The sequence below is a fragment of the Rhodococcoides kyotonense genome (genome assembly GCF_900188125.1).
GTDB lineage: Bacteria > Actinomycetota > Actinomycetes > Mycobacteriales > Mycobacteriaceae > Rhodococcoides > Rhodococcoides kyotonense.
Map to the genome: position 1 here is coordinate 55,832 of NZ_FZOW01000016.1, position 57,671 is coordinate 113,502.

The window sequence follows — 57,671 nt, forward strand, 5'->3', positions numbered from 1 at the left end:
CGACGTCGCGAAGGCCATCAACTCTTCGCATCCGGACTTCGTGGCGATCGCAGCGAAGTCGGCAACCTCGCCGACCAGGCGTTCTGCACCTGCCGGGGTGATATTGCCGTCGGCGTCGGTGTTCTCGGACAGGCGCAGCGTCGCCTTCGAGGAGCTCATCGGAGTGGGGTGTCCACCACGATGTGCATCCACCACCAGTAGATGCACGGTGTTGCTTCCGACGTCGAGCACCCCTAATCGCACACATCCACGGTACTGGGTCTAGCGTCGTGTCTTGTGACAGCAGGTAGTAAGCAGCAGTTTGCTGCGGAAGTCGACCTGGATTTCCCCCGCGAATGGGTGGAATTCCCCGATCCCGACAACTCCGAACACATCATCGCGGCAGACCTGACATGGCTTCTGTCGAACTGGACCTGTGTGTTCGGCACCCCGGCGTGCCAGGGCACCGTCGCTGGGCGGCCCGACGACGGATGCTGTTCGCACGGAGCCTTTCTGTCCGACGACGACGACAAGAAGAAGCTCGACGAGTCGGTGAAGTTACTCACTGCCGAGGACTGGCAGTTCATGGACAAAGGCCTCGGTAAGAAGGGCTACGTCGAATACGACGACCTCGACGACGAGCAGTCACTGCGTACGCGTCGATACAAGGGCGCGTGCATCTTCCAGAACCGGCCCGGATTCGAAGGCGGCATCGGCTGCGCGCTGCACTCGATGGCGCTGCGGAAGGGGATCGAGCCTCTCGAGGTCAAACCCGACGTCTGCTGGCAGCTGCCGATCCGCCGCACCCAGGACTGGGTGACGCGTCCGGACGGCACCGAGATCCTCAAGACGACGATCGGCGAATACGACCGTCGCGGCTGGGGAGAAGGTGGCCACGACCTGTCCTGGTACTGCTCAGGCTCTCCCGACGCGCACGTCGGCAGCAAGCAGGTGTTCGAGTCTTACAAGCCCGAGCTGACCGAGCTACTCGGCAAGCCTGCGTACGACGAGCTGGCGTCGTTGTGCAAGCGGCGCCGCGGCCTCGGGCTCATCGCGGTGCATCCGGCGACGCGAGAGGCGCAGCGAACCAAGTAGGGGGCCTTCGGCCCATGTGCGCGGAAATACATAGCCCGCTATGTATTTCCGCGCACATAGAGCACTACGGCACAATGACCGCGCGGCCGCGGATCTTGCCTGCGTGCAAGTTTTCGTAGGCCTGCGGCGCCTCGTCGAGCGAGTACTTCTCGACGTGGATTTCGATCGCGCCGCGCTTGGCCAGCTCGACGACCTCGATCAGCTCGGCCCGAGATCCCCAGTTGATAGCGCGGCCCGTGACGTCGAGCGGGACCGTCCGCTGCCCGATGGGCACGGCACCGCTTGCCACGCCGATGACGACGACATGCCCCGCCGTCGCAACCATCCCTGCCGCGAGATCGGCCGTCGGCTGGATGCCGACGAAGTCGAACACGACGTCGGCTCCAAGCCCGCGGGTGATCTCCTTGACCGAATCGACCGCGGCCGGCTCGGACTTGAACGTGTGGTCGGCTCCGACCTTGCGCGCGAATTCGAGCTGCTCGTCACCGAGATCGAGAGCGACGACGGTCGCCTGCGTCAGCGCCTTGAGAATCTGAATCGCGACATGCCCTAGCCCACCTGCACCGATCACGACGGCCGTCGTGCCGGGAGTCAGCTTCGGCAGTGCCGACTTCACAGCGCGGTACGGCGTCAGACCTGCGTCGGTGAGAGACACGCTCGTCACGGAGTCGAGGTCACCGAGCGGGACAAGGTGCCGGGCGTCGTCGACGATCATGAACTCGGCCATGCCGCCGTCACTGAAGATGCCGGGCGCCCGCATCCCCTTCTCGCAGTTCATCTCGTTGCCCTGTGCGCACTGGTAACAGCGGCCACATCCCCACGGCCCGTAGACGAGCACGGATTCGCCGACCTCGACGCCGGTGACACCGTCGCCGACTGCTTCCACGACACCCGCGACCTCATGGCCGAGCGTGAGCGGCAGGGGCTTGAAGTAGTACTCCTCTTCGGAGACGCCCATGATGAACTCGTCGGAGTGACACGCACCCGCAGCTGTCACGCGGAGCAGGATCTCCGATGCCGATGGGGTGGGTGTGTCGATCTCGACCAGCTCGGGCCGGGATCCGATCGTGCGGTACTGCAAGGCTTTCATCGAGAAACTTCCTTCGTCGTATTCATAGATAGCAATACTTGAAGTTTAAACCTTGCAGTGGGGCGGCTGCGCCGCCACGTGAGTGAAAATGTGTAGCGGGCTACACATTTTCACTCACAACGGTTATCCCTCGAGCTTGTAGCCCAATCCGCGAACCGTGACGAGGTGCTCGGGCTTGGCCGGGTCGGACTCGATCTTCGACCGCAGACGCTTGACGTGCACGTCGAGGGTCTTGGTGTCGCCGACATAATCGGCGCCCCACACCCGATCGATCAGCTGACCACGCGTCAGCACCCGACCGGAGTTGCGCAGCAGGTACTCGAGCAGGTCGAATTCCTTGAGCGGCAACGTGATCTGCTCGTTGTTCACCATCACCACGTGGCGTTCGACGTCCATGCGCACGGGCCCCGCCTCGAGCACTCCGGTGTCCGCGGCGCCGTCGATGTCGGCGTCGCTGCCGCGTCGGAGCACCGCGCGAATGCGAGCGATCAGTTCACGGGCCGAGTACGGCTTCGTGACGTAGTCGTCGGCACCCAGTTCCAGGCCGACGACCTTGTCGATCTCGCTGTCGCGCGCGGTCACCATGATGACCGGAACTCCCGAGCGCGCACGCAACTGCTTGCACACGTCGGTACCGCTCATGCCGGGAAGCATGAGGTCGAGCAGGACGATGTCGGCGCCTGCCCGGTCGAACTCCGCGAGCGCCGACGGGCCGTCACCGGCGACCGTGGCCTCGAAACCCTCCTTGCGGAGCAGGAAGGCCAATGGATCGGCCAACGATTCCTCGTCCTCGACGATCAGCACGTTGGTCACTGTTTCTCACTTTCCGTCGACCCGGGGTCGTCTTCTTCGAAATAGGCGGGGATCTGCAGGGTGAAAGTCGATCCGGTGCCGAGCTTGCTCCACAGCGAGATGCTGCCGTTGTGGTTGGCTGCGACGTGTTTGGCGATGGCGAGGCCGAGGCCCGTCCCGCCGGTTGCCCGCGAACGCGCTTTGTCGACGCGGAAGAATCGTTCGAAGACCCGTTCCTGATCCTCTTTCGCGATGCCGATGCCTCGGTCGGTGACGGCGAACGCGACGAACTGGCCGCGCAACGCCCTGCTGACCGAGACCGGCGACCCGTCGGGCGAGTACGCGATCGCGTTCTGGATGAGGTTCGCGAGCGCCGTCACCAGCAAGGCCTGGTCACCCAGGGCCTCGAGGCCGCTGGGGTGGTCGGTGGTGACGGTGATGCCGGCGTTCTCGGCGGCAAGCTTGGACCTGTCCAGAGCGGCGGCTACGACGCTGTCGACGTCGACGACTTCGAGATCCGGCAACTTCTCGGCACCTTGCAGCCGAGACAGCGCGATCAGCTCGGTCACCATGTTGCCCAGCCGCTTCGATTCCGCGACGACCTTGCCACCGAAATGCCGCACCGATTCCGGGTCGTCGGCGGATTCGAGAAGCGCCTCGGCGAGCAGACTCATCGCGCCGACGGGCGTCTTCAGTTCGTGACTGACATTGGCGACGAAGTCCCGACGCGTCGCTTCCATCCGGACCTGCTCGGAATCGTCGTCGGCGAAGAGGACGACGAACCGACTGTCTTCCTTGCTGAGCAGGCGCGCGACGGCTCGGACGGCGATCTTGTCGCGTCCGGTGCGTGGATTCTTCGCGGTCAGATCGATTTCGACGGATTGCCCGTCGTCGAGGACCTTCTGCGCGGCATCCCACGCCCGGTCGTCGATGAGGCGGTTACGCACGAGGCCCAACTCCTCGGCCCGCGGATTGAACAGGACGACGTCGTGGAACTTGTCGACGACGGCGATCCCGCTCTCCGACGCCAACACGATCAGGTCGAGGACCTGGGACATGGTCAGTCCGGACGATGCTCGTCGCCGTTCCGAGTGTCGCGTGTTGAGGTACGGGATAAGAACACCGCCGACGAGGTATCCACCGAATGCTGCAGACAATGCCAGCAGGACGGCCGATGCAACACTCACACCGGAATCGTACGTTCGATGGACAGCTCACATACGCAGGGTGCAGGCATTTCCCTGGTGGTTACAGCCCTCGTCGACAGTGTTCTTCGTTCGTTCACCTACTGTTTCGGCCTGATGCCTACTTGGCACCCTGATTCGCGACTGCGGCTGCGCCTGCGGCCGCTGCTTCGGGGTCCAGGTATGTTCCGCCGGGGTTGGACGGGACGAGCTTGCCCTCTCCACCCTCGAAGTCGTACCGCAGCGGAATGCCCGTCGGGATGTTCAGCGCGGCGATGTCGGCGTCGGAGATCTCGTCGAGGTACTTCACGAGCGCGCGCAGCGAGTTGCCGTGCGCGGCGACGAGGACGTTCTTCCCCGCCTTCAGTTCGGCGACGATGACCTCTTCGAAGTACGGGATGAGGCGGTCGACGACGTCCTTCAGGCACTCCGTCAGCGGAACGCTGTCGAGATCGGAGTACCGAGTGTCGGCGTCCTGGCTGTATTCGCTGCCTACCTCGATGGCCGGCGGCGGGGTGTCGTAGCTACGACGCCACAGCATGAACTGCTCGTCGCCGTACTTGTCCTTGGTCTCGGCCTTGTTCAAGCCCTGCAGCGCGCCGTAGTGGCGTTCGTTGAGTCGCCAGTCACGGACGACGGGGATCCAGTGGCGATCGGCGGCGTCGAGCGCGAGGTTCGCAGTGCTGATCGCGCGACGCAGCAGCGACGTGTACAACACGTCGGGCAGAACACCGGACTCTGCGAGGAGCTCGCCGGCACGCTTGCCCTCGGCTTCGCCTTTCTCGGTCAGACGGACGTCCACCCAGCCGGTGAACTGGTTCGACGCGTTCCATTCACTCTCGCCGTGGCGGAGCAGAATCAGGGTTCCGATACTCATGCGGCCAGTTTCTCACGCCGGGGTGGGCCGACGCGCAACGAGAACCGCCACCATCACGACCATCACGACGGCCGTCAGTGTGATCGGGATGGGGATGACCGGGTCGAGCAGAACGAGCAGCGCACCGACCGGCACGACCACGTTGACGACGCGGTCCGCGTTGGCCCTGATCGCGACGAACCACACGCCCAGCACGAACACGGCGATCGGCACCGTGACCGTGAACGACGCGGCGACGTCTCCCAGTTCGCTGTGACCGGTGAGCACGTCGATCTCCACTTCGATACCGGCCGAGAACGCGCCTGCTGCAGCGAAGACGAAGTAGTGGACGTACCCATAGGTCAGGGAATTGCCGAACTTCCCGATCGCCCGGTGATGCGGAGGCCAGAAGTAGATCCACCACAGTGACGCCGTAACGACGAGTGTGAGCACCGAGATCGAGATCAGCGGAGCGAGGGCGGTCTCGTCGTGCAGCGCCTCGATGATCGCATTGGCCGACGCCAGCAGACTCTCACCGAGCAGGATCAGCGTGAACAGTCCGTAGCGTTCGGTGATGTGGTGCGGGTGCCACGGCGTCGAACCTCGTCTTTCCGCGATGATCGGAATCGACACCTCGAGTGCCGCGAGAACGACGAATCCGACGACTTCCCACTGGTTCTGCGGCACGAGGAGCCACAGGATCCACAGCACCTGGACGCCTGCGATTCCGAATGCATACGTCAGAGCGGTCCGCTTGTGCTCCGGGGATCTCGACGCTCGAAGCCACTGCGCCACCATCGCGATACGCATGACGACGTATCCGATCACCAGGATCGTGTAATCCCTGTCCGTGAACGCCGGCTCGATACCCGCCGCCAGGACCAGCACGCCCGCCATCTGCAGCACCGTGAGTACGCGGTAGAGCCAGTCGTCGGTGTCGAACGACGTCGCGAACCACGTGAAATTCATCCACGCCCACCAGATTCCGAAGAACACCATCAGGTAGCTGACGAGTCCGTCGGCGATGTGGTTCTCGCTCAACGCATGATGCAACTGCACCGCGGCGATACTGACCGCGACGACGAACACGAGGTCGAAGAACAACTCCAGCGGACTCGCGGCCCGATGCGGCTCCTGCGGGTCCCGCGGGCGCATCGACACGAGGCGGAACGACGTGGTCGGTAGGTTCACGGGTAGGACGATAAATCACCGACGCCGAATGCCGCTGCCGGAGAATGGTTTTCCGGACATTTCGGGCGCCGGCGACATTTCGCGCGACTAGCCAACTGGCGGATACCCCAACGTCCGACGCCTTATCCTGTCGTCACCAATTGCGAAGACGTAACCACCAGCTGGGCGACACGCCATCCGCACTATCGCCGACTGATGGCGAAGAAACAACTCGATCATTGCCGGGGCCGTCAGGCCTGCGCGACTCAGTCCGAACAAGCGAGCATTATTCATCCAAATTGCCTGCGCTTCCGCAGGATTGGAAGCAATCGTCAAGTCCTTCGCCAGAAGGACCTCGCCACGAGCAGTTGCATCCCGAATCCATTCGGTATCCGAAATCTTCTGTGAAGCTCCGGTGCCATAGCGTTCGTCCATCGTGGTAATTGCCCATCCCGCTGCGCGGAGTGCGCTAGGGACCAGCCTCGAACCCAACCCTCGATCACAGAAGAACGCCAACTGCGAAAGGTCGGCGTCCACGGGCTCAGGCCGCGGCGATCACAGCGCGGACGGTTTCTGACGACAAGTCATAGTCGAAAGCCACATCGGAGATCGATTCCCCCGCCTTCACCCTCGACAGCACATCTGCGACCCGAACACCACGTCTAGTGATGGTCGGCTGCCCGGAATTGATCTGGGGATCGACCGATACCCCCGCCGAACCATATTTCGGCAATCCAAACCTGGCGACAAGGCCGCCATCGAAGGTGATCGTCTGCAGATAGTCCGAAACCACATCATTGAACACTCGTTGCTGGTTCCGTACGACGACCAAACCTGCGACTGCGTCGGCGCCTTCATCGCCCGACTGTCCGAAGTCGTAGAGTACTTCCGCCCCATCGGTTACCAATCGTTCGGAAGCAAGAGCAACATCGAGATCGATCTCTCTAGTCAGCCGCTCGACCGCGGGCCTTATGCGTTGCATCGGGACTCCGGCCGAACGGAACGCAGCGAGAACGTAAGCCTCGGCGAGCCCTATGAACGGAACCGTTCGTCCGCGACCGCGGGCGGCTGTCGTGACGAGCGCGGGTGCGTGCCGCCTCCCCGCCAGCGTTTTGAAGTCGTAGCCTTTGGCCCAGTTGGCAAAGGTTGCTGTCGGCACATCGAGAATGCGTGCAGCGTCCGACAGCGTGTACAGAGCAAGGCTCTCCACATCAGGCACCGCAATCGTCGACATGCGCGCATGATACCGGGTCGGTCCGACGGTTGGCTCGATCGCCGCTGATCAGAACTAAGAAGTGCCTTAAGCTGGGGACATGCCAGAAGCTGGAATGGAAGATTCGAGTCATCGGTCAGCGACCGACACGACTGACTCAGTCGACCCACGTAACGACGCCACGGCTCTGCCTGACCCGATCGAGGGACCGTACTTGTCGGGTGAACTGACCGCGATGCGTGAAGCCGAGCGCTTCTGAACCAGGTCAGGTCGTCCGAAAGTTCGGTAAATGCCGGCCGATATACCCAACGTAGATTCGTCCGGTTCCGGAAGCGTCGTTGTGATAGTGCAAGCGCGGACTGACGCTGCCGTACTTCGCGATTCGCACGTGTGCGCCCATGAACACCGTGCCCGCTGGGTCGACAACTTTCGGCACAGGCAGTATGCGGGGCGGACCGAAAAGTGGATGGTTCTGGGTCGCTTTCGTCTCGCCGCTTGCGTGGCTACCCGGGGTGATTACTGCGCATCCCGCAGGCACGTCATTGATGTAATCGTCCACGCTGCCATCGAACTCACCGGATGAGCGCAGTCGACAGTAATCGTTCAGCCCGCGCAACGCGCTCCACGTACGGATCGACCATTCCAGAAGGCCGTGCTCGTCCAGCTCGAGTGCATACTTCGACTCGCCGGTGAAGCGGACATGTTCGAATTCGCTTACTCGCTCGATCAACTCGGCGAAAGTCGTCGGAGGCTCGTCGGCTGGATTCGTTTCGGGCACCCAAGCCACAGTCCCCGCGCGGTCCAATTTCGCGAGCTCGGAACGGAGATGTCGCAGCTGCTTCTCTGCATCATCGAGGTCGATTCGGGCCGCAGCAAGTTCGTCCTGCCCATCCTGCGCGCGCCGGAGAAACTCGACATTCTGATCTTCCAGATTGCTGCGCTCGTTCTCCAGGCTACGCAGTCTGGTCCTGATCAGATCCAGACTTCGATTGCTGCTCAATGCTTCTGATGCCAGAGCACCGAGTCTGGTCACTGCATCGACCGTCACTTCTGCTGAACCGATCACCGTCGACACCACTGATCTCAACGCGGCGAACACACCTCTCGACGTGGGAGGTTCGGGAGCAGTCGGTGCTTCTGGCGTTTCAGGTTCAGTTGGTGCGGGAGCGAACTCTTCGACCGGAGCGCTGACCTCCACCCGATCGACGATGGTGTCGTCGAGTAGCTGTCGTAGTTTCCGGTCGATCCGGACCAGTTCGTGCGGCAACGGCATGCCGGCGGAATGACGGCAAGCCGACCGTGCTAGCAATCCTCGCAATCGTGATCGCGAGTCTTCGACGATCCGGGCCGTCGTCAGGATGCGGTGCCGCACCCCATCTCGTGGATCGTCGAGTTGCGGATCGGGCAGGAACGTTCGCACCGCCCATTCACGGATGCGGTGAGATGCTGGCAGACGCGCATTCAGTGCGAGCGTCGCCGTCGCATCGAGGACGTACGCACTGGCGATGCCTCGTGTTCCCGCAAGCAGTTTCGATATGAACCCCAGCCAGTCCGCGTGCGGAATGTTGACGTTGTCGTCTGCACCGGCAAGGAAAAGAAATCCGCGTCGGTCCGGATCCATGATTGCGTTGTAGATGTCGTCGACGTCGTCGACTGTTGCGCGGTACGGCTCCGCGGTGAGTCGATACGCCCCGTCGAGGCCTTCGGTGACCTGCAGAATGTTCCGCACCAGTCGTGGCACGCCCGGGGTTTGAGTGTCCGGGCCAGACACATCGGTCCACACCCATCCGGAATTGTTCCGGTCGACGAGGGTTGTCACCTGGGTAATCCAGATGGCCTGGCCTTCGTCCTGGTGGAAGCGCCATCTCTCGACGGTGCTGCCATCTTGACGTTCCTCGCGGACGAGCGAGGCAGTGACACCGTCAGCTATCTCGACGATGCCGGGTCCGACGATCTTGTCTGCGTCCCAGTTCTTTTCCTTACACCACGCGTACAACTGCTCGTGGACACGATCGGATAGGTGGGCGTCACTGTTGACACGAAACAGAGAACGACATCCGAGTTCAGTCGTCTGGGCCACATCCGGTGCCGCTGTCATGCGCTTAGCTGATGTCGAATTCGGACTGGTCGAAACCCAGGGTGCTCGCATTCTCCCGCACTGTTCGGATCAAGGAGTCGTCGAAACCGTTCGAGTTGGAGGCGCTGATCTCGATTCGCACATCGACATTTGTACCCGACAACCCCGACAGATTTGCCAGAATTTCTTGCTGAATCGTCGAGAAGTCTCGTGCCGGGAAGTTGCCGTCGAGCGTGGCGGACCCGAAGTACCGAGTCATCCTGACGGCCTCCGGTTTGCCGCCACCTTTGCCTCCGCCTGTTCCGGTGCCGCCCGGGCCATCACCCGGCCCGTCTTCGCCCGGCTTTTCGCCTGCTTCGCCTGTGACCTTCTGAATGTCGCGGTCACGCTGAGCCTGTGCGAGATCCGGCTTCACCACCAAAGCGTCGTCGGACAGCTGCGGCGTAGCTACGTCGCTGGGTAAGTGAATGTCGAGGTACTCACCTGTTGCTTCGTCGAAGCCCGCTGCGAAACCGAATCCACTGAGCTGCCAGGTGGTGTCGTTGTAGACCGACAGCAGACCGTCGACCAAAGCATCGCGGTTCTTGAGTCGCGCCAAGTACGGGTAGGTGGCATATAGCGCGTACAGAGCACCGACCGAGATGTGCCCAGGTGCCCAGCTCGGCGCCAAGTTCTCACTGGTCAGATCCATCGATATCAGGCTCGATGATCGGGTCATCGACAATTGACTCTTCTCCACCATTCGCGTCACAGTCCGAGCGACGAGGTCGGTGGTGGTTCCACCTGCGTTGAACGTCTCCAAGACATACGACGGTCCACTCGGCTGACTCGCTGCTATAGCCCACGTGAACGTGTCCAGAAGTCGACCGTCCACGACAGTGTTGGCCTTCGTCACACGATCCTGCGCCTGGCGCGTCTGCTGCCCACCGAGACCGAGACCATCCGCATTGTCTTTGACGTACTGCCAGGCCAAGAACTGCCTGACGGCCTCATCCAGTTCCTTTGCTCGGTTGAAATCCACAGCCAGAAAGATCAGCGAGTTCTTGTAACCGCGATTCGCAGTACCTCTGTGTTCCAAGCAGTTTCGAGCCCACTCGAGTGCCGTGCTGGACGTACTGCGCGCTGTGTGAGTGAACTCCGGCGGGACGATGACGAGTCGAGTAGCAGGCTCGTCGGGCACGTCACCAGTCGACGACGGGCATACGTGGATACCAACGAAGCTCTTGTCCTGCGTCGACCGTCGCGCGATCTCGAGCCGTCGTTCTATCTCGGCCCAGACGTCGGCCTTCGGTAGGTTGTCGGCGTGATCGCGAGCTGCACGCGTCGTATTCGCCTGCGTGTCATACCAATAGCGGCCGGCGTCGGTATAGAGGTACGTCGAATTGTTGGCGAGATGATCGAGGGCGGAATGGAAGTTGCCCGGTACGTCACCGGGCATAGCAGTCCCCAGGAAGATGCGTTGCTTGTCGATGCCCTTGTGTGCTGTGTGCAGGGTCGGCGTCGCGTCCATGAAGATGGTCTTGGCCAGACGCCGTGCCACCCTGCGTCGTCCGAGATGCTCGTTCTGTTGATCTATGTTACGGGGCGCCGAGTTCTCGCCGGCGACGTCACTGGTCAGGATGGGCCGCCATCCGTCGTCGAGATACTGGGTGATCTCGGTGATCACCGAATCCGTTTCCAGTGGAATGAGCCCGGGCATGATGAACGGCGCAGCGTCTTCGCTACGCCATAGGGTCCCCACGATCCGGTTCATCATGCGAAGGACACCACGTGTGCGCTGAAAGCGATTCATCGTCGACCAGTCCTCGTACAGACGGTCGAACAGCTCGGGGTGAATGGGGTAGCACTGCTTGATCCGGTCCACGTAGTCCAGATCAGTTGTCTGGCTGGGAAACTCGGAGTGGTACTTACGGTAGTACTCGACCAGAGCTTTCGAGATCGAGCTGATCTTCGCGAGGGTATCGCCGTCTGGTGCGACGAAGATTCGACGTCGAACGATCTCGAAGCTTTCCTGCGGGTTGGCCGGGAGCCAGTGGTCGGCCGTGCGGCCGACGATGGACTTAAGACGTGCAAGTGCCTCGCGCCCGTTCTCACCGCCGACCTCCTCGTCGTTGATCTCGTCGCTGTCGACGCGGTTGTCGTACGACGCAGGAATGGAGATGACGACCTGAATACCCTTGACCGCTTTTGCGGCCTCGGTCAGCGTCTGCGCAAACGTGAACTGAGTGTCGAAGCTGCCGGACGGAAGTTCTTGCGGGGTGATGAGCTGACGCGCGTAGGCGACCCATTCGTCGATGAGAATTACTGCAGGCGAATACAGGTCGAAAAGCTCCCGTAGCGACGCCCCTGGATTCGTCGATGCGCGATCGGATTCTGCGATGACGTCGTACGCATCCTGCCCACCGAGTTGCCAAGCAAGCTCGCCCCACATCGTGCGAATATTCGGTCGCCCGTCTCGCGTGTCCTCGGTTGCGGGTTCCATCTGATTGCCGACGAGGGCAACGCGCCGAACGCCACTGGGCAGCGTGTCCAGTGGTCGCGCCAAAGCCGCAACGTCGTCGGGAAAGTTCCCGCTCTTCAACCCCGACGCGAGGTGCCACAGCGCCAGCATCGAGTGGGTCTTGCCGCCGCCGAAGTTGGTCTGCAGGTTGACGACGGGTGAGGCGTTCATGTCGCCGGACAAACGGGCTACGTTGCGCTGGATGAGGTCTCGCAGACCTTCCGTCAGGTAGGTGCGTTCGAAGAACTGAACGGCGTCCGAGTACTCCCCGGCCTCACCGCCCTCCGCGACGGTGTGGAGATCGGCTGCGAACTCAGCCGCGTTGAAGTTGTCGCTGGCGACGTCGGGGTGCGGGCTGATGACTTCGCGCCACGGCGGCAGGTTGTCAGCCCGGACATCAGCGGTTCCAAGCGTGCGTGCCGCCCGGGTGTCTTCGCGGTCCGACGCAACCCTGCGGAGATCGAGCCGAATCTTGCGTACCTGCTCGGCTTCTGCGGGGGCACCGATGGCCTTGAGGAACAGTTCCGCAGTGTCGAGCGCTCGTTGCGCCTCGTCGTTGGTGAAGGGTTCGAAATGTTGCGCCCGGTTGCGGACGTCTTTCAGCTCCTCGGCGTAGCTCTTTTGGACGCGAGAGAGCTTGGCGTCGAAGGGATACCACCCCTTCTTGATGGCATTCGGGATGTTGTCGGTGAGCATGCGCAGACCGTTCTGCACATCGTCGGCGTTATAAGCCTTGTCCGGCGAAGCGCCCTTCGTCGCATCCTTCGCGCGGAGGAGCTCGATCCATGACTTGTCGCCGAGGTCCGGAGCAAGCGTATTCGCGATGAACGTGTTGAGCGCCGGCCCCAAGAGCCCCAAGGTCTTGTGTACGCGCTCGACATTGTTCACTGCCATAATCCGCACCCCTTCGTTCTGCACAACACATTGTGTAATCACGACTGTAGCCAGGGAAGGTGACATGAACTCATCCGACGCGTATGTGGCATAGATTCCGCCCAAGTGGCATCCTGGTCACATGAGTGCCACCGTGGTCATGGGCAAGCAAGGAAGATTCGTCGTGCCTGCTGGTTTGCGTTCCGAGTTGGGACTCAGCGAAGGCGAGGTTCTGTCGGTTCAGCGCGTCGGGTCCAAGCTGGTCATCGAACGGCCGTCCGACGCGACGCACACATTGAAGGGAATGTTGTCGGAGCTCAGCCGCGGACGATCACTGGTCGAGGAATTGCTGGCGGAGCGGATCGACGAGACACGAACCGAGAGGTGACCGTCCTCGACGCCTCAGCAGTGCTGGCTGTGCTCAACGACGAACCCGGCGCAGACGTGGTCGTCCGAGCGATGCTCGCCGGTGGCACCAGCATGTCCGCCGCCAACCTTGCCGAGGTACTAGGCAAGGTCGTCGATGTGGTCGGCGATGTCGCGGCCGTGACGAGCACGCTCGGGGCCGCAGGAGTCGAGATCGTCCCCCTCGATGCACAGGATGCCGCCGTGGTCGCCGCTCTCCGTTCCGTCGACGGCGGAAAGTCTCTGTCGCTGGGAGATCGTTGTGCAATCGCGCTGGCTGCCCGCAGCCGGCCGTCAGTAGTGTTGACAGCCGACCGCGCGTGGGCAGACCTCGACCTTCCCATTCAGGTCGAATTGATCCGTTAGCCGAGAAGTGTTGGCTGATAGGACGATTCGGGCGCCTGCCGTGCGATGTCGTTCCACGCTGCACCGAGGTTGTTGAAGTCGACCGCGAGCTTGGTCTTCTTCTTGTCCTCGGCCAGCTTGAAGAGGAGGCTCGCGAGTTCCTTGCACAGGTCCCAGTCCACGCTTCCGGGAACACGGCCGAGCAAGGTCGCCGCTGCCGGCACTCCCCCGTCCGCCAACACCCGAGTCAGGTGCATCACGACCTCCCACTGACTGATGGACGTGTCCGTCGACGGGTCGTAATCAGCAGGCATGTTCGACGGTGCAATCAGCGCGACCTTGCCGCCACCGGTGGTGAGAATGCCTGCTCGCTGCAAGGCGTCCAAGTTGACGCCGCGAGCGTTCGCGACACTTTCTGCATCGCCGAATCGACCCGTGTCGAAACCTGTTTGACGGAACCACGTAAGAGCGAAGCGCGTCTCCTTGTCGAAGTCGTTCTCGAGTTCGGTGAGCACCTCGTCGAGTATCGCGTTGATGCGTTGCAGCGCAGTGCGAACAGTCATCTTGGAGCCGTCGTCCTCGAGAACTGCACTGAAGCGAGAGAACACCGCCATGCCTGGTCCGATGACTGCTTGCGGGACGTCAACGGGAGCGATTGCGCCTTGCTGGAGTTCGTGAAGTTTTTGTGGGAGTTCAGCTTTTAGGGCCTGAATGAACCCCCGACGGTCGGTCCGTGGCGCGCCCTCTGGGCGTGGACGGCAGGCGAGGACGATGGAAGACGCGAGGGCGTTGGTGCCCTGTGACAGCAATCGATTACCGAGCTCAGACCGCATTGGCCAGGTTGCAGTGATCTGCCATCCTGTACCGATCATGCCTTCGAGCAAAGTCTCCCAACCTGTCGATGACTGTCCTCCAATTGATGCATCTTGCTGCTTAAAAGCGTAGTAAACAGTAATCGGAAAATCGTCTTCCGCTGCATTTCGCACGCGCTGAAATACCTTCTTAAAACCGTCTTCAAAAAATTTTTGCGCGCCAGCTCTACCCTGATGCCTGAATGCGTTTGCGACAAGCTCTTCAGACTTTGGAACTAGCAAGGTTGTCAATTCGCCCGGGTGGATTGGACGTAGCGAGTTTCGTAGCCAAACGTAGAAAAAGTCAGACAGATCCGAGTACCCGATGTTGTCATAGTATGGTGGATCCGTCGACACGAGGCCGCGTATTTTCAATGCATCAGCGGATGCCTGCTTAGCGTGGCCCTGCGGACCGCAAGGGAGGTGGTCAAGCGCTTTCGGCAGGAATCGCAAAGTCGGACTCCACCCACCTGCCGAGTTACTCAGGATTGACGCCTCCGCATAGTCCCACACCATGGGAATAGCCTGACGTGCGAAAAGATGACCTACCTGCTCCTTACCAGCGTCTGGGCGCCACTGACACAAAGAATTTTGGAAATTTGTGTACCTGCTAACAGCCAGCCCCAAATAAGTCGCAACAGCATCCGCATACGCATCCGCGCCCGCACCACCTTTGTCCAGACTGACACTCTCCGGCAAACCACCTGCGAGCGCGTCCCGTAAGACCACCGCCCGCACTTCGGCGACTAGGTCACTCAAGGTCGTCAGTGCAATAAGCTGCCGCGCCGTAAATAGGTCAGAATAATCATCCATTCCATAAGCCTTGACCCTAAAACCCAAGGCTTGGTCCGGAAGTTTTCCGATAGGGGCATTTTCGGGTCGGGGTAGATCGGCAGCAGATAATTGATCATCGGTTGCTTCGAGATAGACTCGACGGCGATTTCCTTCAGCGACAGTAGCCATTAGTTGGCTCCCCATTCGCCCCGCACGGCTCTCTTCGCGAATGTAATCGAATCCCACAGAAGTCGCGCAGCGCACACATATTGCGCCGGTACGTCCAACTGTGCCGTCATTCTGGGCACTGGGAGCAGTCCGAGGATCGCTTCCAATCAGGAACCGAACCGACTTTCCTTCGACCACCGGAACCAGATACGCTTCTTTACCCTTTTTCTTACCGAGCCACCACTTGCTAGACAAGGGCATTTTTATGCGACACTCGGGGTTCGGGCAGACAACGGTTCGAGCCCAAACCCATCCAATGACAGTAGCTTTGGAGCCGTCCGACAAGGTTGCCTTCGGATACAGATGTCCGATGCGCTTCTCTGCTTCGTCGCGCATCCACTGCCCGTACCGCCGGACATCTTCGGCAAGACCGGTCGCGCGTGGCCAATCCTGAATCTTCTCCTCCGCTGCACCAGGAAATACTGGTGACTGTCCGGAGAACCTCGGCGGAATCTCGATCAGAGCCTTGTTAATTAGCACAGCAACAGGATTCAGGTCTGAAGCGTGAGCTTCGAGCCCGAGACGCTGCGCTTCGAGCGGGATAGACCCGCCGCCAGCAAACGGGTCCAAGATGGGCGGCGGGTTACCATCGGTCGACTCGAGAATTTTTTGGTGAGCCTCCTTGAGAAGCGCTTCATCGTTTGAGTTCTCCCAAACCACGAGGCGTTCGATCAGCTCATGCAGCTTCTTACGCTCGAGTGCCTGGTCTTCCTCTGTCGGATACAAGTCCGGACGAGAAATTGGGTCATCGACCAGCTGCGCGAACAGAACTGCACGCGCCGTCGCCAACGGCTTCCGCGACCACCACAGATGCAACGTCGACGGATGCCCGTGCCGGATCGACTTCTCCCGCGCAGACTCCTCGTTGATCTTCTGCAGCGGCAGGCTGACCTCGATCAGCTTCGTCTTACCAACATGTTGTGCAGCGCCGGACATAGCCGCCTCTCGATCGGAACAGAACTCTCGACCCTATCTCACACCATGTTGTGCATGAGCGAATTCAGGGGGTCGCAGCCAAGCGACCTGAATCTACCGGCCGACCAGGTCTCCGATGCCCTCACGGAGCTCCTCGGACACCGAACCCATCTGCATGCTCTCAGCACACGTTTCGAGCCGTCCTGGTTCATCCAGGACAGATCGCACAGCAAGTTCCAATGTCCGGTCGATGCTCCGGCCGTAGGCACTCACGGCCTTCGCCTTACCTTCAGCCCACTGGACCTCGTCGAACGGGAGCATCGCGAGGTCGATCAGATCGCGGGAGAAGAGGCCCCGGTCTGCCCACCGGTCGTCGTTGGCCAGCAGCTTGGTCGCGACCATGTCGAAGACACCCAACGTGGCGACACCCTCGACCCGATCGGCATCACCCGGAAGGTCCAGCGAAATTCGACCCTCGTGAATGATTTCGAGCTTGATCGGGCCGGCCTCCGACTCGATCAAGGTGCGGATCCCGTACCTGTCCGCGCGAACCTCGCGCAGTGCAGTGACGTCACCGATTGCGCTGATCCCTTCTGACGTGATCAATTGCCGCAGGTCGCGGTAAGCACCCCAGTCTGAGATCAGGAAATCGATGTCCGACGAGACCCGCCATTCCCCGAAGCGCATGACCATTGCGGTTCCGCCACCGAAATAGCAGTGCGCGTGGGCCAACAGGTCGGAGTCCAAATAACTCAACACAGCACCAATAGCGCGATGGTGCTCGTGCTCAAACAAGAAGCTTCCCACCGCTGTAGACGTCGGCGAGATGCTGGATGAAAGCCTGCTCACGCGCGTCGAGCTCACCGACGAACCGCCAGTTCCGCTCGTACAACTGGAGCGCAGACAGCTCCGAAACCACCGCGTCACCACCGACGTGCCAGGAGATCGCACGCAGCTGGGGGTAGTCGGAGACGCGTACCGTCGGCTCGCTCATCGCCCTCCCGTGCAAAGGTTACGTGCAAAGGTTACGCCCGACGCGCCGATCAGTGTGGCGCCTTCGCCCTGGACCAGGCACGGTCCCAGTCGATCTGGATGTGCGCGGTGTCCGTCTCACCCATGTTGTAGTTGCGGAAGTAATCGGTCAGGTACCGGATTTCGTCGAACTCCTGGCCACGCTGCGAGACGCGAACCAGCGCCAACCGGTGATTGACCCCCGTGTTCTGGGCGTACAACACCTGGTTGTAGCTGATCGAGAAGTGGCTTGCCCCTTCGATGCGGCCCTTCACCTCGATCAACACGGTCGGGCCGTGCTCGCCCTGGTCGTCGAGCGGAGGGACCGAGCGGATGTCGTAGCCCTTGTTGTTGTGCGGCATTTCCTCCGGCTCGCGGCCCAGTGCACGTTCGGCCGCAAGAGTCGCCGTGACCGCGCGCAGGTCGGTGACGGTCGTGTCTTTTGCGTAGTCGGCCACCGAACCACCAACCATCCCTGCTGGGATGACAAGCATGACGGCACTCAGCACCGGCGGCCGCGCCGCGAGCATGGCGTCGCGCTCCAGGTCGGTCCGACGCGTCGCCAGCCGCAACTCCAGTTCACGAGCCCTAGCCTCCAGTCGATCAGGACTCTGCCTCGGCTTTCGACCACCCGCCGCGAGCACCTCACGAATGCGGGCGGCCTCGGAATCCAGGAAGTTGACCTGGCCGACCAGCCTCGACTTCACCGCGGCCGTCGTTTTCTCGACGGTCGGCAACAGCCGAGAACGTACGTCGGTCAGGTGCCCCGGCTGAGCCACGCTCGCCGCCCATCCCATCGCGCGGTCGGCCAGCCCTGCACGAATCCAGTCAGCGCCCAACGCGTCGGACACCGCGCGCTGGGCCGACTCCGGCACGGGCGCGAGATCGAGATGTGGCGCGGGGCCGGCGTCGGCAACGGAACCGTCGGCATGCAGCGACACGAAACTGAACCTCTTGCTGACCACGCGTCGATGGCCATCCAGCACCTCGCCCGTCATCGCCATGACCACGTACGGCTCGGTGCCGGCATCCATCGGATCGAACAGCGTCGTACCGATCTCGAGAAGTCCCGACGCCCGCTCGACGGTAGCGTCGAGCACCGCGTCGAACAGGGGATGCGCGGGAGCAAGCAACTCGGCCTGTCGACCCTCGCGGCTACTGATCTCCCCCGGCTCGAAGGTCACCCGCTCGTATGCACGAACGACAGGACGACCTGCGTGCTCACGTCGTACCTGGCGGTTTCGCAGCACCGACGGGACGTTGGTGATTTGAAAGCGGCCGCGCTCGCGCTTCGACAAGCGGCCGCCGAGCCGCCCGAAGGCGTCGGTGAAGAACGCCTCGATGTAGTGCGGCTGAAGACGCCTGGCCATGGCGTCGTCCATCTCACGCCGCAGCCGATCCAACTCGATGGGATTCAAGGTCTCGCGCGCGAGCGCGCGGTCATGAACCAGCTCCTCGCATCCTTCGGAGACTTGCGCGTCCACCACGCGCTCGATCTCGGCGATACGCGCGGGATCGTCGCCGTAACGGATTGCGTCCATCAGCAACGTCCGCAATGGCGTCTCGGCGAAAGCGTCACCGAGAACGTCGAAAAGCTTGCCTCCATACGCTTTTCGTTGCTGTTCCATCTTCTCGAGCAGTCGCACGAAAACCTGACCCTCGCGGGTCTCGTCGGCGACGATGTTCCACAAGCGGCACACGTTCTGCTGGCCGATCCGGTGGATACGCCCGAAGCGTTGTTCGAGGCGGTTCGGATTCCACGGCAGGTCGTAGTTGATCATCAGATGCGCAGCCTGCAGATTCAGGCCTTCACCTGCAGCATCGGTTGCAACCAGCACCTGTCGAGAAGGCTCCTGCGTGAACAACTCTCGGACGATCTTTCGATCCGTCCGCCTGGTACCGCCATGGATAGTCAAGACCGCGTCGTCGTCACCGAGTACGTTGCGTATTTGACGCGTGAGGTAGTCAAGAGTGTCGCGGTGCTCGGTGAACACGATGAGCTTGCGCGGCGACCCATCGGCGGCTCGCAGCAGGGACTTGTCCGTCAACAGCGAGCTCAGCTCAGACCATTTTCGGTCGATACCGCTGTCGCGGACTCGCTTCGCAAGCGCGACCAACTCATCGAGCAGCCGTATTTCGACATCCAGCTCGGCCACCGTCCTGGCCGCCGTTGCCGCATCGACGATTTCCTCTTCGATGTGCTCGAACTCTTCGGCGCTGAACTCGTCGGGGTCGTCGAACTGATCGACACTGGGAAGCCTCAGCCTCTCCTCGGCCTGCGAGAACTTGCCCGACGCCATCTCCGCCCGCTTCGTCGCGAGTCGTGTTCGCCTCCGCTCGAGGCTACGCAGAATCGCGTGGGTGCTCGAGGCCAACCTGCGTTGCAACACCGTCAGCGCAAAACCGACTGTTCGACGCTGGGGCGAGTCGGATTGTTGGTCTGCACGGTTCATCTCCGCGCGGACGTAGTGAGTGACGGCCTCGTATAGTTCTCGCTCACCGGCAGAGAGGGCGTACGGAACCGTCTCCGCAATGCGCTCGGGAAACAGCGGACGCCCCTCGAACGTCAACAGTTCCTCTTTGACCATCCGGCGCATCAGACCAGTGGTATCGGCTGTCTTACCAGTCCCGCCCGCCTGCCCTTCGAATCGGTCCGGATCGAGAAGTGAGAGAAACGCCTGGAAATTGTCCTCGCTGCCAGCGTGCGGCGTCGCGGTCATCAGTAGTAGATGTCGAGTCACGGTCCCCAGTAGCTGACCGAGGTCGAATCGACGGGTCTTGCGCAGTTCACCGCCCCACCAATTCGCGGACATCCGGTGTGCCTCGTCGACGATGACCAGGTCCCACTCACTGTGCGCGAGGCGATCGAGTAGATCTTCAGCACGTGCAAGCTGATCCATACGAGCCACGAGGAACGGGTGGGCTGCGAACGGATCACCGTCCACGGCAGCGTCGACGAGTTCGCGAGTCAGCAGTGTTGTAGTGATGCCGAATTTGCTGTCGAGCTCTTCCTGCCACTGGTCGACCAGACCACCTGGGGCAACGATCAGCATGCGCGCCAGATCGCCTCGCAGGATCAGTTCCTTCGCGTAGAGCCCGGCCATGACGGTCTTTCCCGCACCGGGGTCGTCGGCCAGCAGGAACCGTAGCGGCGTCCGCGGCAGCAACTCGCCGTACACCGCGCGAATCTGATGCGGGAGCGGGGAGATATCGCTGGTGGCGACCGCAAGCATCGGATCGCTCACGCCCGCCATACGAATCCGGAGTGCTTCGGTCGCGAGCTTGAACAGCACTGGATCGGCTGTCAAGGACCAAGGCGCGCTTGCATCGTCGACGACCGTGACCGTCGTGCCGAGGTCGTCGGCGAAAATCATCTCTTCGGCCACGAAGCCGTCGGATCCTCGAACGACGACGGATGCGGCCGATTGACCATGCCGATTCACCGAAAGAACCTCGACGGGCGTCGGCCACCGTCCCTGCAATCGAATGCCCGGGACGAGTTCCTGCATGTTCATTCCATACCCCATCGACGCACATCTAGTTGTGCAGACAATACGTTGTGCATCAGACAGGTTGGAGGACGTGCCGACGAACGAACGAGGACCCTTGGAATGGGGCACCTACGGTGATTCGTTCGGCCATCGTCTCCGGTTCATCCGTACACACCGTGGGCTCTCCCAAGAGGAAGTCGCGACCCTGTGCGGCATGCACCGCAATCAGATCTCGAATCTCGAACGCAACACAAGCAATCGGGACCCGTTCATCGCTGATCCGCAACTTTCGACGGTCTACCGACTCGCCCTCGCGTTGAAAGTCGCACCGACACTCCTGATCCCAGACGGCAATATCTTGGTCAGACGACGCTCACCCGAGCAATCGACGCGGACGGCCTACTCGAGAGTCGAAGCGGAGCTGACGGACAGACTATCCGCCCTCGATCAGTAACTCCTCACTTCTTCGCCCACGTCAACCCGTGTGACCCGCCGATCGCCGAGCTGGAGATTCTCTGCCGGAACACCCAGTACGTCCACCCCTGGTACAGCACGACGACGGGAGTCATGAAGGCAGCGACCCAGGTCATTACGGTCAACGTGTACGGACTCGACGACGCGTTCTCGATGGTCAGGCTGTAGGACGGGTCCAGTGTGGACGGCATGACGTTCGGGTAGAGCGAGGCGAACAACAACGTCACGGTGCTGACCACCGCAACCGAGGTGAACGTGAATGCCCACCCCTCCTTTTCCGCACGAGTGAGCAGAACTACCGACACGAGCGCCGCGGCAGCGACTGCTACCAGCACCCACGTCCACCCTTTCCCGTACGCGATCTGGGTCCACAGGACGAAGGCTCCCGCCACCGGAACCGCGGGGATCGCGAGCTTCGCTGCAATCGCTACTGCGTCCTCGCGGATGTCGTCGGCGGATTTCAGCGCCAGGAACACCGCACCGTGCAGCGCGAACACCAAAGCTGTTGTGACACCGCCCAACAGCGCATACGGGTTCAACAGATCGAAGAAGTTCGACGTCACCTGCTTCTCGGAGTCGATCGCGACGCCTCGGACGATGTTGGCGAACGCGACTCCCCACAGAATCGCAGGCACCCACGACCCGAACACGATTCCCCAGTCGCAGCGCTGACGCCACCGGTCGTCGTCGATCTTCGCTCGCCACTCGATCGCGACGATCCGAATTATCAACGCCACCAGGATGATCAGCAGCGGAATATAGAAGCCCGAGAACAGAGTTGCGTACCAGTCGGGGAATGCAGCGAACAGCGCACCACCCGCGGTGATCAGCCAGACCTCGTTGCCGTCCCACACCGGGCCGATGGTGTTGAGCGCGACGCGTCGTCGCACATCGGGTGGGATGTCGGTCCTGCGGCCGACGACGGGCATCAGCATTCCGACGCCGAAGTCGAAGCCCTCCAACAGGAAGTAACCGACGAACAGCACGGCGACGATGACGAACCACAGCTCCGGCATGGTCATCCCCTAGTACTCGAACGAAAGCTGTTCGGCGTCAGCAGGATCGGGCGGTTTCTTGTCCAGATCCAAGGGCCCTTCCCTGACGTAGCGGACCATGAGTTTCAACCACACGACGCCGAGCGCGCCGTACAGCAGTGTGAACGTGATGATCGAAACCCACACCGTCGCCGCGGAATGATTCGACACCCCCTGATCGACCGTCAACCGAATCATGTCCACACCAGTGGGATTGGGATGAACCATCCACGGCTGCCTTCCCATCTCGGTGAAGATCCAGCCCGCGCTGTTCGCGAGGAACGGCATCGGAATGGCGATCAACGCGAGCCACGAGTACCACCGCTGCTCCGGCACCCGACCCCGACGCGTCACCCACAGCCCGGCCAGCGCGAGCGCTGCGGATCCGGCGGCCAACCCGATCATCGCGCGGAACGCCCAGTAGGTCACGAACAGATTCGGCGTGTAGTTACCCGGGCCGAATTCCTGCTCGTACTGCTCCTGCAGCTGGTTGACGCCCTGCAACGTGACGCCGGTGAACTTCCCTTCGGCGAGCCACGGCAGCACGTACGGCACCTCGATGATCGACGTGACGCTCTCGCAGTTGTTGTGCGTTCCGATCGTCAGCACCGAGAAATCTGGATCGGTTTCGGTGTTGCACAACGCCTCTGCCGACGCCATCTTCATGGGTTGCTGCACGAACATCAGCTTGCCCTGCGAGTCACCGGTGAGCGCCACTGCGACACCCGCCGCGAACATCACCAACAGAGCGAATCGTGTTGCCGGACGGAACAACTGGCGCGCGTCGGCGGTCAGCTGGGCCGCTTCGCCCGCGTCGACCGTCCATGCTCTGCGCATGTTGCGGACCATCCACCAGCCCGAGATGCCCGCGACGAATGTTCCGGCCGTGAGGAATGCACCGGCGATGACGTGGGGGTACGCCACCATCGCTGTGTTGTTGGACAGCAGATCACCGATGGACGTCAGCTGCGCACGGCCGGTCTCGGCGTTGTATTCGGCGCCGACCGGATGCTGCATGAACGAATTCGCGACGACGATGAAATATCCCGACGCATTGACGCCGATCGCGACCAGCCAGATCGTCGCAAGATGCACCAGACGTGGAAGCCTGTCCCACCCGAATATCCACAACCCGAGGAACGTGGATTCGAGGAAGAACGCGACGAGCCCCTCCATCGCCAGCGGCGCGCCGAACACGTCGCCGACGAAGCGGGAGTACTCGCTCCAGTTCATGCCGAACTGGAATTCCTGCACGATTCCGGTCGCGACCCCGAGCGCGAAGTTGATGAGAAACAGCTTGCCGAAGAACTTGGTCAGTCGGTACCAGTGATCCTTCTTGGTGATGACCCACATGGTCTGCATCACCGCGATCATCGGAGCGAGACCGATCGTCAGCGGCACCAGGATGAAGTGATAGACAGTCGTGATCCCGAATTGCCACCTCGAGAGATCCAATGCGTCCACGGCCACCCCAGCTCACTGGCTCCGTATATTCACAAGAAATGCCGTGACCATACTCCCGCCACTCGGCCGGTGTTCACGAAATCGGTGTGCGGCTTCGCCGCATGTGCGTGCAAAGTTGGTGCAGAGACCAACTCTGCGCGCACGGGCGCGTCAGCGCACTCCCGACCACACCTCGCGCGTCGACGGCCGCGGATCGTCCACCACCGACGACTGTTCGCCGAACGTCATCACCGATCGGTCGCTGCCGTACGGAACCCATCCCGGTGATCCGTCGCGTACGAAGTCGATCCAGGCCCGATGCATCTCGTCCGCCAGCTTCTGGGGAGGATTCGGGCCCGTGATGCGCGCGGTCTCCGGCTTGTCGAGCACGTCGAAGACGAACGGGATCTCGAGTGCGTGACACGCCCCGAGATTGCCGTCGAACAGCGTGGAACGCCACGTGAACTCGTACACGAACGCCCGCCCGCCCCGCGACTCCACGATCCGCAACGCCGGAATGCGGAAGAACCAGTCCGTCATGACCGCGATCAACACGTCGCCGGCCGACGCGTCGGGCAGCTGCGCTCGGTACGCGTCGATCGCAGCATCGACGTCGACGCCGTAGGCACCGAGCACCAGCCGCACGCGATCCTCGTTCACGAAGCCGGTCACGCCTGCCGGGACGAGGAAGAACGCGAACTCCTCGCTCGTCGTCCCGATCAGAATCTCGACGCCCGAACCTGCTCCTTCGGCGATGCGCGCGTACGGCAGGGCGGGCACGACGTCGCCGTCGATGTAGGGCTCGAACGGCATCACGTTGAGCGCGAGTTCACCCCACGCCCCGGTGGGAGCCTCGGCCGCGATGCGATCTCCGAGCTCACGCTGGGCGTCGACGAACGCGTCCACCGGCACCGAACCCAGGCCTTCGACCGTCGCAGAAGCCCCGACGGCCTGCGCCAACGCCTCGGCAACCTTCTCAGCGGTGGCCTCGGAAATCACGTGATGCCCGGCCCCGCTCTGCAGGATCGCGCGCTGGAACAGCCCTTCCGCACGCGGCATCGACAACAGCGTCCCGACGCTCATGGCTCCGGCCGACTCCCCCGCGACCGTCACCCGGGCAGGGTCGCCGCCGAACGACGCGATGTTGTCGCGCACCCATTCGAGGGCTGCGACCTGGTCGAGCAGGCCGCGATTGGCAGGTGCGCCCTCGATCCGAGCGAATCCGTCTGCGCCGAGGCGGTAATTGATCGCGACGGCGACGATGCCGTCCCGGGCGAACGCCGAACCGTCGTAGATCGGTACCGAGTTGCTGCCGTTGACGAAGGCGCCGCCGTGGATCCACACGAACACCGGCAGTCCCTCGGCAGAGTCGTCGGGTGTCCAGACGTTCAGGTTCAGGCAATCCTCGCCGGGCACGACCGGCTCGACGAGGATGTCGCTCGTCGGAGGTCGGTAGCCGATCTTCGGTGCGGTGGCGCCGAACGAGACCGCGTCGCGCGTACCGGCCCACCGGGGCGGCGCCGTCGGAGCCGCGAACCGCAGCGGACCGAACGGCGCCTCCGCGTAGGGAATTCCGAGGAACGAGGTGACCGCACCGTCGCGCTGTCCGCGAATCCGGCCCTGAGCAATGTCGAGTGTGACGTCCATGGATTCTTTACTACCCGAAATTGTGGGCCCGATGTCCCACTTGCCCCTCCGCCATCAGGATTCAGCGGACAACTGGTGCATCAGACCCGCTCGTCGATCCTCGCGACCTTGTAATAGATCAACGCCCCGATCCACACGACGAAGAACGTGCCGACGACGAACTGACCGGCCACGTTGAGGTCGATCGACGCCAGGAGGTCCCAGGGCTGCCCGGTGAGCCCGAGTTCGTCGCCGAGCAGCGAGAGCAGTTGCACCGATCCGATGACGACGGCGACGAAGATCGACAGCGACGTCATGGTGATGTTGTAGTAGATCTTCCGGATCGGCGTGACGAATGCCCACGCATAGGCCTTCGACATGAAGATCCCGTCGATGGTGTCCATCGTGGTCATGCCTGCGGCGAACAGGATCGGCAGTGCGATGATCGCCATCGGCGGCAGCCCACCTGCCATCGCGGTCGTCCCGGCGACGGCGAGCAACCCCACCTGCGTGGCGGTGTCGAAACCGAGCCCGAACAGCAGGCCGAGCGGATACATCTGCCACGAGTCCTTGATGAACCGGTCGTACCGTCCACGAAAGATGCGATTCATCAACCCACGCTTGGCGAGGAGGTCGTCGAGGTGTTCCTCGGAGTACTCCCCCGCCCTGGCCCGACGCCACACACGCACGATGCCGGCGAGTACCGCAAAGTTCAGTGCCGCAATGAGATACAGGAAACCACCCGACACCAGAGTCCCGATGATGCCGCCGACACCCGAGAACGCGTCCTGGAACGCGGTGGCCTTCGCAGCCACCAACGCGATCGCCGCGACGAAGACGAACACCACCGTCGAATGCCCGAGCGAGAAGAACAGCCCGACGGCCAACGGCCGCTTGCCTTTCTGCAGCAGGAACCGGGTTGTGTCGTCGATCGCCGCGATGTGGTCGGCATCGAACGCGTGACGCATTCCGAGTGTGTAGGCGAGCACTCCGGCACCTGCATAGACGAGTGTGCCGTCCGCACCGGTCAATTCGTGGATTCGTGGAATTGCGTTGTAGTGCGCGAACAAGCCCCACCCGAGTACGTGCAGGCCCGCGATGAACACGAACATCCCGACCAGACGCGGGATTTCGTCGCGCGTGAAGCGACTGCGGCGGTCCGACGCCGCCCCGGGTCGGTCGAGCGTCGTCATCGTCCCACCTGTTCGGTTGCCAGTGCGTCGGCGGTGCTGGTCAGGCCGGTCAGGTCGCGTACGACGCGTACCCGTTGGCAATGTTCGGCGTACAGCGGGAGGTCACAGGATCCCAGACCCCACGAGTATCGGGGTTCGGGCGTCAGCCAGATCGTTTCCCGTGCGCGCCTCGTGATCTCGGCGAAGGCTTCGACGTTCGGATCGAGACCGTTCGATCGACCGTCCGCCAGAACCACCACCGTCGTACGACGGCTCACCGCGTTGCCGTGCTCTTCGAGAAACTGCCCGAACGCATGTCCGTGATCGGAGTTGCCGTCGACATCGAGAACGTCACCGCCGAACACCAACCCCAACGCATGTTCGACGCTGTGATCGGCGAACAGATCGGTGATCTCCACCAGATCCGACACGAAGGCGAACGTGCGTACTTGGCTCACCAGATCCTGCAGACCGTGCACCAGGTGCAGCGTGAACCTGGCCGTCGCACGCACCGACAGACTGACGTCCGTCAGCAGCAACAGTCGCGGCTTGTCCTCGCTGCGCTGCACGGTCACCGGCCGGAACGGCACGCCGTCGTAGCGCATGTTCCGACGCATCGTCCGGCCCGAGTCGACGCGGCCGCGGGCGCCGGCTTTGCGCCGATGCGTCAGTGCCCCGTGCAGACTCTGGGTCAGGCGTCGCAACGATTCCTCGAGCTCCGCCCGCTCGTGTTCACCGACGTGATCGACCTTCGCGACACGGTCCTCGCGCCCCTCGACGACGGTGTTCTCCAGCGCCAGAAGCGATTCCAGGTGGTGCTTCAAAGCAGCAGGTAGATTGGCGAACACTCCCGCGAGACGTTCGCGCAGTGCGGTTGCCTCGTCGAGCACGTCGCCCTGCACGTCGTCGGGTAGGTCGTCGAGCCATCCGAACAACGCTTCCTCTTCGGCGACGGACAGATCGGCGTCGACCTTCGTGCCGGTGGACGTCGAGATCTTTCCTGGTACGCCTGCACCCTTCAGGTGGTCGGTCTCGATCTGGATGCGTTCGCCCTGACCGAGGTTGTTCGTCGAGTCCTTGCTGAAGACGATCTCGTCGGTCATCGCGGCGAGGTCGATCTTGTTTGCTTCCTGATGCAGGTTGTACTGCGTTGCGAGGTCGTCCGGATCGAAGAACTCCCGGATGTCCGAGGGCGCTCCGTGTTCGTGGCCCTGCTCGGGAAGGTTTCCGGGTTCTTCACTGAGAGTGAAGGATTCGAGCAGGCCTTCGTCGGACAGGTCGTCGTGGCCGTGCCCGTGTCCACGCTCGCCGTCGTCCTTCTGTACCTTCACGAGCGCGAAGAACAGGTCGAAGACTTCTTCGAAGACGGGATCGGCGTCACGATCCTTGACCAGCGAGACCCGCAGTGCTTCACGAAGAAGTCGACGATCGGCGAGCAATCCCGGCTGCGCGGCGGCCTCCATGGCGTCGAGCATCTCGGGTACCGAGATCCTCATGCCGCGCAGCCGTAGCAACCGCACGAATCGGTGCAGGCTCTGCTCCACTGTGACTCAGGCCTTTCGGTTCTTCTTGTTACCGAAACCGTTTGCGAACGAGCGGCTGCCCTGCGTCTTGGGCACGTCCTTCACCGGCGACGGTGTCGACGCCGTCGACCCGGCGTAGTAGTTTCCGTGCCGACCGGGTTGATCCTTGGCCGCGCGGATCGCACGGCCGTCGGGGCCCGAATCGTCCTCTTCCACAACGGACAAGGGCTCTTCGTGGCCATGCCCGTGCCCATGTCCGTGGCCGTGTCCATGCCCGTGATCTTCGTCGATGACGGCGTTGGGGTCGACGAGACGAGGAATCGCGCCGATGGCCTTGCGCACGTCCTTGTCGTACTTGACGACGACGGACACCGTGTCGTTCAGCAGCTTCGCCGTCAATTCACTGGCTCCGAGAACAGCGAGAGTCTTTGCCCAGTCCACGGTTTCGGAGATGCTGGGTGACTTACGCAGTTCGAGATCGCGGAGGCCACGCACCACCTCGACGAGCTGGCCTGCGAGTGCCTCGGACAGACCGGTGTCCTTGGAATTGACGATCTCGAGCTCACGCTCGGCCGTCGGGTAGTCAAGGAAGCTGTGCAGACACCGACGCTTGAGCGCCGCCGACAGGTCGCGGGTGTTGTTCGACGTCAGAATCACGTACGGGGCAACGGTCGCGGTGAACGTGCCGAGCTCGGGAACCGAGATCTGGTTCTCCGCAAGCAATTCCAGCAACACTGCTTCGAGTGCCTCGTCAGCGCGGTCGACCTCGTCGATCAGCAGCACGACGGGCTCTTCGGACCGGATCGCCTCGAGCAGCGGCCGGGGCGCGAGGAACCGCTCGGAGAAGAACACACTGTCCTGCGATGCGATCCGGTCGACGGCCTCGCCGAGCGTCTCGGTGTCGGCCACGAGCTGCCCGATCTTCTCCTTCAGCACCTGGGTGTACAGCAGCTGTTTGCCGTAGTCCCACTCGTACAACGCCTTCGTCTCGTCCTGGCCCTCGTAGCACTGCAGGCGCAACAACCTCCGCCCGGTCACTTCTGCGAGAGTCTTTGCCAGCTCGGTCTTTCCGACGCCCGCCGGCCCCTCCAGCAGGACAGGCTTGTCCAGTCTGGACTGCAGATACACTGTCGTCGCGAGGCGTTCGTCGGCGATGTATCCGGCGTCGGCGAAACGGCTGACGACGTCTTCCACTGATTCGAAATCTGGCCCAGCAGAGGCGTTGATGGGCGTCGGGACTGACACGAGGCGTTCCTTCCACGAAAGGGTGAACGCTCCCGCCCGCCGAGGGGTCGCGGGCGGGAGCGTGAGGTTCGAAAAGATCAGCCGATCAGGTCGTCGAGGTCTCCGTTGACGGAGTGCTCGACGACGGGGCGAACCGTTTCGAACGTGCATTCCTTCAGGTTGCCGGGGGTGCAGGCGTCACCGAGAACGTGGTGAGTGATGCGATCGACGTCCTTGTCGTCGCCGATGATCTTCGGCGAGTTCTCGTAGTACTTCGTCGGTCCCTGACCCAGACGGTTCTTGCTGTAGCTGTTCTGGTCGACGTCGGCGAACTTCTCCGGGATGCCCACGTCGCGCAGCAGCTGGATCGCAGCTTCGAGTGCGGCGTGGGATGCACGCTGATCGGACATGCCGTGGGTGTCAATGCCCATGGCGACGGCGATGTCGGCGAACTTGCGGTAGTCGGCCGTCATGTTGAACGCCCACACCCGCGGCAGCGCGATGGCGTTGTTCAGCCCGTGGTGCGTGTCGTAGAAGGCACTGACCGCGTGGCTGATCGAGTGGATGATGCCGAGTCCACCGGAGTTGAAGGCCTGAGCGGCGATGTACTGCGCGTACATCATTCCTTCGCGACCGGGCAGGTCCTCACCGTTCCACGTTGCGGCACGGAGGTTTTCGACGGTCATCTTGATGGCGTGCAGCGCGTTGCCCTTCGACGGTTCGAAGTTCAGACGCGATACGTACGGCTCGCTGGCGTGTGCGAGAACGTCGAAGCCGCACTGCGCGGTGTAGTCGGTCGGGCAGCTGTAATACAGAACCGGGTCGTCGATCGCCAGCGACGTCACGGATGCGTCGTCGAATGCGACGTACTTGTGCGGGTTGTCGGGATCGGTCGTCGTATCGGTGATCACGTACGCCCACGATGTCTCGGAACCCGTTCCGGCCGTGGTGGATACGGCGATGTGCGGCGGGTTCTTCGGGTTCTCGCTCTTGTTGAAGCCCTCGAACTCGTTGACGCTGCGGCCGTCGTGCGCGACCGAGATACGAGCACCCTTACACGCGTCGTGCGCGGAACCTCCACCGATGGAGACGAAGCTGTCGCACTTGTTCTCGGTGTACATCGCCACGGCGTCCATGACGTTGTAGTCCTTGGGATTGGACTCGACCTTGTCGTAGACGACGACCTCGAGCCCGTGGTAGCGCATGGACTCGACGATGTTGTGCACGATGTCGGTGCCGCGAAGGCCCGACGTCATCACGAGCGTCTTCTTGAATCCGAGCTTGAGAGCCTCGGGTCCGATCATCTCGTGTGCTCCCGGGCCCATCATGGCGCGAGGGAACGGGTGGAACTCCTTGATGGGGAACGGCTTGAGTAGGTCGTCGACCTGCATGGAAGCATCCTCTCCGCGAAACGGAACGTCTGTTGGTATCGCGCAACGCAGTCGAGCCACGGTGCTGAAACAAACGCTAAATCCGTACACGGGGTGGTGTCAGTCACTTTGTCGCGAGACTGTTCCGTATGTCTCGAGAAGGCGCCTACAAGACAGGACGGCCACCTACCCGATCGGGTAGGTGGCCGTCGTCGAGCCCTTTACCTTCTACTTCGCAGCCTCCGCGGCGCGCAGGTCCTTACGCAGAAGCTTGCCTGCGGCCGACTTGGGAACGACGTCGATGAACTCCACCTTGCGCACCTTCTTGTGCGGCGACACCCGCTCGGCGACGAAGGCGATGACGGCGGCTTCGTCGACCGTCGCGTTCGCCTGAAGAACGACGAACGCCTTGGGCACCTCCTCGCCCTCGTCGTCGAGAACGCCGATGACGGCCGCGTCGGCGATCTCGGGGTGCGTAAGCAACAGCGCCTCGAGCTCGGCCGGGGGCACCTGGTAGCCCTTGTACTTGATGAGCTCCTTGAGGCGGTCGACGATGTAGACGACACCTTCGGAGTCCACGACGGCGATGTCGCCGGTGTGCAGGTAACCGTCGGCGTCGAGGGTGTCGGCGGTCGCGGTCGGGTTGTTCAGGTAGCCGGCCATGACGTTCGGGCCGTGCACCCACAGCTCGCCCGGCTTGGACAGACCGTCGGAGGGCAGGTCGATCTCCTCGCCGCTCTCCGGGTCGACGATCTTGTTGACGGTGTTCGCAAGCGGCAGACCCACCGAGCTGAGCGGCATGTCGTCGCGGTCGAACGGGATCGCGTGACTGACCGGGCTGAGCTCGCTCATGCCGTATCCCTGACGCACGCGTGTGTCCAAGCGCTTGGCGACGGCCTTGCCGAGCTCCTCGTCGAGCGGCGCCGCGCCGGAGAAGATGGTGTGGACGCTGGAGAGGTCGTACTGGTCGATCAGCGGGTGCTTCGCGAGCGCGACCGCGACGGGCGGGGCGATGAACAGGTACGTGAGCTTGTGTTCCTGGATCAACCGCAGGAACTCGACGAGGTCGAACTTCGGCATCGTCACGAGGTGGGCCCGCAGCTTGAGCGCGATGTTGAGCAGCACGGTCAGGCCGTAGATGTGGAAGAACGGCAGCAGCGCCAGGATCGCGTCGTTCGTGTCGATGCCGACGCGCGGCTCCATCTGCGCGACATTGGCGACGAGGTTGCGGTGCGTCAGGATGACGCCCTTCGGGACGCCCGTCGTGCCGGACGAATACGGCAACACCGCGATCTGCGTGGCCGGATCGAACGACACGTCGGGTGCAGGCGCTCCCTGAGCGAGCAGGTCACGCAGGTTGGGGTGGCCCTCCGCGCCGTCGAGCACGATGACGTGGTCGTCGGGAATGCCGACCTTCTCCGCTGCGGCCTTCGCCTGCGGGTAGAGCGGGGAGACGGTGAACAGAAATTTCGCGCCCGAGCCCGTGAGCTGCTTCGCGATGTCCTCGGCGGTGTACAGCGCGTTGATCGTCGTCGCGGTTCCGCCTGCGCGGAGGATGCCGTGCAGAACGGACGCGAACGCAGGAACGTTCGGCGAATGCAGCCCGACGACGTCGCCCAGCTCCAAGCCTCGCGCTGCGAGCGCACCCGCGATGCCGTCGATCTGTCCGATGAGAGCCCGATACGTCGTGACGGTTCCCGACGACCCGTCGATCAATGCGGGCTTCTCGAGATCGGTCTCCGAAATGGACCCGAACAGATAGTCGTAGACGCTCAGATTCGGAATCTCGACATCGGGAAAGGGGCTCTTGAAGCTCATGACTCTCCTTCGAACATGCACCGGCAACTTGACAGAACCCTACAGTGAAAGCCGTCACAACGGACATGACCCCTACTCGTGAGTCAGGTTCGGATCTCCTGTCGCCCATTGCGCACGAGGCTGCGATGTGGCAGCCACTCGCAGTGCAGCTCAGCCTGCATCGGCTTCCTGGCAGGCTGCCAGGTTTCGCACTCTTCCTGGCAGGCCACTTCGAAGTTGCTCACGAAGCAGTCGAAGCCCTTGAAACCCGCAGCAGCGCAGCTAGTTTCGTTCTGGTCAGCAATCAACGACAAACAGGAGAAACCAGTGTTCAACGATTTCCACAACAATGTCGTGCAGCCGTTCCAGCAGTGGGCGCCGCACATTCCGGACTGGTTCGCCTGGTTCCGTTTCGGACGCTGATCGACACCCCTGATCGTCGTGAGCCCTGCTCTTCCCCAGAGAGTGGGGCTCACGACTTCACCTCACGACTTCACATACGGCTTTCCTGCTGCCGCAGGGCCACGCACGTGCCCGACGAGACCGGCGACGGCGAAGATGGTCACGACGTACGGCAGCATCAGCATGAACTCGCTGGGCACCGGCGAGCCGATGATTCCGAGCACGTTCTGCAGGTTCGACGCGAACCCGAAGAGCAAGGCCGCCAACGTCGCTCGCACGGGATCCCATCGTCCGAAGATGACGGCCGCGAGCGCGATGTAGCCGGCGCCCGCCGTCATCTCCTTGCCGAACGCGCCGACGGAACCGAGGGTGAAGTACGCACCGCCGAGTCCCGCGATGGCGCCGGCGAGGCAGACGTTCCAGAACCGGGTAGCTGCCACGTTGATACCGACGGTGTCGGCTGCCTGCGGATGTTCGCCGACGGCACGCAGCCGCAGTCCCCACTTGGTCCGGAACAGCCCGAACCACACGAGGGCGACGGCGATGTACATCAGATAGACGATCAGTGTCTGGCGGAACAGCACCGGACCGATCACCGGGATCTGCGACAGCACGGGAATCTCGATGCGCGCGAACCGAGGTGGCGAGTTCAGAGCTTCCGTGTTCTTGGTCAGCACCACCGAGTACAGGAAACTCGTCAATCCGACGACCAGGACGTTCAGCACGACGCCGACGATGACCTGGTTGACGAAGTACTTGATCGAGAACATCGCCAACAGCGCTGCCGTCAGTGCACCGGCGACCAACGCGGCCAGCAGCGCCACGTACGTCGACCCGGTGATCGACGCGACCACGGCACTGACGAACGCACCGGACAGCAGCTGGCCTTCGATCGCGATGTTGATGACGCCGACGCGTTCGGAGATGACACCGCCCATCGCACCGAAGATCAACGGTGTACTCAGCGCGACGGCACCGATCAGCAGACCCGGCACGGGCACGGTTGCCCCTGCGGCGGCCCACGTCAGAAATCCGACGACGAACAGCACGGCGTAGATCGCGAGCAGCCACAGTGGAGTCTTGTTGCGCTGCAGCGCATCCCACGTCGCGTATGCGGTGATCAGAGCGAGCACGACGAACACGGCGATGCCGGTTCCCGATGTCGGCAGCTCTACGGCCGGGAGCTGGAAGAAGTCGTTCTCGCTCGCGAGCGCGAACGTCGTCGTACCCGATTTTGCGCGAAAGACGAACAGTATCAACGCAAGAAGCGTCACGACCCCGAGTATCCCGGGAACCTTCCAGCTCCTGGCGGGTGTCAGGACGTCGGACTTGTCCACAGCGACGGTCACAGTGCCGCCACCTTCGCGGTGTCCGCGCGCACCGCGACCTCGGCACCCGGCGGTGGTAGCCGGAAGACGGCTCGAACCAGCGGCGGAGCAGCGATGAACAGCACGATGACGGACTGCACGACGAGCACGATGTCGATGGGGATTCCCTCGGCGGCCTGCATCGCGAAGCCTCCAGCCTTGAAGGCGCCGAACAGAATGCCTGCGAAGAAGACACCCCACGGTTTCGATCTGCCGAGCAGGGCGACGGTGATCGCGTCGAAACCGATTCCGGCGTCGATGTCGGCGCCGAAACCGGTGGTGACCGTACCCAGTACCTGCGCGACGCCCGCGAGTCCGACGAGCGCACCCGACAACACCATCGCGTAAAGGTACATCCGATTCACGTTGATACCCGCGATGGACGACGCATGCGGATTCTCGCCGACGGCCCGGAAGCGGAACCCGAGCGACGAGCGCTCGAGCAGCCACCAGACGCCGACGGTCACGACCACGACGAGCACGAATCCAAGGTGCAGCGAGTACCGGTCACCGAAGAGTTTGGGGAACACCGCCGTCGACTCCATCGCGGCCGTCTTCGGGTTGTTCTGTCCAGGAGCCTGCAGCGCGCCCGGCGTCCGCAGAAGATACGCGACGAGGTAGAACGCGACGTAGTTCAGCATGATCGTCACGATCACTTCGTGAGCTCCGGTGCGTGCCTTGAGAACTCCCGCGATGCCACCCCATACGGCACCGCCGACGACGCCTGCGACGATCGCCAGAACGAGGTGAAGCCCGGCCGGCAGCTGCAGCGAGAACCCGACCCACCCCGCGCATGCGGCAGCGATCAGCATCTGTCCGCGGCCGCCGATGTTGAACATGCCGACGCGGAACGCAAGAGCCACACCGAGACCGGCGACGATCAACGGCGTCGCGAACGTCAGCGTCTCCGTCAGCGGTCTGATGCCGTTCTCGAAACCGGGGCGTCGGAAGTTGTAGACCGCGCCCTGGAACAACGACGAATATGCACCGGACACCGCGTCCCACACTGCGGAGATCATGTCCATCGGCCGCGCGAAGAAGTACCCCGCGGCATCCTGGACCTGCTCGTCGGTGACGGCGATCAGTACCGCGCCGACGAGAATCGCGAGCAGAACCGCGAGCACCGAAATGATTGCGCTGCCGGTGAATATCTGCCGCAGAACCACATGTGCACGCGAGGGTTCGTGGTGCGCCTCAGCCATGTTCTCCACCCATCATCAATCCCAGAACTTCGCGAGACGTGTCGGCGGGCACGATGCCGACGATCGTCCCGCGGTACATGACGGCGATGCGATCCGCGAGAGCTGCGACCTCGTCGAGCTCACTGGACACGACGATCACCGGGACACCTGCGTCGCGCGTGGCGACGATTCGCTTGTGTACGAACTCGATCGAACCCACGTCGATACCGCGCGTCGGCTGCGACGCGACGAAAAGCCGTAGCTCGCGGCTCAACTCGCGGGCCAGCACCACTTTCTGCTGGTTACCGCCGGACAGTCGCCCGACGGCGGTGCCGACGCTCGGGGTTCGCACGTCGAACTCGGCGACCTTCTCCGCTGCGAACGCGTCCAGATAGTCGCGTCGGATCGCGCCGCGGCGCACGAACGGTTCCCCGGTGGATCGGTCGAGCATGAGATTCTCGGCGATCGTGAATTCACCGACGAGGCCGTGGACGGTGCGGTCCTCGGGAACGAAACCTACTCCGGCGCCGAGCACGTCGTGCACCGACGAGCCGACGAGCGACGTGCCGTCGAGCTCGATCCGCCCGGTGACCCGCTCGATCGCACCGAGCAGTGCCTCGACGAACTCGCCCTGGCCGTTGCCCTGCACGCCGGCGATCGCGAGGATCTCCCCGGCATGGACGTCGAGGCTGACGTCGTCGACCACCTTGTGTCCACCGGCGTCGAAGACCGTCAGGTTCCTCACCACCAGGGCCGCGTCGCCAGGCTGTGCCGGTTCCTTCGACACGGTCAGCTGCACGTCGCGGCCGACCATCAGCGCGGCCAGCTCGGAGTTGGACGCCGTCGGCTCCGCTTCGCCGACGACCTTGCCGAGCCGGATGACGGTGATCCGATCCGCGACCTCGCGAACCTCGCGCAGCTTGTGCGTGATGAACACGATCGTGGTTCCCGACGCGGCGAGCTCACGCATGATGCGCATGAGGTCGTCGGTCTCCTGCGGGGTGAGGACGGCCGTGGGCTCGTCGAACACCAGCACTTTCGCGTCGCGACTGAGTGCCTTGATGATCTCGACGCGTTGCTGCACACCGACGGGCAAGTCGTCGACGCGTGCATCGGGGTCGAGGTCGAATCCGAATCTTCCGGAGATCTCCCGGACCAAAGCACGCGCCGCATCGAGGTCGAGGCGGCCGCCGCTCTTGGTGGTCTCGTGCCCGAGGATGATGTTCTCGGCGACGGTGAACACCGGGATCAGCATGAAGTGCTGGTGCACCATGCCGATCCCGGCGCTCATCGCCTCACCCGGTCCCGCGAAATGCTGTTCGACGCCGTCGAGCAGGATGTCGCCCTCCTCGGCCCGATAGAGGCCGCTGAGCACGTTCATCAGAGTCGACTTGCCTGCACCGTTCTCCCCGAGCAAGCAGTGGATCTCGCCCGATTCCACGACGAGGTCGATGGAATCGTTGGCGACGAGAGATCCGAAACGCTTGGTGATGCCGCGTAATTCGAGCTTCATTACTTACTTGAGACTTACTTGGGCGACGAGGGCGACTCGACGGTGATGGACCCGTCGACGATGCCCGCCTGGATTGCGTCCAGTTCACCCTGCAGAGCCGGATCGACCTGCGACTCGTAGTCGTGGAACGGCGCGATTCCGACGCCTTCGTTCTCGAGGGTTCCGACGTACGGCGTGTTGTCGAACGATCCCTCACCGGAATTCGCGACGACCTCGTCGACGCTCTCCTTCAGGCCCTTCGTGACCGACGTCAGCAGCAGGTCACCGACCGACGGGTCCGACTCGAACACGTCGGCGTCGGCACCGATCAGCGCGACGGGACGCGACGAGTCGCGAATGGCCTGCGCTGCAGACTGGTAGATGGGGCCACCGACCGGGAAGATGACGTCCGCGTTCTGGTCGATGAGGCCCTGCGCGGTGTTCTTCGCGACGGCGTTGGCCTCGAATCCGCCTGTGAACGAGCCGTTCTGGGACGGAACGTCCCAGCCGATGACACGCACGTCGCGGTTCTTCTGCTCGTTGAAGTAGTTGACGCCGTCGGCGAATCCGTCCATGAAGATGGTGACGGTCGGCAGCTGGGATCCACCGAACGTGCCGACGATGCCGGTCTTCGAGAAGCTCGCGGCAGCGTAGCCGGCGAGGAACGCGGACTGGGCGGCGTCGTACGTCAGCGGCTTCACGTTCGGCAGGTCGATCGTCGAGTCGTCGATGATCGCGAAGTCGATGTCGGTGTTCGCCTCGGCGGCAGCCTTGGTGGCGTCGGCGAGATCGAATCCGACGGTGACGATCAGGTTGCAGCCCTGGTCGATGAGGTTGGAGATGTTGGGGTTGTAGTCCGTCGGCGACGCCGATTCGACGGTGATCGGCTCGACGCCGAGCGTGTCCGACGCCTCGGTCAGCCCCTCGAATCCGAGCTGGTTGAACGACTTGTCGTCGAAGCCGCCTGCGTCGGACACCATGCAGGGCTTGAAGTCGCCGGAGGCGCTTCCGCCGGAATCGGATCCGCTGTCTTCCGGTGCGGAGCCACATCCTGCGACGAGAGCGACCGCACCGAGCGACGCGACGCCGCCGAATGCCAGTCTCCGAGTACGTGAACGGGTGACGACGGTCAAGACTTCCTCCATGTTTCGTGCAGACCAGCCGGTCCGCTCGTGGCGGATCAGGCTATCCGATGGTCGATCGTATGTCTGATTCGGGACGCTACTCGTCGCCCGTGACGTCTGCAGGGTTTCCGTTCGTCCGCCCTGTCTTCGGCTCCCCGCCTTCGTAGTGTCCACCGTCACCGAGTACCTCGGCTTCGTCCTCCCGAACCATCACGGCCGGACCTGCGGCGACGATCGACGGATCGGGCGGTGTGCCGGGGCGGACGATGTTGAAGAACACGTTGAGAACGACGGCGACGATGCTGGCCGCGCTGATGCCGGAGTGGAAGATCGTGACGAACCATTCGGGGAACTCGTCCCAGAAGTCGCTCGCCACAACGGGAATGAGCCCGAATGCCAGCGTCACCGCGACGATGACGAGATTGTTGTTGTTGTCGTAGTTCACCTTGCCCAGTGTTCGAATTCCGCTGGCGGCGACGGTGCCGAACAGCGCGATACCCGCGCCGCCGAGAACCGGCAACGGGATGACTCCGACGATCGACGCGAGCAGCGGTGAAAGCCCCAGCAGCGCAAGGACTCCGCCGCCTACCGCAACGACGAATCGAGACTTGATACCCGTCATCGCGACCAGACCGACGTTCTGCGCGAACGCAGTGGCGGGAAAGGTGTTGAAAATCGGGGCAACTGCCGAGGAGATCATGTCGGCACGCAGTCCGTCGCCCACGCGCTTCGTGTCGACCTTCGTTCCGACTACCTCACCCACTGCGAGAATGTCCGCAGTCGTCTCCACCATGATCACGAGGATCACGATCGTCATCGACAGGATCGCACCGACCGCGAAGATCGGCGCTCCGAACGCGAACGGCGTCGGCGCGGCCACGATCGCCGCGTCGCCGACTCCGTCGACATCGGCCTTGCCGAACAGAAGCGCGACGACGGTGCCGACGACCAGTCCCAGCAGAATCGACAGGCGCGAGACCCTGGGAATCTTCGTCAGGATCAGAACGGCGAGCAGGGTGAACATCGCGAGCCCGATGTTGCCGACGTCCAGGTAGTCGGGATTCGGCTGTCCGCCGACCATCTCTTGCCCGGTGATCCACCGCGCCGCGACGGGCATCAGCGACAACCCGATCACGGTGATGATGGAACCGGTGACGATCGGCGGGAAGAACCGGACGACCTTGGAGAAGAACGGCGCGATCACCAGTCCGATCAGCGCTGCGACGATCACTGCTCCGAGGACCGTGCGCAAGCCGATCTCGCCGTTTTCTGCACCTGCGACGATGGTCAGCACCGTCGACACGGAGGCGAACGAAATGCCCTGCACGAGTGGCAGTTGCGACCCGAAGAACGGAACGCCGATGGTCTGCAGTACCGTCGCGAGCCCGCTGACGAACAGGGCGCACGAGATCAGCAACGCCTGATCTCCGGCGGACAGTCCGGCAGCTCCGCCCACGATGATCGGCACTGCGATGACCCCGCCGAACATCGACAGGATGTGCTGCATCCCGTACCCGAACATCTGCAGGACAGGTACCTTCGTGTCCTCCGGCCTCGTCATGGCAGCAAGAGTATGGACCTCGCGTTACGGACGCGGCAGTTCGACGTTTCAGCCGCGTAACCGCTGTGGGGTCTTCGGCCCACGTGCACGAAAATACATAGCGGGCTGTGTACTTTCGTGCACATGGGCGAAGCCCCTACGACTCGATCAGATGCTCGAACGCCTTCAGGTTCGCCAGGGACTCGCCGCGCGACACACGCCACGCCCATTCGCGTTTGATGGACTCGGCGAATCCGAGTTCGAGCAGGACGTTGAAGTCACCGTCGGCGGCTTCGAGCACCTGCCCGAGCACACGGTCGATCTCGTCGGCCGTCACCGCATGCGTCGAGATGCGGCCGACGAGGTAGATGTCGCCGATCTTGTCGATCGTGTAGTGCACGCCGTAGAGCCTGCGGTTTCGCCGCAGCAGGTACTTGTACACACCTTCGAAGTTCTCGTCGGGCTTTCGGCACACGAACGCCTCGACACGCACACCGTGATTGCCGACGGTCAACATCACCGTCGTCTTCAGCTTGCGCTCACCCGGGAGTTCGACGACGAACGCGTTGTCGTCCTTGCGCTGGTAGTCGAGCTCGCGCTCGGCCAACACGGAATCGATGAGAGTGACTGTGCTGCTCATGCTTTGACCACTCCTCGTCGTAGCTTCGAGAGCCCGCGCGTTCGGCGCGGCGAGAATTCGCTGGGTTCGACGTGTCGGTCGAAATGGAACTGCGCCGCCCGATAGCTGTCGAGCAGCCCTTCGGCGGTGTGTTCCCACGAGAATTCGGAGGCGTGTCGCGGTGCAGCAGAAGCCATGCGCGCCAACGCGTCTCGATCCTCGAGCATCCGGCCCAGTGCGCGCGCCCAGTCGTCCGTGCGGTGCCCCTGGACGAGAACGCCGGTTTCACCGGACCGCACGGCAACCCCGAGACCTCCGACGTCGGCCGCGATCACCGGAGTGCCGCACGCCTGCGCCTCGATCGCGACGAGTCCGAAGGATTCGTTGTAGCTCGGTACGGCAACGACATCGGCAGCCCGGTACACCTGCGCCAGCACGTTCGACGGCTGCGGCTGCATGAACGTCACGCGAGCCGAGATACCGAGCTCGCGGGCAAGTTCGATCAAGCTGTCCGGACGGTCGAGCCCACTGCCCGACGGTCCGCCGACGACCAGAATACGCAGTGGCAGTTCGGGTTTCAGTGCGACGACTTCGGCCGCGGCCTTCAGCAGCACATCGGGCGCCTTCAGCGGTTGGATACGACCCACGAATGCGACGACGGTTTCACGTGGATCGATGCCCAATTGTGCTCGCGCCGCGAGCATGTCACCCGGGTTGTACTGGTGCAGATCGGCGCCGGGCGCGACGACGTCCACCGCGTCGGGAGATGCGCCGTAGATCTCGATGAGCTGCTTGGCTTCCTCGGACGTGTTGGCGATCAACCGATCGGCCTCGGCGACGACCTGTTGCTCCCCGATCTGCCGCGCGGGCGGCTCGGGCGCGTCACCCGCCGCGAGCGATGCGTTCTTGACGGCCGCCAGGGTGTGCGCGGTGTGGACCAGCGGGACGCCCCATCGGTCGCGGGCCAACCACCCGACCTGACCGGACAACCAGTAGTGGGAGTGAACGAGGTCGTAGTACCCGGCGTCGTGCCGCGCTTCCTCGCGGAGAACACCCGCGGCGAACGCGCATAGCTGGGTCGGGAGGTCCTGCTTGTCGAGTCCTTCGAACGGCCCGGCGACGATGTTGCGCACCAGCACTCCGGGAGCGGCCTCGCGTACCGGCTCGTCCGACGACGACGTCGCACGTGTGAAGATCTCGACCTGCACGCCACGTTCGGCGAGCTCTTTCGCCGACTGCAGCACGTACACGTTCATGCCGCCTGCGTCACCCATACCGGGCTGCGCCAGCGGAGACGTATGCAACGACAGCACGGCGACCCGGTTCAGCTGGCGTCCACTCACCGCTCCAGTCTGCACGCCTCCACAGTACGGACGTTCACAGACCCCGTTTCAGAGCCCTTCCACGAAGTTCGAAACATCGGCGACGAACCGTTCGGGGTCGGCGACGAAGGGACCGTGATCGACTCCGTCCCAGTACGACGCGGTCACCTTCGGGATCAGCGACGCGGCGTGGCGGCCTGCGGACACGTCGACGACGGTGTCTGCCGTCCCGTGCACCACCAGCGCAGGCACGTCCAGGGTGCGCAGCAGCTCGTCGTGCGAGACGGTCCGGTCGAACAGCGCGGCCCGCACGCGCGGCGGCGTAGCGAGAGTCAGTCCGAACAGGGCCTGCGCCTGCGCGCCCTTGCCCTCCACCGGGCCGGTCAGTGCGTTGCCGAAGCTGCCGAGGGCGCGGATCGCGACACGCGGTTCCTCGGCCATGGCGTCGGGAATCGCTGCCCGCATGGATGTCCCGACGCGGCCGCCCTGCTCGCCGCGGCCGATGCTCGTGATCGCGCCGACCAGGACGACTCCTGCGACGGCGCCGCTTCCGTGCTCGGCGAGATAGTCGCAGATCACGAGTCCGCCGTAGGACCACCCGAGCAGAACGGCGTCCGACGTGATGCCTTCTTCGGTCAGCACCGCGTCGACGTCGCCCGCCCAGTTCTTCGAATCCGCATAACCGGACGTGGGTGCGTCCGAGTACCCGTGGCCACGGAGGTCGACGGCGATCAGTCGGTACTCCTCGGCGAGATCGGCCAGTACCTCCTCACCCCAGCACGCCGACGACTGCGCCCACCCGTGCAGAAGAACGAGCGGCCTGCCCGACGCGGGGCCGGACACCCGGTAGACGATGTTCGTTCCGTCGATTCCGGTGGCCTGACGCACCGGTCCTCTCGCTGCCATGACCGACATCATGACAGCTCACGATCACAGCAGCGAGAGGGGTCGGGTCAAGCAGCTGCGCGACGCATCGACGCCAACGGATCCGAGTACACCGAGCTCAGCGAGACGACCGCCGCCGCGTACTCCTGCACCTTGTTGCCGAAGCCGGTGATGCGAATATCCTTGCGCGGCAACGTCGATGTGCGACCGAATGCTTCCGCCACGTGCGGCAGCCCGGAAGAGTACTCGGTGAACGCCTGACCGCCGAGGACGACGCGGTCAGGGTTGAACAGGTCACGGAGCAATCCGACTGTGCGACCGAGGATCTGGGCACGCTCGACGAGAATGTCCCGGGCACCGGCCGAACCGTCGTGCGCCGCTTGGTAGAGCGCGGCGACGGGAGCGCCCTCGGGGAGCACCCCCTTGTCGATCGCGGCGGAGAGGACCGCGCGATCGCTGACGGATGCTTCGAGGCATCCGCGATTTCCGCACGCGCACAGCGCATTCGAACCGGTAGGCAGGTGCGCGATCGAGCCGGGTCCGGTAGACGGCGTGTGCACGCGACCGTCGATCGTCAGCGCGATGCCCGCAGTCTCACGTGCGTAGAAGAACAGGCTCGTCCCGGTCGGCGGTGCGTCGGCGCGTGCCGGGGTGAGCAGTAGCTCGGATGCGGCCATCGCCTCGACGTGACCGGACACCGAGACCGGCAGGCCGAGTCCGCCGCCCACGATCGCGCCGACCTGGGCGCCTTCCCATCCGAGACGAGGATGGTCGACCGAGCCGGTGGCTGCGTCGACGCGTCCACCCAACGCGACGCCCACCCACAGCGGAGTACGACGGTGCCACCGCGCTGCGAACGCGGCAGCGCTGCGGGTGATCGCGTGGAGCGAGACCTCGGCGGATCCGCTAGGCGTCGGGATTTCGACGGCGCCGAGAATGCGACCGCGGAGGTCGCTGACCACGATGCCGGTGACGATGGCACCGATGTGGATGCCGACCGTCGAATACGGCTCGTGGTTGACCTCGAACGGTACGCGCGGACGGCCGATGGCACCGGACGTCGTCAGGTCCGCACGCTCACGCAGCAGACCGGCCCCCAGCAAGGAGGCGACCTGACGGTTGACCGTCGCGATACTCAAACCTGTTGCACGAGCGGCAATGTCGCGGGATATAGGACCTTCGACCGAGGCGACTCGAAGGACGGAGGCAGCGGGGTTGTCCGCAATACGCAGATCGGGTGCGACGACCTGAACCCGGTTGCGCACGGCCGGCCGCGCGGTGACGGACGACGAGCGGGTCCCGCGCAGAGACTTGGCGGGAGACGTGATCGGAAGAGTTGCAAGTGACACGTGTTTTGTCCTCGGCAATAGACCCGTACGAAAGAAGACGGGTGGTGCATGAATCGGTCAGAGCAGCACAGAAGAAGTGCGAGCACGCCGTCGCGAACGAACTAGCGACAGGCTCCGAAACCGGGACAACACAGCTCACGAGGAAGAGGCAGCCGAGAACCCAGGGCAGCGGTCACGTAGGTGACACGCAATGCTGGCGAGTGGCTGGACATGACCGCAAAGTTAGCACTTCCGCGAGCGATCACCAATCCTGGCCCCTCCGGTAGGAAACGTCTGATACTAGAATTCTGGGCATGACATTGTCCGAACAAATCTCTCCCGACGCCCGTATCGCCGTTGTCACCGGAGCCAGCTCGGGCATCGGTGCCGCCACCGCACGCCAACTGGCCGAGCAGGGCTACCACGTCGTCGTCGGGGCACGTCGCGTCGACCGACTCGAGAAGCTCGCCTCCGAAATCGGCGGCACCGCACTGCAATTGGACGTCACCGACGAGGATTCGGTCGCCGCGTTCACCTCCGTCATCCCTCGCGTTCACGTGTTGATCAACAACGCGGGTGGAGCGAAGGGACTCGCGCCCGTCATCGACGCCGACCTCGACGACTGGCGCTGGATGTGGGAAACCAACGTTCTCGGCACGTTGCGCGTCACGAAGGCTCTGCTGCCCAAGCTGATCGAATCGGGCGACGGACTTGTGGTGACCATCACGTCGGTCGCAGCGTTCGAGGCGTACGACAACGGCTCGGGATACACCTCCGCCAAGCACGCGCAGGCGGTGCTGCACCGCACGTTGCGCGGCGAACTGCTGGGCAAGCCCGTCCGACTCACCGAGATCGCGCCGGGAGCCGTCGAGACGGAGTTCTCGCTCGTGCGCTTCGACGGGGACGAGTCCAAGGCCGACGCGGTCTACAAGGGCATCACGCCGTTGGTCGCGAAGGACATCGCCGAGGTCATCGGCTTCGTGGCGTCGCGCCCGTCGCACGTCAATCTGGACCAGATCATCATCAAGCCGCGGGATCAGGCCGGCCCGGGGCGTTTTCACCGGGCGTAGGCGCCTTCGGCTCTCGTGAGTGAAAATGTATAGGTCCCTATACATTTTCACTCACGACGGCCTATAGAGCCGACATGGACTCCCAGCTCGGCCAGTCGATCGCCCAGTCGTACAGATCCCCGTCGGCCGCCGAGAGGTCGATCGACGTTCCCGTCACCTCGACCGGATCGCCGTACATCGCGATGCCGAAGTACTGCTGAGCATCCTCGGTCGACAGGTTGATACATCCGTTGGTGACGTTCGACGCCCCCTGTACGCCCGTGGTCAACGGGTTCGCGTGGATGAATTCACCGTTGTTGGAGATGCGGACCGCCCATCGTTCCCGGACGTTCTCGTAGAACGGCGGGTTCGACATCAGGAAGTCCTCGTGCTTCTCGGTCACCACGTGGATGCCGCTGCGCGTGACGTTGCGAGTCTCGTTGCCCTCGCCGTAGCTGACGGGGATGTCCATGACGGTCTGGCCGTCGCGCACCACCTGCATGCGGTGACTGGTGGCCTCGGCCTTGACGATCTGGCTGCGGCCGATCGTGAAGTCCAGCGTCACGTCGTCGGCTCCGTATGCACCGTCGCCGTACGCGACGCCGTACAGATTCGCCTGCACCGACACCGTCGTACCCGGCGCCCAGTAGTTCGTCGGACGCCAGTGCACGCGGGAGCCGTTGTCGTCGGGGAACCATGCCCACGCACCGGGCGTCGGCGGGTTGGTCGTGACCGTCAATGCCTTCTCGACAGCGGCCTTGTCCTCGATCGTCTGGTCGAACTGCAGGATGATCGGCGCAGCGATGCCGACTTCCTGGCCGTCGCCGATATTGGTACTGACCGACGTCCGACTGTCCGGCTCGACGGTCGAGAAACTTCCCTCGATGTCGACGCTCTTGCCGTCGGTCCCGATGGCCTCGCCCGCCCACGTGTACGTCGAGCCGTAGCCGAGCGGCTCGGTGATCGAGTACGACAGCTTGTCCGGCGTCAGCGCGCCCTGGACGACCTTGCCGTCGGGGTTGGTCAGCGTGACGCTCTGGAGTGTTCCGTCCTTCACCGACACCGAGATCGGCGCGATGGGACTGATGTCCTCGGCACCGTCGATCGGGTTCTGCGTGACCTGGGCTACCGGCGGCGCCTCGGTCGTCGAGGCCGCGCTACCGGTCGATCCGTTGTCGGAGCCGATGGTGCACCCCGCGACGAGTGCCGCCATGGCCGCGATCGCTGTGACCAGCCACAACAACCGCGTCCGATTTGTCCGTTCTACCTGCTCATGCACGGTTTCCAACGTACTCGCGGGAAATCATGCGACCACAATCCAGACAGGGGCTGCGGTCGGATTCACACCGAATTCACAAGTGAAATCGGACATTTCATACAAACCCATGTGTCCGGAAATACATAGTGCCTTCGGGTCGTTCCGCAGGCTCCACTCCTTGCCGCTATGTATTTCCGCGCACATGGGCGCAGCCCCTAGAGCTTGGTCGACCGCAGCTCGTGCCCCTTGGACGTCAGGCATCGGCCCGTGTCGAGGTTCCAGTCCCACCCGTGCAGGTTGCACGTCAGCTTGTTGCCCTCGACGATGCCGAACTTCGACAGGTCCGCCTTCAGGTGCGGGCAGCGACGCTGGATCTCGTAGCCGTCCTTGACGATCGTCGCGGTGTCGTCGTGCGCTTCGGCGAACCAGCCGTCGGCGTACGCGATGCGCTCGTCGGTCAGACACTTGAAGAACGTGTACAGGAACTCGTTGTAGCCGCCGACGCGTCGCGCGCGGAACCGCGTCGACAGGAAGATCGAGTTGACCCAGTCCGGTTCCTTGTCGCGTACGGCGGTTCGCACGAGCTCCGGCGCGATGGTGAAGCTGTAGCGGAAGCGCTCCTTCAGCAGAGGTTCACGCACGATCCGCTTCGGGAAATCGAGTACGACGGTTTCCGCCCCCAGCATCAGGGCGACCGGGTAGCCGATGCCGTCGCAGATCTGGTCGGTCTGAATCATGATGGGCTCGAACAACTCTCGCAGCGGTTCGAGCAACGGCTCACCCTCGGCCGGTGCCCATGCCGCCTTCTCCGCGGCGATGACGCCTGCCTGACGCTGCGCGAAGTCCTCGATGTACTGCGCTTTGCCGGTGGTGAAGATGGCCTCGACCTCGTCGACCGGAATGGGATGCTCGTGCGAGACGAGTTCACTTCCGGAGAACGTCGACGTCGTGCCGGGGATCTGCAGCAGTCCCTTGTCGTGTCCGTTGCGACGCATCTGGTCCAGGAAGACCATCTGGTCGGGGAAGATGTTCGACGGGTCGTCGTACACGTCGTTCAGGAAACGAAGCTCGTCGTCGAGGAAACACGGCGGGCCTGCCGACGGGATGACCCACGTCGCACCGATCTGCTCGATGTACTGACGTGCGCGGTCCATCTGGCGCTGACGCTTCTGCTCGCCGAACGCCTTCTTCGCGCGCTCGACCATGTCGTACACCATCGGGTACCAGATGGCCCCGGAGTACTGCAGCATGTGCACGTCGACGTGGCCGAATTCCTCGGTGAGTACGTCCAGGTCCACAGGCCGGGCGTCGTTCATGTTGAACGCGACGGTCTTGCCGTCGGACACGACGAGACCGGAGTCGCCGATCGGGCCGTCGGCGGGCGCGCGCAGCGCGATGATCATGATGTCGAGGTCGCCCTTGGGGCCGGAGACGCGGTGCTTGACCGAGTCGGTCGTCTCGACGAACTTGTGGAAGCCGAGCTTGATCAGCTCGTTCTTCAGATCCGGCACCGGGTAGTCCGGCAACAGGACGGTCGTGTCCTTGTTGACGTGCTCGGCGAGGTTCTTAGGGTCGAAGTGGTCCTTGTGCAGGTGCGAGACGTACAGGTAGTCGCAATCACCGAGCGCGTCCCAGTCGAGCTGCGTGTTGTCCGGGAACGGGAACCACGACGTGAAGTACGCCGGGTTCACCCACGGGTCGCACAGAATGCTGCCCGCATCGGTCTGAATGTGGAAACCCGCGTGCCCGACACTGGTGACCTGCACTGAAAACACTCCTTCTTCGTGAGTGAAAATGTGTAGCGCCCGTGGTCGCTCCGCAGGCTCCGCTCCTGACCGGCTACACATTTTCGCTCACAACGTTGACCAACCATCGTAAGCGCTGAAATCAGGCCAGCGAGCAGCCGACCAGATCGCATTCCGGCACAAGTGTGATCCCGAACTCGGCTTCGACCCCGTCACGGATGTGCGACGCCAATGCCATGACGTCGGCCGTGGTCGCACCTCCCCTATTCGTGATCGCCAGAACATGTTTCGTCGACAACGCGACGGTGCCGTTGCCGAACTCGGTGCCGTACCCGTGCGCGAACCCGGCGTTCTGGATCAGCCACGCGGCGTGGATCTTGATGCCCGACGGGTCCGGGTACTGCGGCGCCCGTGACGCGCTTTCAGGGATCTCCGGCAGAACAGGATTCAAGAAGAACGAGCCGACGCTCCACGTGTCGTGGTCTTCGGCGTCGAGCACCATGCCCTTCTGCCCACGCAGGTCCAGCACTGCCTCGCGCACGTCCTTGGCAGGCACGGTGTCCCCGATCGTCACCGCGAGGCGATCCGCCAGCCCGGCGTACCGCACCGGATCCGACGCCCCGGAACGCCGGAGGCGCATCGTCGTGTCGAGGATGACGTACCGCGTCGAATGCTTGAACACGGACTGCCGATGCAGCCCGAAACCGCATCGCTCGGGACCCCAGACCGACGTCTCACGCGTCTCACGGTCGTACACGGTCAGCGATTCGAGCACATCGGACGTCACCGTTCCGTAGGCACCGACGTTCTGCACGGGCGTCGCACCGGCGAGGCCGGGAATTCCCGACAGCGCCTCGAGACCTGCAAGACCGTCGTCCAACGACCGTGCGACGACGGAGTCCCACCGCTCACCTGCCGCGACCCACATCGAGTCCCCGTCCACACGCACACCCGACGTCTCGACCTTCACGACGAGGCCGTCGAAGCCCTCGTCGGAGACGACCAGGTTGGAACCGCCGCCGACCAGCAGAACAGGGGTTCCCGACGCGTCGGCGTCACGCACGAGGGAGACCAGCTCGTCGGATGTCCTCGCGACGGCGAATTCACGGGCCGGGCCACCCACGCGCATCGTGGTGAGACCGGAAATTGCGGTAGGCACGGGAGCCCAGGGTACCCTCCCGCGTATGCCTCGCCCCATCGCGCACAGCGCGTCCGTTCCCGCATCTGTCGACAAGGTGCATGCCGCGCTCGTCTCCGAGCAGTACTGGAAGGACCGCGTCGCCGACATCGGCGGACCGGGTGCCGAGCTGGTCAGCATCACCGCGATCAACGGAACCATCAGCGTCGTGATCTCGCAGTCCATCCCCGAGGACGAGCTGCCTGCCGCGGTCACCGCGTTCAAGAAGGGCCCGCTCGTCATCGAGCGCAGCGAGTCGTGGGGACCGTTCGGCGGGAACCGCGCCGAGGGCAAGTTCGGCGCGACGGTCGAGGGCGCCCCGGCGTCGATCTCGGGGACGACGCTGCTCGAGGGCGACGCGACGTCGTCGACGCTGTCGCTGTCCGGAACCACCGAGGTCAAGATCCCGTTGTTCGGCAGCAAGATCGAATCGATGATCAGCGAGCAGGTCCTCGCCCTCATCGACAACGAGCACGAGTACACCGGCAACTGGATCGACAAGAACCTGTAGCAGACCGCACTCGGAACTGCCGGTACCCTGGTCCGCTATGGCGCGCCGCATGAACTACTCAGCCCGGTTCACCTACTCTCCCGAGCAGGTGTACGCCGCTCTGTCCAGCCGTGATCACTGGGACGCTCGCATCGAGGAGATGAAGAAGTACTCCCACAACGAGTTGAAGAGTTTCGAGGTGACCGGCGACGGCATCGACGTCGTGATGCATCACATCATTCCGAGGACCGAGCTGCCGGACATCGCGCAGACGGTGATGAAGAAGGACATGGTCATCACCCGCAACGTGCACTTCGATGCGTTCGCGGAGGACACCACCGAGGGCCACTACGACGCGTCCATCCCGGCGGGCCCCGGCAGTCTGAAGGGCACGACGACCCTCTTCGCCACCGAGACCGGATCGACGCTACGGACGTCGTCGGAGGCGAAGGTCTTTCTGCCGTTCGTCGGCGGCAAGCTCGAGCAGCTGATGTTGGTCAACCTTCGCGACCTGTGGCGCGGCGAGGGCGAAGTCACGGCCGACTGGCTTGCCAAGAACAACTAGCTCGCCGAAGCCGCAGGGCACGATCACCCGCGGCACCACCGGAATCAACCGGCTCAGGCGCAGCGATCGCTGGCTGACGCACAGCCCCTCGGTCCGGCGCGTCCTGATGGATGCGCCGGATCCTCTCGTCGTCGACCTCGGGTACGGCGCGCGCCCGGACACGACACTCGAACTCGCCCGACGCCTTCGCACGATTCGGCCCGATCTGCGCGTCACCGGCCTCGAGATCGACCCTGCACGCGTCGTCGACCCCGTCGAGAACGTGCACTTCGCTCGCGGCGGGTTCGAGCTCGCCGGGCTACGGCCGAATCTCGTGCGGGCATTCAACGTTCTCCGGCAGTACCCCGAAAATGCAGTGCCCGACGCCTGGAGCCGCATCCTGTCCGGGCTCGCACCCGGCGGTCTTCTCGTCGACGGCACGTGCGACGAGCTGGGCCGACGCTGCGCGTGGGTACTTCTCGATGCCCACGGACCGCGGTCGCTGACGCTCGCGTGGGATCCCTTCACCGTGGATCGGCCGTCGGACATCGCCGAGAGGCTCCCGAAGGTGCTCATCCACCGCAACGTGCCCGGCGAGCGGATTCATGCGCTGCTGCAGAGCGCCGACCGAGCATGGTCGACAGCCGCTCCCCTTGCACCGTTCGGACCGCGTGTGCGGTGGCGTGCTGCGGTGGCCGGACTGTCGCGCGAGGGCATTCCCGTCGTGACGCATCGTCGACGTATGCGCGACAACGTGCTGACCGTCCCGTGGGATGCGGTCGCCCCCGGACGCTAGGTGCAGGCCGACAACGCCAGTTCGATGCGTTCCGCGACGCGGTCGGTTCCGCCCGTCGCCTCGGCGTACAGCACCGACGGGTCGACGCGTCCGATCGCCACGGCGTCACCGACGACCTCGTCGAGCGTGATCTGTGAGATTCCGCCCGCCGCGAGGTCCAGAACCGTCCGCACCGGCGTCGTCATCCGGAAGGTGCCGGTGGACTCGATGTCGTGTGGCGTCAGTTGCAGCCGGTGCACTGCGAGCCGCGTGTCCGCGAGCCGCAGATTGGTGTACGCGGACACGTGAACGAACTGCGGATGCAGGTGCCCGAACCCATGCAACTCGGCCGCGCTTTGGTGTGAGATGACCGCATCTCCGCCGAACCAGGCGCACCACATCGCGAAGTGCTCGAGATCGTTGTGGGGCCAATCCGACAGCCTGCAGAGGTTGCGTTCGACCTTCGTCCAGTCTCCCGCAACGATATTGGCGTGCACCGACGAGTGCTCGTACCCGAGGCGCTCGGCCTGTTCGGTGGTGAAGTATCCATCCTGGCTCGCGGCCAGACGACGCAGTTCGAGGGAGCTCGGACGTGTGGTCATGCAGCCAAGAATACGACACGATGTGTTGCACATCACAAGAAAACGGATCGAATCGTCGGCCATCGGAGATTCACAGAGCTCTTTCAGACTTTTCGGGAAGACTGCTCGGAATGACACGAAGCAAAGCTCCACTGATTGCGCTGCTCGTCGTTCTCGTACTGGTCGCCGCGCTGCTCGGCGGGGAACTGTATTTCCGTCAGCAGATCAAGTCGTGCCTGGCCGGCCAGCTGGAAAGCGAGATCGGCAGTTCGGTCGACGTCGGGATCGGGTGGAAGCCGGTCCTGCTGTCCCTCGTCGACAAGCAGGTGTCGTCGGTCACCATCGACAGCAACGACGCACGTTTCGGACCTGCAGAGGGGATGGTCGTGCACGCCGAGATCAACGACGTGAACCTGCAGCAGAGCGCCGACTCCAATGGCACGATCGGCAGTTCCAGCGCCGACATCGACTGGTCCACCGACGGCATCGCCAAGACGCTGCAGTCGCAGGGGATCGGCGCCCTCGTGTCCGGTGTGACGGCGGATCAGTCGGCGGGCACGCTGTCGTTCGCGGTTGCAGGCCTCGCACAGTTGACCGTGAAGCCTCAGATCAACGGTGACCGGGTCGAGGTGCAGACCGTGAACGCGTCGATCCTCGGGCTCGGCATTCCGACCGACCTCGTCGACAGCATCGTCGGCGTGCTGACCGACAGCCTGCAGCAGTACCCGCTCGACATGAAGCCGACGTCGCTCACCGTGACCGACAACGCAATTCAGCTGCAGTTGCAGGGCGGTCCGTACACGATGCCCGCCGCGCAGCCCGGCCAGGCCGTGCCGGAACAGCCGGAAGGCTGCAGTCTCGTCGCTTAGGTCACGCCGTCGAGAACCGCCCGCGTCCCGGACAATCCGAGGCGCGTGGCGCCTGCGTCGATCATCGCCAGGGCGGCGTCCGTTGTTCGGATGCCGCCGCTGGCCTTGACGCCCAATCGCCCTCCGACGGTGTCCGCCATCAAGCGGACCGCCTCTACGCTCGCTCCCCCGGCCGGATGGAAGCCGGTGGACGTCTTGACGAAGTTCGCGCCCGCACGTTCGGCGGCGCGACATGTCTCCACGATCGCCTCGTTGGACAACGCTGCCGATTCGATGATCACCTTCAGCACCGGTGACGGTCCGATCGCTTCGCGGACGGTCAGGATGTCGGACAGCACGGCGTTGTAGTCGCCCGCCACGGCTGCCCCGACGTCGATCACCATGTCGATCTCCACCGCTCCCTGGTCGACGGCGAGACGTGCCTCGGACCCTTTGACGAGCGAATGATGCTTGCCCGACGGGAATCCCGCGACGGCAGCGACGACGAGGCCATCAGCACGGACGGGCAGCATCGACGGCGAGACGCACACCGCGAGAACGCCGAGTTCGAGGCCTTCCGCGATGAGCGCGGCGACGTCGTCGGCCGTCGCCTCGGGCTTGAGCAGCGTGTGATCGACCATGCGGGCCAGGGATGCGCGAGTGACAGACATGAGACCACCCAACCACAGCCGCGCGAAGCCTAAGCTCGATGCTTATGTCCGATTCCCCTCTCGCGCAGACCTTCAATTCCACGAGCAGCGAGTTCGACCGCATCACCCCACTCCTGTGGGGTCCTGCCGGCCAATCGCTTGCGTTCGCGCTGGAGCTGGCAGCCGGTGACTCCGTGCTCGACGTCTGTACGGGCACCGGAGCGTCGGCGATCCCGGCAGCGCAGGCAGTGGGACCGGACGGCATCGTCCATGCGATCGATCTCGCCGACGACCTCCTCGAAGTCGGTCGACTGAAAGCGACGTCGGCCGCGCTGCGCAACATCGATTTCGTCTGCGCCGACGCCACCGAATGGGAGGCCCCGAGCACGATAGACACCGGGTACGACGCGTTGGCCTGCAGTTACGGGATCTTCTTTCTCCCGGACATGGACATCACGTTCTCGCGGCTCGTCGGCCTCGTGAAGCTCGGTGGCCGCGTGGGCGTCACGGTATGGAGGAAGGGCGCGGTCAAGGAGTTCGGCGACGCGTATTTCGAGGTCATCGAGCGGCACTCCCCCGGGGGCGGGCACACCGGTCCTCTGTCGCGCACAGGCTACGAGTCCAACCCGCTACGCCGAGTCGAGACCTCGGAGACGCTCGCCGCGTGGCTCGAAGCGCAACGATGCGAGTCAGTTCGCGTCACCGAACTGTCCAATCACGTGCCCGCGACCGAGGAATTCGTCTGGAACTTCGTGCTCGGCAGCGGATTCCGCGGCGCATTGAGCGGGTTCGACGACGCAACGAGGGACACGATCCGCGCCGAGTTCCTCGAACTGCTCACCGCCCGCGGTATCGATTCGGTCGACGCGACGACACTGGTGGCAACCGGTGTTCGGACGGCCTGAGAGAATCGAGCCATGAGTTCAGCAGGTGTCGCCGACGACCGTCGTTACGTTCTGTCCCTCGGATGCCCCGACCGCACGGGCATCGTCGCCAAGATCTCGACGTTCCTCGCCGACGTCGGCGGATGGATCGTCGAAGCTGCCTACCACGCAGATCCGGACACCGGATGGTTCTTCACGCGCCAGGCTGTTCGTGCGTCGTCGGTCGGCATGAGCATCGAGGAACTGCGCACCCGGTTCGAAGCCGTCGCCGCCGAGATCGGCCCGGAAACCGAATGGGCACTGGAGGATTCGGGCCAGCGCAAGCGCGTGGTCATCCTCGTCAGCAAGGAAGCACACTGCCTGCACGACCTGCTCGGACGCGCAGCGGGCGGCGAACTCCCGGCCGAGGTGTCCGCGGTCGTCGGTAACCACAAGTCACTCGAACCGGTCGCGCGGGCGCACGGTATCCGCTTCCACCACGTCGAATTCCCGAAGGATCCGGCCGAGCGCGGACCGGCGTTCGAGGAGGTGCGCTCACTCGTCGACTCCTACGACCCGCACGCCGTCGTACTCGCCCGCTTCATGCAGGTCCTGCCCGAGGAACTGTGCGAGCACTGGGCGGGCAAAGCGCTCAACATCCACCACAGCTTCCTGCCGTCGTTCGTCGGTGCGCGTCCGTACCACCAGGCCTTCGCGCGAGGCGTCAAGCTGATCGGTGCGACGTGCCACTACGTGACCGCAGAACTCGACGCAGGCCCGATCGTCGAGCAGGACGTCATCCGCGTCGACCACTCCGACGAGGTCGCCGACATGGTCCGGCAGGGCCGCGACATCGAGAAGCTCGTGCTGTCCCGTGGGCTGCGCTGGCACCTGGAGGACCGCGTCCTCGTGCACGGGAAGAAGACGGTGGTCTTCAGCTGATCCCATGTGCGCGGAAATACATAGCGGGCTATGCATTTCCGTGCACGTGCGGCGAAGCCGCCTTACAGCGTGCGCAGCCGGAGAATCTCCGCGTTGACGTCGTCGATCGCCTCGACCGAGCTCATGTGTCCGATCCCGGGCAACTCGATGAGCTTGCTGAGGTGGTCGTGCGAGTCCAACGCGTCCGCGAGCCTTCGGGCATGTACGGGCGGCGTCAGCCGGTCGGCCGTTCCCACCAGCACACTCGTCGGGACGCTCATGTTCGACAGCGCCTCGTAGATGTCGAGGTCGCTGAGCGCAGCACCCCAGATGCCCCGGGTTCGGGGCGCGCATTCGAGGACGATCTTCTCGCAGAACGCCACCTCGGCCGGCGTCGCGCTCGGTGCCATCGAGACGTACTTGATGGCCTGACGCGTCACCGACGACGGCCGCAGCGGCACCGCCGACTTCAGCACGACGCGACCGACCGGCACCGGAACCCGCGGGAACCGATTCGGCAGCGGAATGACGGTCGTCTCGCGCACGAGGCTGTCGGTCGCGGTACTGGCCAGCAGAATCGCGCTGACGAGCGTGTCGACCTGCTCCGGGTACCGGCCTGCCCACGCCATGACGGACATGCCACCCATGCTGTGCCCGACGAGCACAGCCTTGTTGTCCTCGGTCACGGTAGCGGCGAGCACGTCGGCGAGGTCGTCGGCGAGAACGTCCGGCCCGAGCAGCCGCGTCCCGACGTCGCTGCGGCCATGTCCGCGCTGGTCGTAAACGATGACCTGGTAGTTCTCGGCGAACGCGTTGATCTGAGGAGTCCAGAAGTCCGCGGAACACGTCCAGCCGTGACTGAAGACGATCGGAGGAGAGTCGGGGTCACCATAGACGCGAACGTGCAGCTCGGCACCGTCGTCGGTGACGACCGGTACGACGCGCGACTCGAACGTCGGCACGTGGAGAAGTGCGTCGGGCTTCAGGATCGATCCGGGCTGCGTCGGAACACGCGTGGTACGACGACCCACCAGCACAGCCCCGATACCTGCCGCTGCCGCGAGTACGCCGGCTCCGACGAGTGCGCCTCGGGCAGCTTTCCGTGTGACCACGAACTGTCTCCTTCCCCTCAACTCGCCTGGTCGTCCGCCGACCCGGCGTTCTCACCGAACTTGGTGACGATCTCTTCCATCGTCAACGTGATCCGGTGGTCCATTGCTTCCGCGAACAGAGCTGTGACCGTCCGGTGTGCGAGAGGCCTCAGTCGGTTCACCAGTTCGGCGACGTCCGCGACCGTTCGTGCATCGGTGTCGAAGGGATCTTGGTCTCCGGAGACGAATCTGTCTGTGATCAACGCAACAAAACGATCGGCGACGTCCTCGAGGTCGCGCCTGACACCCTCGGTCTCGTCGAGCGTGTGGGCCAGCGGAATCCCCGCCGCGGACAGCAGTCTGGCGGCTTCCACCAGCAACGGATTGTCGACGCGAATGCTCTCGCCTTCTTCGGAGAGAACGCCGAGTTCGACACCGCGTCGCACATCCGCGTCGGACACAGGGGAACCGAACATCGCGTCCATGTCGGCGCGCGTGAGGTGATGCGGAATGTCCGATGCCGACGACGCCCCGGTCAGCACGTCCTCGACGCGCATGCCGTACTGCGCAGCTGCCAACAACTCACTGATCGTCGCGAACGTGTACCCGCGGTCCAGCATGCGCGAGATCAAGGCCAACCGCGCGAGATGAGACTCGTTGTACCAGCCAGTGCGCCCCTCCTTACGCGGAGGCGGAAGCAACCCTCGATCCTGGTAGACACGCACGTTCCGCACACTGACACCGGCACGACGTGCCAGGTCGTCGACGCGATACTCGATCATGCATAGACGATAAGCGTCGCCCCGCGAAAACGTGGGCGCACGGCTCTACCAGCGAGGACCACGCTGAACGGCATCGACCTTCGGCCGAACGTCGACGAGATAGACACAGACGGCCACCACACCGATGATCCACAGCATCATGATTCCCGGGCCGACGATCATGATTAGCATTGCGACGGCAAGAATGCCGAGCCATGCGGGCTTCGTCAGCTTGCCTGCAGCCGGGTACGCGTCCGAACGTTGCCTTACGGCGTGGAAAATGGCGATGGCAGCCCCCACGAGCGAGATCAGCTGGAGAATCAGCATGGCCATGGACTGAGCTGCGTATGCGGACGACACGTCGCCCATACTACGCAAAACGCCCGTCGCCACGCTCGCCCCCACAGCAAATCGCCCCTCGCACGGCTGGGTGCGAGGGGCGATTCGGGTGAGAACCTGCGTCAGCTGGTGGTCTTCTTGGCAGGCGCCTTCTTGGCGGGAGCTGCGGGCGTCGTCTTCTTCGCCGCAGTGGCCGGGGTCGCCTTCTTGGCCGGCTCGGTCTTCTTCAGGGGCGCATCGTTGCTCGAGCGAGTCTTCGACTCGACCTTGCCTGCTACGCCGCTGACCTTCTGCGACGCGTCGGTGGCCGCTTCCTTCGCGTTGTCGCCGGCCTCGTCGAGCTCGTCGGCCAGGTCGTCCGCGGTCTCACGAACCTTGTCCGACGCGATGCCCGCGAGTGCGGCAGCGCGCTCGCCGACGGCGCGAGTCTGCGACGCGACAGTGCCCAACGCCTGCTCGGTCAGGTCGACAACGTCGTTCGCTGCCGCGTTCGCGCGACCGAGACCTTCTTCGACGGCCGGGGTGCGACGGATGCGCTCGACGGTCTCCTCGCCACGCTCTGCGAGCGAGGTGTACAGATCGGAGGCAACCTTGAGGTACGCCTCGGCGACCTTGCGCAGTTCTTCGGGGGTGAAACGCTCACGCAGCTCGGCGATCTCGTCGGGAAGCTCGGCCGGCAGGTTCGTCAGGCGCTCGCGAAGGGATTCGACACCCTCGGTGACGTCCTCGGAGAAGTCTGCGATACGTGCGCGTGCCGTGTCGACGCGGTCGGTCACCTCGGTGCCGCGGACCTCTGCCCGCGAACGC

The 57,671-nt window shown here is 63.6% G+C and carries 52 protein-coding genes (2 of these 52 running past the window's edge); 11 read left to right on the plus strand and 41 right to left on the minus strand.

Annotated features, from left to right (window positions below; genetic code table 11):
* A protein-coding gene (locus tag CHB96_RS22915) for a Ppx/GppA family phosphatase (protein ID WP_089250614.1) crosses the window boundary here: on the minus strand, positions 1-243 show its 5' portion. The gene continues 711 nt to the left of window position 1, outside the view; 243 of the gene's 954 nt are visible here — the first part of the coding sequence; the start codon lies at positions 241-243; its stop codon lies off the left edge, out of view.
* A 33-nt stretch (positions 244-276) separates the two neighbouring features.
* On the opposite strand from CHB96_RS22915, the gene CHB96_RS22920 reads away from it, so the two are divergent.
* Complete coding sequence (locus tag CHB96_RS22920) at positions 277-1,074, plus strand: DUF3109 family protein (protein ID WP_089250616.1); 798 nt, start codon at positions 277-279, stop codon at positions 1,072-1,074.
* Positions 1,075-1,138: 64 nt separating this feature from the next.
* Here the strand turns inward: CHB96_RS22920 and CHB96_RS22925 are convergent, their stop codons facing one another.
* The 9 genes from CHB96_RS22925 to CHB96_RS22960 form a co-directional block, all read right to left on the minus strand.
* Positions 1,139-2,164 carry an NAD(P)-dependent alcohol dehydrogenase gene (locus CHB96_RS22925; RefSeq protein ID WP_089250618.1) on the minus strand — a complete coding sequence of 342 codons (1,026 nt, stop codon included), beginning with the start codon at positions 2,162-2,164 and terminating at the stop codon, positions 1,139-1,141.
* 123 nt (positions 2,165-2,287) lie between these two features.
* The gene (locus CHB96_RS22930; protein ID WP_089250620.1) at positions 2,288-2,977 is read right to left on the minus strand and encodes a winged helix-turn-helix domain-containing protein; all 690 of its coding nucleotides are present in this window, start codon (positions 2,975-2,977) and stop codon (positions 2,288-2,290) included.
* Positions 2,974-4,143, minus strand: a complete 1,170-nt coding sequence (locus CHB96_RS22935) for a sensor histidine kinase (RefSeq protein WP_089250622.1) — start codon at positions 4,141-4,143, stop codon at positions 2,974-2,976. Before CHB96_RS22935 ends, CHB96_RS22930 begins: the two co-directional genes overlap by 4 nt.
* Positions 4,144-4,261: 118 nt before the next feature.
* Positions 4,262-5,017: a phosphoglyceromutase gene (locus tag CHB96_RS22940; protein WP_089250624.1), complete on the minus strand. Its 756-nt coding sequence runs from the start codon at positions 5,015-5,017 to the stop codon at positions 4,262-4,264.
* A gap of 12 nt (positions 5,018-5,029) precedes the next feature.
* The gene (locus CHB96_RS22945; RefSeq protein WP_089250738.1) at positions 5,030-6,151 is read right to left on the minus strand and encodes a low temperature requirement protein A; all 1,122 of its coding nucleotides are present in this window, start codon (positions 6,149-6,151) and stop codon (positions 5,030-5,032) included.
* Between the two features lie 123 nt (positions 6,152-6,274).
* Positions 6,275-6,703 (minus strand): PIN-like domain-containing protein, encoded by a 429-nt coding sequence (locus tag CHB96_RS30430; RefSeq protein WP_176444449.1) that lies wholly within the window; start codon positions 6,701-6,703, stop codon positions 6,275-6,277.
* A 4-nt stretch (positions 6,704-6,707) separates the two neighbouring features.
* Positions 6,708-7,400 carry a DUF433 domain-containing protein gene (locus tag CHB96_RS22950; protein ID WP_089250626.1) on the minus strand — a complete coding sequence of 231 codons (693 nt, stop codon included), beginning with the start codon at positions 7,398-7,400 and terminating at the stop codon, positions 6,708-6,710.
* Positions 7,401-7,644: 244 nt separating this feature from the next.
* Complete coding sequence (locus CHB96_RS22955; RefSeq protein ID WP_089250628.1) at positions 7,645-9,477, minus strand: hypothetical protein; 1,833 nt, start codon at positions 9,475-9,477, stop codon at positions 7,645-7,647.
* 4 nt (positions 9,478-9,481) lie between these two features.
* A complete protein-coding gene (locus CHB96_RS22960; protein ID WP_089250630.1) occupies positions 9,482-12,850 on the minus strand; it encodes a DUF499 family protein in 3,369 nt (1,122 codons plus the stop codon).
* 121 nt (positions 12,851-12,971) lie between these two features.
* Here CHB96_RS22960 and CHB96_RS29810 point away from each other — a divergent pair, with 121 nt between their 5' ends.
* Positions 12,972-13,217: an AbrB/MazE/SpoVT family DNA-binding domain-containing protein gene (locus CHB96_RS29810; RefSeq protein ID WP_176444450.1), complete on the plus strand. Its 246-nt coding sequence runs from the start codon at positions 12,972-12,974 to the stop codon at positions 13,215-13,217.
* The gene (locus CHB96_RS22965) at positions 13,214-13,600 is read left to right on the plus strand and encodes a PIN domain-containing protein (protein WP_176444451.1); all 387 of its coding nucleotides are present in this window, start codon (positions 13,214-13,216) and stop codon (positions 13,598-13,600) included. The genes CHB96_RS29810 and CHB96_RS22965 overlap by 4 nt, the downstream gene beginning before the upstream one ends.
* On the opposite strand, the gene CHB96_RS22970 is transcribed toward CHB96_RS22965, so the two are convergent.
* The 4 genes from CHB96_RS22970 to CHB96_RS22985 form a co-directional block, all read right to left on the minus strand.
* Complete coding sequence (locus tag CHB96_RS22970; RefSeq protein ID WP_089250634.1) at positions 13,597-16,368, minus strand: DUF1156 domain-containing protein; 2,772 nt, start codon at positions 16,366-16,368, stop codon at positions 13,597-13,599. The two genes, CHB96_RS22965 and CHB96_RS22970, sit on opposite strands and share 4 nt — an antisense overlap.
* Before the next feature lie 93 nt (positions 16,369-16,461).
* On the minus strand, positions 16,462-17,103 hold the full coding sequence (locus CHB96_RS22975) for a nucleotidyl transferase AbiEii/AbiGii toxin family protein (RefSeq protein ID WP_141136538.1): 642 nt from the start codon (positions 17,101-17,103) through the stop codon (positions 16,462-16,464).
* Between the two features lie 31 nt (positions 17,104-17,134).
* Positions 17,135-17,341 (minus strand): hypothetical protein, encoded by a 207-nt coding sequence (locus CHB96_RS22980; protein ID WP_089250638.1) that lies wholly within the window; start codon positions 17,339-17,341, stop codon positions 17,135-17,137.
* A gap of 49 nt (positions 17,342-17,390) precedes the next feature.
* Positions 17,391-20,873, minus strand: coding sequence for a helicase-related protein (locus CHB96_RS22985; protein ID WP_089250640.1), 3,483 nt, complete (start codon positions 20,871-20,873; stop codon positions 17,391-17,393).
* Between CHB96_RS22985 and CHB96_RS22990 the strand changes: the two genes are divergently transcribed.
* Entirely contained in the window at positions 20,866-21,303 is a 438-nt protein-coding gene (locus CHB96_RS22990) for a helix-turn-helix domain-containing protein (RefSeq protein WP_342746279.1), read from the plus strand. The genes CHB96_RS22985 and CHB96_RS22990 overlap by 8 nt on opposite strands.
* A gap of 4 nt (positions 21,304-21,307) precedes the next feature.
* On the opposite strand, the gene cydB is transcribed toward CHB96_RS22990, so the two are convergent.
* From cydB to CHB96_RS23080, 18 genes are all read right to left on the minus strand, one after another.
* Positions 21,308-22,345: a cytochrome d ubiquinol oxidase subunit II gene (gene cydB / locus CHB96_RS22995; RefSeq protein WP_089250644.1), complete on the minus strand. Its 1,038-nt coding sequence runs from the start codon at positions 22,343-22,345 to the stop codon at positions 21,308-21,310.
* Positions 22,346-22,348: 3 nt separating this feature from the next.
* On the minus strand, positions 22,349-23,821 hold the full coding sequence (locus tag CHB96_RS23000; protein ID WP_089250740.1) for a cytochrome ubiquinol oxidase subunit I: 1,473 nt from the start codon (positions 23,819-23,821) through the stop codon (positions 22,349-22,351).
* A gap of 150 nt (positions 23,822-23,971) precedes the next feature.
* Positions 23,972-25,447: a carboxylesterase/lipase family protein gene (locus CHB96_RS23005; RefSeq protein ID WP_089250646.1), complete on the minus strand. Its 1,476-nt coding sequence runs from the start codon at positions 25,445-25,447 to the stop codon at positions 23,972-23,974.
* 80 nt (positions 25,448-25,527) lie between these two features.
* Complete coding sequence (gene nicT / locus CHB96_RS23010) at positions 25,528-26,619, minus strand: Nickel transporter NicT (RefSeq protein ID WP_089250648.1); 1,092 nt, start codon at positions 26,617-26,619, stop codon at positions 25,528-25,530.
* Positions 26,616-28,142: a VWA domain-containing protein gene (locus CHB96_RS23015; protein ID WP_089250650.1), complete on the minus strand. Its 1,527-nt coding sequence runs from the start codon at positions 28,140-28,142 to the stop codon at positions 26,616-26,618. Before CHB96_RS23015 ends, nicT begins: the two co-directional genes overlap by 4 nt.
* Before the next feature lie 6 nt (positions 28,143-28,148).
* On the minus strand, positions 28,149-29,366 hold the full coding sequence (locus CHB96_RS23020; RefSeq protein ID WP_245866065.1) for an AAA family ATPase: 1,218 nt from the start codon (positions 29,364-29,366) through the stop codon (positions 28,149-28,151).
* Between the two features lie 77 nt (positions 29,367-29,443).
* On the minus strand, positions 29,444-30,736 hold the full coding sequence (gene mdo / locus CHB96_RS23025; protein ID WP_089250654.1) for an NDMA-dependent methanol dehydrogenase: 1,293 nt from the start codon (positions 30,734-30,736) through the stop codon (positions 29,444-29,446).
* Between the two features lie 207 nt (positions 30,737-30,943).
* On the minus strand, positions 30,944-32,533 hold the full coding sequence (locus CHB96_RS23030; RefSeq protein WP_089250656.1) for an AMP-binding protein: 1,590 nt from the start codon (positions 32,531-32,533) through the stop codon (positions 30,944-30,946).
* 83 nt (positions 32,534-32,616) lie between these two features.
* Positions 32,617-32,988 (minus strand): hypothetical protein, encoded by a 372-nt coding sequence (locus CHB96_RS29465; protein WP_141136539.1) that lies wholly within the window; start codon positions 32,986-32,988, stop codon positions 32,617-32,619.
* A 9-nt stretch (positions 32,989-32,997) separates the two neighbouring features.
* On the minus strand, positions 32,998-34,263 hold the full coding sequence (locus CHB96_RS23040) for an ABC transporter permease (protein ID WP_089250660.1): 1,266 nt from the start codon (positions 34,261-34,263) through the stop codon (positions 32,998-33,000).
* Complete coding sequence (locus tag CHB96_RS23045) at positions 34,260-35,483, minus strand: ABC transporter permease (RefSeq protein WP_245866067.1); 1,224 nt, start codon at positions 35,481-35,483, stop codon at positions 34,260-34,262. The genes CHB96_RS23040 and CHB96_RS23045 overlap by 4 nt, the downstream gene beginning before the upstream one ends.
* Positions 35,476-36,975 (minus strand): ABC transporter ATP-binding protein, encoded by a 1,500-nt coding sequence (locus tag CHB96_RS23050; protein ID WP_089250664.1) that lies wholly within the window; start codon positions 36,973-36,975, stop codon positions 35,476-35,478. Before CHB96_RS23050 ends, CHB96_RS23045 begins: the two co-directional genes overlap by 8 nt.
* 14 nt (positions 36,976-36,989) lie before the next feature.
* Positions 36,990-38,087, minus strand: coding sequence for a BMP family lipoprotein (locus tag CHB96_RS23055; protein ID WP_245866068.1), 1,098 nt, complete (start codon positions 38,085-38,087; stop codon positions 36,990-36,992).
* An 88-nt stretch (positions 38,088-38,175) separates the two neighbouring features.
* Positions 38,176-39,639: a nucleobase:cation symporter-2 family protein gene (locus tag CHB96_RS23060; RefSeq protein ID WP_089250668.1), complete on the minus strand. Its 1,464-nt coding sequence runs from the start codon at positions 39,637-39,639 to the stop codon at positions 38,176-38,178.
* Positions 39,640-39,775: 136 nt separating this feature from the next.
* A complete protein-coding gene (locus CHB96_RS23065; protein ID WP_089250670.1) occupies positions 39,776-40,258 on the minus strand; it encodes a type III secretion system chaperone family protein in 483 nt (160 codons plus the stop codon).
* Positions 40,255-41,595 (minus strand): D-inositol-3-phosphate glycosyltransferase, encoded by a 1,341-nt coding sequence (mshA, locus tag CHB96_RS23070; protein WP_245866070.1) that lies wholly within the window; start codon positions 41,593-41,595, stop codon positions 40,255-40,257. Before mshA ends, CHB96_RS23065 begins: the two co-directional genes overlap by 4 nt.
* Before the next feature lie 33 nt (positions 41,596-41,628).
* Complete coding sequence (locus CHB96_RS23075) at positions 41,629-42,465, minus strand: alpha/beta fold hydrolase (RefSeq protein WP_089250742.1); 837 nt, start codon at positions 42,463-42,465, stop codon at positions 41,629-41,631.
* Between the two features lie 47 nt (positions 42,466-42,512).
* Positions 42,513-43,793, minus strand: a complete 1,281-nt coding sequence (locus CHB96_RS23080) for an ROK family protein (protein ID WP_371829045.1) — start codon at positions 43,791-43,793, stop codon at positions 42,513-42,515.
* Positions 43,794-44,086: 293 nt separating this feature from the next.
* Between CHB96_RS23080 and CHB96_RS23085 the strand changes: the two genes are divergently transcribed.
* A complete protein-coding gene (locus CHB96_RS23085; RefSeq protein WP_089250674.1) occupies positions 44,087-44,842 on the plus strand; it encodes an SDR family NAD(P)-dependent oxidoreductase in 756 nt (251 codons plus the stop codon).
* A gap of 61 nt (positions 44,843-44,903) precedes the next feature.
* On the opposite strand, the gene CHB96_RS23090 is transcribed toward CHB96_RS23085, so the two are convergent.
* From CHB96_RS23090 to CHB96_RS23100, 3 genes are all read right to left on the minus strand, one after another.
* The gene (locus tag CHB96_RS23090) at positions 44,904-46,100 is read right to left on the minus strand and encodes a L,D-transpeptidase (protein WP_176444452.1); all 1,197 of its coding nucleotides are present in this window, start codon (positions 46,098-46,100) and stop codon (positions 44,904-44,906) included.
* Between the two features lie 194 nt (positions 46,101-46,294).
* Positions 46,295-47,845 carry an MBL fold metallo-hydrolase gene (locus tag CHB96_RS23095; RefSeq protein WP_089250678.1) on the minus strand — a complete coding sequence of 517 codons (1,551 nt, stop codon included), beginning with the start codon at positions 47,843-47,845 and terminating at the stop codon, positions 46,295-46,297.
* Between the two features lie 121 nt (positions 47,846-47,966).
* Entirely contained in the window at positions 47,967-48,983 is a 1,017-nt protein-coding gene (locus CHB96_RS23100) for a UDP-N-acetylmuramate dehydrogenase (RefSeq protein ID WP_089250680.1), read from the minus strand.
* A 25-nt stretch (positions 48,984-49,008) separates the two neighbouring features.
* On the opposite strand from CHB96_RS23100, the gene CHB96_RS23105 reads away from it, so the two are divergent.
* From CHB96_RS23105 to CHB96_RS23115, 3 genes are all read left to right on the plus strand, one after another.
* A complete protein-coding gene (locus tag CHB96_RS23105; protein WP_089250682.1) occupies positions 49,009-49,512 on the plus strand; it encodes a DUF2505 domain-containing protein in 504 nt (167 codons plus the stop codon).
* 37 nt (positions 49,513-49,549) lie between these two features.
* The gene (locus CHB96_RS23110; protein ID WP_089250684.1) at positions 49,550-50,056 is read left to right on the plus strand and encodes a DUF2505 domain-containing protein; all 507 of its coding nucleotides are present in this window, start codon (positions 49,550-49,552) and stop codon (positions 50,054-50,056) included.
* Positions 50,057-50,162: 106 nt separating this feature from the next.
* On the plus strand, positions 50,163-50,831 hold the full coding sequence (locus CHB96_RS23115) for a class I SAM-dependent methyltransferase (protein ID WP_089250686.1): 669 nt from the start codon (positions 50,163-50,165) through the stop codon (positions 50,829-50,831).
* Here the strand turns inward: CHB96_RS23115 and CHB96_RS23120 are convergent.
* Complete coding sequence (locus CHB96_RS23120) at positions 50,828-51,412, minus strand: type IV toxin-antitoxin system AbiEi family antitoxin domain-containing protein (protein WP_089250746.1); 585 nt, start codon at positions 51,410-51,412, stop codon at positions 50,828-50,830. The genes CHB96_RS23115 and CHB96_RS23120 overlap by 4 nt on opposite strands.
* A 110-nt stretch (positions 51,413-51,522) precedes the next feature.
* On the opposite strand from CHB96_RS23120, the gene CHB96_RS23125 reads away from it, so the two are divergent.
* Positions 51,523-52,260 (plus strand): LmeA family phospholipid-binding protein, encoded by a 738-nt coding sequence (locus CHB96_RS23125; RefSeq protein ID WP_176444454.1) that lies wholly within the window; start codon positions 51,523-51,525, stop codon positions 52,258-52,260.
* Here the strand turns inward: CHB96_RS23125 and deoC are convergent.
* Positions 52,257-52,910 carry a deoxyribose-phosphate aldolase gene (gene deoC / locus CHB96_RS23130; RefSeq protein ID WP_089250688.1) on the minus strand — a complete coding sequence of 218 codons (654 nt, stop codon included), beginning with the start codon at positions 52,908-52,910 and terminating at the stop codon, positions 52,257-52,259. The two genes, CHB96_RS23125 and deoC, sit on opposite strands and share 4 nt — an antisense overlap.
* A 44-nt stretch (positions 52,911-52,954) precedes the next feature.
* Here deoC and CHB96_RS23135 point away from each other — a divergent pair, with 44 nt between their 5' ends.
* Positions 52,955-53,794 carry a class I SAM-dependent methyltransferase gene (locus CHB96_RS23135; RefSeq protein WP_089250690.1) on the plus strand — a complete coding sequence of 280 codons (840 nt, stop codon included), beginning with the start codon at positions 52,955-52,957 and terminating at the stop codon, positions 53,792-53,794.
* A gap of 12 nt (positions 53,795-53,806) precedes the next feature.
* Entirely contained in the window at positions 53,807-54,694 is an 888-nt protein-coding gene (gene purU / locus CHB96_RS23140) for a formyltetrahydrofolate deformylase (RefSeq protein ID WP_089250692.1), read from the plus strand.
* A gap of 62 nt (positions 54,695-54,756) precedes the next feature.
* On the opposite strand, the gene CHB96_RS23145 is transcribed toward purU, so the two are convergent.
* The 4 genes from CHB96_RS23145 to CHB96_RS23160 form a co-directional block, all read right to left on the minus strand.
* Entirely contained in the window at positions 54,757-55,785 is a 1,029-nt protein-coding gene (locus CHB96_RS23145; protein WP_089250694.1) for an alpha/beta fold hydrolase, read from the minus strand.
* A 17-nt stretch (positions 55,786-55,802) separates the two neighbouring features.
* A complete protein-coding gene (locus CHB96_RS23150) occupies positions 55,803-56,546 on the minus strand; it encodes a MerR family transcriptional regulator (protein ID WP_089250696.1) in 744 nt (247 codons plus the stop codon).
* A 45-nt stretch (positions 56,547-56,591) separates the two neighbouring features.
* Positions 56,592-56,894 carry a DUF2516 family protein gene (locus CHB96_RS23155; protein ID WP_089250698.1) on the minus strand — a complete coding sequence of 101 codons (303 nt, stop codon included), beginning with the start codon at positions 56,892-56,894 and terminating at the stop codon, positions 56,592-56,594.
* Positions 56,895-56,986: 92 nt separating this feature from the next.
* A protein-coding gene (locus CHB96_RS23160; protein WP_089250700.1) for a heparin-binding hemagglutinin crosses the window boundary here: on the minus strand, positions 56,987-57,671 show its 3' portion. Its footprint extends 104 nt past the window's final position; the window shows 685 of its 789 coding nt (coding positions 105-789); its start codon lies off the right edge, out of view — the gene reads right to left on this strand; it ends in the stop codon at positions 56,987-56,989.

Coding starts and splice junctions, on each gene's coding strand:
- nicT (WP_089250648.1), bottom strand. CDS start 26,619: ATGACGACGCTCGACCGACCCGGGGCGGCGTCGGACCGCCGCAGTCGC.
- CHB96_RS22940 (WP_089250624.1), bottom strand. CDS start 5,017: ATGAGTATCGGAACCCTGATTCTGCTCCGCCACGGCGAGAGTGAATGG.
- CHB96_RS23105 (WP_089250682.1), top strand. CDS start 49,009: ATGCCTCGCCCCATCGCGCACAGCGCGTCCGTTCCCGCATCTGTCGAC.
- cydB (WP_089250644.1), bottom strand. CDS start 22,345: ATGACCATGCCGGAGCTGTGGTTCGTCATCGTCGCCGTGCTGTTCGTC.
- CHB96_RS23085 (WP_089250674.1), top strand. CDS start 44,087: ATGACATTGTCCGAACAAATCTCTCCCGACGCCCGTATCGCCGTTGTC.
- CHB96_RS23060 (WP_089250668.1), bottom strand. CDS start 39,639: ATGACGAGGCCGGAGGACACGAAGGTACCTGTCCTGCAGATGTTCGGG.
- CHB96_RS22980 (WP_089250638.1), bottom strand. CDS start 17,341: ATGAGCGAGCCGACGGTACGCGTCTCCGACTACCCCCAGCTGCGTGCG.
- CHB96_RS23050 (WP_089250664.1), bottom strand. CDS start 36,975: ATGAAGCTCGAATTACGCGGCATCACCAAGCGTTTCGGATCTCTCGTC.
- CHB96_RS22955 (WP_089250628.1), bottom strand. CDS start 9,477: ATGACAGCGGCACCGGATGTGGCCCAGACGACTGAACTCGGATGTCGT.
- CHB96_RS23120 (WP_089250746.1), bottom strand. CDS start 51,412: ATGACCACACGTCCGAGCTCCCTCGAACTGCGTCGTCTGGCCGCGAGC.
- CHB96_RS22925 (WP_089250618.1), bottom strand. CDS start 2,164: ATGAAAGCCTTGCAGTACCGCACGATCGGATCCCGGCCCGAGCTGGTC.
- CHB96_RS23075 (WP_089250742.1), bottom strand. CDS start 42,465: ATGGCAGCGAGAGGACCGGTGCGTCAGGCCACCGGAATCGACGGAACG.
- CHB96_RS23005 (WP_089250646.1), bottom strand. CDS start 25,447: ATGGACGTCACACTCGACATTGCTCAGGGCCGGATTCGCGGACAGCGC.
- CHB96_RS23135 (WP_089250690.1), top strand. CDS start 52,955: ATGTCCGATTCCCCTCTCGCGCAGACCTTCAATTCCACGAGCAGCGAG.
- CHB96_RS22990 (WP_342746279.1), top strand. CDS start 20,866: ATGTTCATTCCATACCCCATCGACGCACATCTAGTTGTGCAGACAATA.
- CHB96_RS23115 (WP_089250686.1), top strand. CDS start 50,163: ATGGATGCGCCGGATCCTCTCGTCGTCGACCTCGGGTACGGCGCGCGC.
- CHB96_RS22950 (WP_089250626.1), bottom strand. CDS start 7,400: ATGTCGACGATTGCGGTGCCTGATGTGGAGAGCCTTGCTCTGTACACG.
- CHB96_RS23150 (WP_089250696.1), bottom strand. CDS start 56,546: ATGATCGAGTATCGCGTCGACGACCTGGCACGTCGTGCCGGTGTCAGT.
- CHB96_RS22985 (WP_089250640.1), bottom strand. CDS start 20,873: ATGAACATGCAGGAACTCGTCCCGGGCATTCGATTGCAGGGACGGTGG.
- CHB96_RS23045 (WP_245866067.1), bottom strand. CDS start 35,483: ATGGCTGAGGCGCACCACGAACCCTCGCGTGCACATGTGGTTCTGCGG.
- CHB96_RS23065 (WP_089250670.1), bottom strand. CDS start 40,258: ATGAGCAGCACAGTCACTCTCATCGATTCCGTGTTGGCCGAGCGCGAG.
- mdo (WP_089250654.1), bottom strand. CDS start 30,736: ATGCAGGTCGACGACCTACTCAAGCCGTTCCCCATCAAGGAGTTCCAC.
- CHB96_RS23110 (WP_089250684.1), top strand. CDS start 49,550: ATGGCGCGCCGCATGAACTACTCAGCCCGGTTCACCTACTCTCCCGAG.
- CHB96_RS23030 (WP_089250656.1), bottom strand. CDS start 32,533: ATGAGCTTCAAGAGCCCCTTTCCCGATGTCGAGATTCCGAATCTGAGC.
- CHB96_RS23125 (WP_176444454.1), top strand. CDS start 51,523: ATGACACGAAGCAAAGCTCCACTGATTGCGCTGCTCGTCGTTCTCGTA.
- deoC (WP_089250688.1), bottom strand. CDS start 52,910: ATGTCTGTCACTCGCGCATCCCTGGCCCGCATGGTCGATCACACGCTG.
- CHB96_RS22945 (WP_089250738.1), bottom strand. CDS start 6,151: ATGCGCCCGCGGGACCCGCAGGAGCCGCATCGGGCCGCGAGTCCGCTG.
- CHB96_RS23155 (WP_089250698.1), bottom strand. CDS start 56,894: ATGGGCGACGTGTCGTCCGCATACGCAGCTCAGTCCATGGCCATGCTG.
- purU (WP_089250692.1), top strand. CDS start 53,807: ATGAGTTCAGCAGGTGTCGCCGACGACCGTCGTTACGTTCTGTCCCTC.
- CHB96_RS22960 (WP_089250630.1), bottom strand. CDS start 12,850: ATGGCAGTGAACAATGTCGAGCGCGTACACAAGACCTTGGGGCTCTTG.
- CHB96_RS29810 (WP_176444450.1), top strand. CDS start 12,972: ATGAGTGCCACCGTGGTCATGGGCAAGCAAGGAAGATTCGTCGTGCCT.
- CHB96_RS22970 (WP_089250634.1), bottom strand. CDS start 16,368: ATGTCCGGCGCTGCACAACATGTTGGTAAGACGAAGCTGATCGAGGTC.